Consider the following 50,384-nt stretch of genomic DNA (forward strand, 5'->3'; position numbering starts at 1 on the left):
GGCCGACGAGGTCGCCGCGCGCGCCGTCGACCCCGCCGGGCCGGAGGCGGCTGCGATCGCCGCAGACATCGCCGCCACCGAAGACGTCGCGCTGACCGTCGTCGATGCGCAGATCGCGCCGCCGGCACCCGCGCCCGAAGCGACGCCCACCCCCCGACAGGTCCAGGCGCTGGCTGCGCCCCGCCCGCACACCCTGGACGTGATGTGGGTCGCCCGCGCCGGAACCGCCGCGCCGACTGCCGCCCACATGCAGGCGGCGATCTCGCGCTTGAGCGAGTTCTGGGCGTCCCAGTCGGCCGGACAGGTCAGCAGCGTCACCCTTCGGACAGCCGTCCAGTTCCGCACCGTCGCGTTCGACCCCTGCGACGCGGACCGGGCGTGGGCGTACGCGGCCGGCCAGTTCGGACGCACCGAGCAGTCCTATTGGAGCGGTTCGACCGCGAGCCATCTCGTCGTGCTGGCTCCGGCGGCCGCTTGCGGGCCCGCGGTGGGGCTCGGCACGCTCGGCGACGGTGTCGGGTCGGGCGGTCTGATCTGGGGATCGATCGAGCTCGACCGCCCGGCGGAGTGGGATCAGGTGACTTTCCACGAGTTCGGGCACAACCTCGGACTGCCCCACTCGAACGCCCGCGTGTGCCGCGCGCCGACGACCGACAGCTCGTTCGACGCGGCGCGTCAGGCTCCGGCCGACCCCGACTGCGTCGACGCCGAGTATCAGGACCGCTACGACGTGATGGGCGGCGGGCACTGGGTGACCGACCCCGTGACGGGTGCTCGCGTCGTGTCCAGCCTGCGCGACATCGCCGCACTCTCCGTCGTGCACAAGGCCCAGCTCGATGCGCTGCCGCGAGGATCCGACCTGCTCACGCTGACGATCGCCGGCGGTGAGGCGCAGGTCGTCGAGCTCGCACCGATCTCGGCGGACTCGGGCGTCCGCGGGCTGGAGCTCGTCGACGCGCTCACCGGCGAACAGGTGTACGTCGAGTACCGGTCCGGGACCGGGCGCGATGCGCAGAGCCTCTACGCGCAGTGGCCGGGCGCCGTCGGGACGACGACGTTCGCGCCCGGAGTGCGCGTGATGCGGGGCATCCCGAACTCCTGCACGGTCGTGGCGTGCACCATCGGCTACTCGACGGTGCTTCAGCGCCACACGGAGCTGGCGTCGCACGCTGCCTGGATGGGGCCCGGACACAGCCATACCACCTACACCGGTGCACTCACGGTGACCGTGCTCGAGACGACGCCCGAGCGGGCCACGGTCGCGATCGACTTCCGGGACACCCCGCTCGAGTTCACCACGCTGCCCACTCCGGCGATCGTCGGGCCCGTGCACTACGGAAGCACGCTGTCGGTGGCGGGAGTGACGGCAGACGATTGGATGCCGCGAGCCAACGCCGTGCGGTACCAGTGGCTGCGAGACGGCAGCCCTGTCCGCGGTGCGACGCGGTCGACGTACCTGCTGGAGGAGACGGACATCGGCCGGAGCATCAGCGTCCGCGTCACCGGAGTCCGACCGGGGTACGCGGTGGCGCCGATTGCGACGCGGCCGCAGACGGTCACGGGTCCGGCCACCGCGCGCATCGCCGGCGCGGACCGGTACCTGACGGCCGCGGAGGTCTCGAAGGCGGCGTTCCCCGGCAAGGCCGCCGTGGTCTACCTCGCGACGGGAACGGCGTTCCCCGATGCGCTCGCCGCCGCGCCGGCGGCTGCCCTCGAGGGCGGTCCGCTGCTGCTGGTGCCGTCCCAGGGTACGGTGCCCGCGTCGGTGCTCGCCCGTATCTCGCAGCTCGACCCCGCTCGGATCGTCGTGGTCGGCGGCACCGGTGCGGTTCCCCAGTCGATCGTGGCGCAGGTGCAGCGCCGGGTCCCGGGGGCGAAGGTGAAGCGCCTCGCGGGCGCGGACCGGTACGAGACCGCCCGCGCGATCATCGCGGACTCGTTCCGATCGCGGTCCTCGTTCGTCTACGTCGCCACCGGACGCACCCACGCCGACGCGCTGGCAGCCGCAGCCGCGGCCGCCAGCCGTGGCGCCCCGGTGGTGCTGGTCGATGGGCGCAGCGGTGGTCTGGACGCGGCATCTCGGCGGGCGATCACGGCCCTCGCACCGACGCGCATCCTGATCGCCGGGGGAACGGGAGCCGTGAGCACCGGCGTCGCCACCGAGCTCGGCCGGCTGGCGCCCGTCACGCGCCTCTCCGGCCCGACGCGCTTCGAGACCAGCGTCGCGGTCAACCGCGAGGCCTTCCCCACGGCGCCGCCGGCGGGCCACTTCTGGGCGACGGGACTCGACTTCCCGGATGCGCTCTCCGGGGCGTCGCTCGCCGCTGCGAAGGGGGCGCCGCTGTTCGTCGTCTGGGCGGGGTGCGTGCCGCCGGAGACCGCCGCCGAGGTGGGGCGCACGAGGGCCTCGAAGGTGACGCTGGTGGGCGGCCCGGGTGCGATGTACCCCGCGGTGGAGCGGCTCGACATCTGCTGACGCTGTCGCAACACCTGCCGAACCTCAGGATCAGCCCGGGTTTTCCCTTCAGACTCCACGGCGATTTGAGTTCGGGCATATAAGTCCCCTAGGTTCATGAGAGTTGTCGCATACGCGGCGCCGGGTACCCGAATTCATCGGCGTGCACGTTCGCGACAACGCAAACAGTGGGCGGAGCCCGCGCGCCGTGGGGGTGCGATGGGTTAGGGGCCGCCTCTGCAGTGATGCCTCTGGGGGGCAGCAATGCGAAATGACGCTTCACCGCGCCTTGAAACTCTGGATCGTGCCGACGCGCGTCGCGGAAGCCGGTTCTCGGTGTCTGCGATCCTCGCCACGGTGCTGGCCGGCGCCATGGTCGTCGGCGGGTTCGCGCCGGCCTCTGCGGCTCTGATCGACACGGGCGTCGTCGCCGACCGGTCGACGGCTCTCGCCACGGGAGCCTCGGTCGTCATCGACGCCCGCGTTCTGCGCAAGGAGTCGACGCCGGCCGATCTGTCGAACCCGGCGCACCTCGCCGGAATGACGTACCGGCTGCACGAGGTCGCCGGAACGGGCTCGACGGCCAATCCCTATCGCCCAGGAGCCGCGACGCCGTTCTCCTGCACGATCGGCGCCGCACCCGCGACGTCGTGCACGATCTCGGTCGAGGGGGCTTCCGCCCTCGGCAAGAGCTACTTCGTGGCTCAGGTGGCGAACGCCGCGACCTACAGCAACGAGACGCTCATGCTGGGCTCGTACTCCGGACCCACGACTCCGTTCTGGTACGCCGGCCGCACTCCCCAGCTCAAGGCGGGCCAGACGGTCTCGTTCCCGAACCAGGCGCTGGGCAGCTCGGGCGTCAACACCCGGAGTTCGGTGGTCGCGGCATCCCTCGCGAATCCCGCCATCTCGCTGTCGTGCCAGGAGGGTCTGCGGATCGCCATCCAGATGGACCTCTCCGACTCGGTGAGCGCCAGTCAGCGCGGTCAGTACCGGGCGGCCCTGCTCGGCCTCGTGGACAGCCTCGTCGGCACGGGCACGCAGGTCGCGCTCTTCACCTTCGGCGCGAGCTCGCCCGCGCGCTCCGGCTGGCAGGCGCCGACACCGCGCAGTGTCGACACCTCTCTTGCGGCGATCAAGTCCGACATCACGACGTTCACCGGCGACCCGGGCGGCACGCAGACGACGAACTGGGATCTTGCGCTGCGGTCGATGGCGACGGCGAACGCCGGACTCGGCGACAAGTACGACCTCGCCCTGTTCCTCACCGACGGCGCGCCGAACTACATCAGCAACTCCGCAGGCAACGGCGGCGTCGGAGTCGACAGCTACAACGTCACCACCAAGTCGCTCGAGCAGGCGATCTTCTCGGCGAACCAGCTGAAGTCGCAGGGCACCCGAGTGGTCGCGGTCGGCATCGGCGACGGCGCGTCGGGCGGAGTCGCGCGCAACCTCGCGGCCGTGTCGGGCCTGACTGCGCGGAGCGACTACTTCCAGGGTGCGTGGGACGCGCTGGGAACGGCGATCGAGAACATCGTCAACTCCGCGATCTGCCGCGTGCCGGTGACCGTGAAGAAGGAGACGCTGAACACGCAGAACCAGTGGATCGCGACCAACGGCTGGGCGATGACGCTCAACGCCGCGGCGAACGTCGGAACCGCGACGCGCAACGGCGCCGCCACCCAGCAGACCGCGGGCACCGCCGGCACGACTCCGCTCGGCGAAGCCCACTGGACGGTCGACTTCAGTCGCGCAGATGCGGTCGGCACGCTCACCGTCAGCGAGAGCTTCACGGGCAAGCCGGGCTTCGGCTGGCAGTCGGGGGCTTACGTGGTGCACCACCAGAACGGCACCGAGACGACCGGCAGCCTCACCGGCCCGTCGGAACAGCAGATCTCGGGCCTCTCGGTCACGGACCGCGTTGAGGTGACTTTCCGCAACGCGGCAACCGCCCGGGTGAAGGCAACCAAGGTCTGGGTCGTCGAGGATTCCGCCGGCAACGCCATCGGCACGTACACGCAGCCCACCACCGGAACCGCGGTGCCGCAGGGGCTGACCGCCGCACCCGTGCTCGGGTCGATCGCCGACCCCGCGTGGGGTCAGGAGTACAGCGGGTACGCACAGGGCAGTGAACTCACCGTCGGCGAGACGGCGTCGGTGGATGCCGCGCTCCTGCCCGGCTGCGAGCTCACGAGCTCGAAGCTGACCGGCTTCAACGGCGAGTCGGCTTCGCACGACCTGCCCTTCGTCGCGACCCTGAGCGCCGACCTCAACACCTTCGTGATCACCAACACGGTGACGTGCACCCAGACCCTGAACCTCGTGAAGTCCGTCGCGGCACCCGGGCTCGAGTCGCCCTCGACGTGGCTGCTCGAGGCGACCGGGCCGGCAGGGGCGCTCCCCGGGCCGAAGGGCAACTACAGCTCGACGACGCCGGTGGCGGCATCCGTCTCACCCGACTCGACCTACACGCTGAAGGAGTCGGGCGGCCCGTCGACCTACGTTCCCGTCTCGGGATGGCAGTGCGTGCTGACCGGCACGACGACCGCGGTGACGATCGCGCAGTCGGGCGTGCGGGTTCCGCTGGGCCAAGACGTGACCTGCACCGTGACCAACGGCACGGCCAAGCTCACGATCCTGAAGCAGACCACGGACGGATCGGGTCTCGCCCCCGCGGACTTCACGCTGACCGGAGTGCCCGCCGACGGCGTGGACCTGCCCGTGCTGCAGACTGCAGGCGCGGCGACGGCGAACGCCCAGAACACCTTCGAGGTGCGACCGGCGCACACGTACACGCTCGCCGAGTCCACGGGAGCATCGACGATCGCCTACCGCAACCTCGCGGTGCAGAAGCTCGTCGCGGGCGGCGACCCGAGCGACGACGCCGACTGGCAGGACGTCGACTCGACGGCGATCCAGGTCGATGCCGGCGAGCACGCGTTCTACCGCTTCGTCAACGACGATGTGCCGGCCGTCGTGCTGCCACTCACCGGCGGCACCGCATCCGATCTGTATCTCCTGCTCGGGGGTGCGCTGATGGCCGCGTTCATCGCGTTCGCCGCCTGGCACGCCTCCCGCCGAGTGAAGCGGGTGCACGCCTGACCGCGCGTGGCATCCGAATCACCGACCCGTATCCATCCATCCATCCATCCATCGATCCATCCATCCATCCATCGACTTTCTGGGGAGAAGCTCGACATGAACACATCCATTTCCAAGCGGGTGACCGCTGCCATCGGTGCAATCGCACTGGGGATTATCGGAGCCGTCGCTCTGACGGTTCCCGCATCCGCCGCATCGGGGCCGAACCTGACGCCCGGCGACACCGGCACCATCACCATCCACAAGCACGAGCAGCCGCTCATCTCCGGTGCGCCGGCGACGGGCGCGAACCAGGGGATCCTGCCCGACCCGATCGCGGGCGTCGTCTTCTCGGTGACGCCGGTCGAAGACGTCGACCTGCTGACGAACGGCGGCTGGGATGACGCGGCCGACCTGGCTGCGGGCCTCGCGGCAGCATCCGACGCCGATCAGTTCATCGCCGACAACCTGAGCCTGGGCACCGCGGTGAACCTGGGAGCGACGAACGGCGATGGGGTCGCCGCGTCGGGCGCCCTGCCTATCGGCCTCTACCTCGTGCGCGAGGTGTCGGGCCCGGCGAACATCGTGGCTCCCGCCGATCCGTTCCTTGTCACCGTGCCGCTGCCCCCGCTCACCGCGGGCGGCGACTGGAACTACGGCATCCACGTCTACCCGAAGAACTCGGTGGCCGATGCTCCGGTCAAGTCGCTCGACACGACGGGCGCCTACGCGTTCGGTTCGACGATCACGTGGACCATCACCGCGGAGATCCCGGCGTTCGCGGACGGCAGCGACCTGACGAGCTATGTCATCACGGATGACCTCGACAGCCGCCTGACCTACACCGCCCCCGCGCGTGTGTTCGTCGACGGCGTCCAGGTGCCGGCGAACGCGGTCACCGTCTCGGCGACCGACCCGGTCACCGTCACGTTCACCGACCCGGCCGGGCTCGACCTCCTGCGCGCGAACGGCGGCAAGAACGTCGACGTCGAGATCGACACGGTCGTCAACGGCACCGGCACGATCGTCAACACCGCCGTCGCCAATGTCAACGGCAGCGACTTCACCACCCAGCCCGTCGACACCACCTGGGTGCCGGTGAAGGTCATCAAGGTCGACACCGAGAGCCCCACCACCATGCTCGCGGGCGCCGTGTTCGCGGTGTACACGCAGGAGACCGGCGGAACCGCGCTCGCCTTCCCCGGCAACCCTGCCGGCGAGTTCACGACGAACGCGTCGGGTGAGGTCGTCATCCCGGGTCTGAAGGCGGATGGCACGCAGTACTGGCTCGAAGAGGTGCGGGCTCCCAACGGGTACCAGGCACTGACAGCCCGCGTGCCGCTCGTGGTCGACGAGAACGATGCGGCGATCACGCTGCCCATCGTGCCCGGCGCCACGACCGGCACGGTCGTCACCGTCGAGCGAGTGGTCGCGAACCCGCGAATCAACGCCTGGGAGCTGCCGCTCACCGGTGGCGACGGCGCCCTGTGGTTCGGCGTCGGCGGCGCGGCGCTTGTCGTCATCGCGCTGGGCGCTGCTCTGGTCGCGACCCGTCGCGCCAAGGCGAACGTCTGAGCCGACCGACCGCCGTCGCCTCCCCGACGGCATCCTGACCGGACGGTGGCGAGGGATTCCCCCGCAACCCTCGCCACCGTCCATTCCCACACCTTCCACTCCCGACCAGAACCGGACCATGTCGATCACGACCGAGCAGCCACGACCTGCGCCGCTGCGCGACCGGTCGCGTCGGCGTTCGCGGCGACGGATGCCGTGGGCGCCGCTGGGCATCGCGCTGGGGTTCGTGCTGGGCGTCGCCGTCCTGCTGTACCCGTCGACGGCCGCGTGGTTCACGCAATACCAGCAGTCCCTGCGCATCGACGAGTACTCGTCGACCGTGCGCGAGCTGGCACCCGAGTCGCGCCATGACGCGATCACGGATGCCGTCGAACACAACTCCGCGCTGGTCGGTGGCACATCTGTGGTGGGCGCCGGTGAACGCAAGCCCGTCGCCGAGGGTGGCGTCGACGCGGCGTACGAGAATCTTCTGCGCGCCGACGACGCCGGCCTGATGGCGAGGATCAAGATCCCCGCCATCGGCGCCGACCTGCCGATCTATCACGGCACGTCCGACGAGGTGCTCGCGCGGGGGATCGGACACCTCGAGGGCACGGCGCTGCCGGTGGGTGGCGACAGCAGCCACTCGGTCCTCACTGGTCACCGTGGCCTGGCCGACGCCGAGCTCTTCACGAACCTCGATCGCGTCGCCGTGGGCGACACCTTCACCGTCGAGGTCTTCGGCGAGGTGCTCACCTATCAGGTGATCGAGACGAAGGTCGTCGAGCCCGACGAGACCGAGACGCTGTATCCGCAGCGCGGGGCGGATCTGGTGACCCTCGTCACGTGCACGCCCCTGGGGATCAACAGCCACCGCATCCTCGTCACCGCTGAGCGCATCCTCCCCACACCGCCGCGGGATCTGGATGCCGCGGGTCAGGCTCCCGACGTGCCCGGATTCCCGTGGTGGGCACTGGGTGTCGGAGCCGCGGTCGTCGTGGCGGGCACCTACGTCGTCTTCAGCGCGCGGCGGCCTTCACCCGCCTGAGACAGGCTCGCGGCGGGTCATCACATGGAACTCCGCCACGGCGGCTGGCGCATCACACGCGAGGGCAGAGGCGACTTCATCCTGCACGCGCCACCGGGCCGGGCGATCCGATCCCGGTCGTGCCCCGCTTGGCGCTCGGCCATGCCTGGGCCGAACACGATCACCCCCGAAGCGCTTTCTGCCGTCTGCCTCGGCAAAGCGAGCGCGCGTTTGACGAATTGATCGGCGGCGGGAGCCTGAGACGGCGCCGCGGGCTCCCTGCGCTCTCGGATGCTCGCCTGCTCACCCGGCCTCGCTAATCTCGCTCGGCCCCACGATCTCAGTGGCCGCGGGCCCGTCATCGGCACTCCGCATCACCGCTCGATGCTCCGCGTACACGGGCCGGGGAGATCCATCCGCCACCGCTTGCGACCTGGCCAGATCGGTCTTCATCGCGTAGACGACGATCGGCCCATCGCTGGTGTCGATGATCATCGCCGTCTCGTGCTCGACACCCTCCGCAGCCAGCGACTGCAGCGCCTCAGCCCGGCGGGGACCACCCACTTCGCGCAACAGCCGACGACACGATCGCGCTTGTCCGAGCGAATCCGACGCACAACAAGGTGGATCACCCGGCGGGACTGGCCACGGAGACCGGAGCGTGCGCGTACGGGGCCGGTTTGGCCGAGGCATCCGTGTGCCGTAGTATTGATCTTTGGTGTGCGGCTCAGCTGACCCGGCACCACGAACGTGAGCCCTCCACTGGCGTGTTCCTCGGCCCTCGGCTCGAAGAACCACCCCGGAGTGGGATTCACGAACACCTCCGTTCGATCAAGAAAGCAGCACTACTGTGACGCGCACCTACACCCCCAAGACTGGCGAGATCCAGCGGGATTGGCTGATCATCGACGCGACTGACGTCGTCCTCGGCCGCCTCGCCTCGCACGCCGCTCGCCTCCTTCGCGGCAAGCACAAGCCCACGTTCGCGAACCACGTCGACACCGGCGACTTCGTCATCATCATCAACGCCGAGAAGGTGGCCCTCACCGGCCAGAAGCTCGAGAAGAAGAAGGCGTACCGCCACTCCGGCTACCCGGGCGGTCTGTCGTCTGTCACGTACGACGAGCTCCTCACCAAGAACCCGGAGCGCGCCGTCGAGAAGGCGATCCGCGGCATGCTGCCGAAGAACAGCCTCGGCGCGCAGCAGCTGCGCAAGCTGAAGGTCTACCGCGGTGCCGAGCACCCGCACTCGGCTCAGCAGCCCAAGACGTACACCCTCGACCAGGTCGCCCAGTAAGCACCGCAGAGACTAAGGACACACTCGTGGCGAACATCGAAGAACCCACCAGCTACTCGACCGAGACCCAGGTCGACGAGACCGCGACCGCAGCAGCCGAGCGCCCCGTGCTCTCGGTTCCCGGCGCAGCCGTCGGACGCCGCAAGCAGGCCATCGCCCGCGTGCGCCTCATCCCGGGCTCGGGCGTCATCACCGTCAACGGACGCGAGTTCGAGGACTACTTCCCGAACAAGCTGCACCAGCAGCTGATCACCGACCCGTTCACGGTGCTCAACCTCACCGGCGCGTACGACGTCATCGTCCGCATCTCGGGCGGCGGCCCCTCGGGCCAGGCCGGCGCGCTGCGCCTCGGCATCGCCCGTGCGCTGAACGAGATCGACTCCGAGAACAACCGCCCGACCCTCAAGAAGGCCGGCTTCCTCTCGCGCGACGCCCGCGTCATCGAGCGCAAGAAGGCCGGTCTCAAGAAGGCCCGCAAGGCGCCTCAGTACTCGAAGCGCTGATCGGCTCCTGCTCCGTATGCCGATCTTTGGCACGGACGGGGTGAGGGGGCTGGCCAACGGCCCCCTCACCGCCGATCTCGCACTGTCCCTGGCCCAGGCGACCGCTGTCGTCCTGGGCCAGGGCCGTTCCGCCGACGCGCGCCGCGCGGCGGGCAAGCGCATCACGGCCGTGGTCGCGCGCGACCCCCGCGTGTCGGGTGAGTTCCTCTCCGCCGCTGTCGAGGCAGGCCTCGCCTCCTCGGGCGTCGACGTCTACGACGCCGGCGTGCTGCCCACCCCGGCGACCGCGTTCCTCATCGCCGACATCGACGCCGACTTCGGCGTCATGGTCTCGGCGTCCCACAATCCGGCGCCCGACAACGGCATCAAGATCTTCGCGCGCGGCGGCGTGAAGCTCCCCGACGTGGTCGAGGAGCGCATCGAGCACGCCATGGCCGGCCAGAAGCTGCAGCCCACCGGCGCCGCGGTCGGCCGCATCCGCCGCTTCGCCGACGCCGAGGACCGCTACGTCGTGCACCTCCTCGGATCGCTCCCGCACCGCCTCGAAGGCATCCACGTCGTCCTCGACTGCGCGCACGGCGCGGCCTCGGGCGTCTCACCCGAGACGTTCCGCGACGCCGGCGCCCAGGTCACCGTCATCGGCGCCGACCCCGACGGACTGAACATCAACGACGGCGTCGGGTCGACGCACCTCGACAAGCTCGCCGAGGCCGTCCTCGCGCACGGCGCCGACGTCGGGATCGCCCACGACGGCGACGCCGACCGATGCCTCGCCGTCGACGCCGACGGACGCATCGTCGACGGCGACCAGATCATGGCGATCCTCGCCGTGGCGATGAAGGACCGCGGCACGCTCGTGGACGACACGCTCGTCGCCACCGTGATGAGCAACCTCGGGCTGCACCGTGCCATGGCCGACCACGGCATCCGCGTGGAGCAGACCGCCGTCGGCGACCGCTACGTCCTCGAGCGCATGAACGAGGGCGGCTTCTCGCTCGGCGGCGAGCAGTCCGGGCACGTGATCATGAGCGAGTTCGCCACGACCGGCGACGGGCTGCTGACGGGTCTTCACCTCCTCGCCGAGATGGCGCGGCAGAAGAAGACGCTCGCCGAGCTCGCCTCGATCATGACCGTCTACCCGCAGGTGCTCGTCAACGTCAAAGGCGTCGACCGCTCGCGTGCCAACAGCGACGAGGGCGTGTCGGCTGCCGTGGCGCAGGCCGCCGCCGAGCTCGGCGACTCCGGTCGCGTGCTGCTGCGCCCGTCGGGCACCGAGCAGCTCGTGCGGGTGATGGTGGAAGCTGCCTCCGCCGAAGACGCCAGCGCGCACGCCGAGCGCCTGGCCGAGGTCGTCCGCGAGCGCCTCTCGCTCTGACCCCTGTCGATGAAGCCCCGCCTCCCACCGAGGTGAGGCTTCGTCGTATCCGCCCGCGGCGCCGGTCAGGGCGCGGGTGTGCTCCAGGACAGCGACTCGATGTAGCGCAGCAGGACGCCCTCGCGCAGGGCCCACGGCGACACCTCGAGCTCGTCGATGCCCAGCGAGCGCATCGCCTCGTGGAGCACGACCGCCCCCGCGACGATCTGGAAGGTGCGGTCGGGGGTGATGCCGGGCAGCTCCTGGCGTGCCGACGCGGGGATCTTCGCCAGGCGCGGGATCCACGAGCCAAGAGCCGCGCGGGGGAGCAGCATCCGCTCGATTCCCGACCACCCGGGGACCGGATAGCCGACGAGCTTGGCGAGGGACCGGATCGCCTTCGACGAGCCGACGACGTGATCGGGGCGCGCGAGCCGGCCGAACGTCTCGGCCACGGGTGCGAGGGTCGCGCGGGCGTGTTCGCGGAGGCGGTCGACCGCGTCGTCGCCCGGCGGGTCCTGCGGCAGGAACTCCACGGTCATGCGTCCGGCGCCGAGGGGGACGGATGCCGCGGCCTCGGGCAGCTCGTCGGGACCGGCCGCGAACTCGAGCGAGCCGCCTCCGATGTCGAAGAGCAGGATCTGCCCGGCCGCCCAGCCGAACCAGCGGCGGACGGCGAGGAACGTGTACCGCGCCTCGGTCTCACCGCCGAGCACCTGCAGCGGCTGTCCGAGCGCCTCCTCGATGAGGGCGATCACCGCCGGCCCGTTGGCAGCCTCGCGGACGGCGGACGTCGCCGTCGCGAGCAGTTCGTCGACGTTCTCGGATGCCGCGACCCGGCGTGCGTCGGCCACCGCCGCCACGAGCGCGTCCACGCCCTCCGACGTGATCTCTCCATCGGGGCCCAGGTAGCGCATGAGGCGCAGGACGGTCCGCCGGCTCGTCGTCGCGAGCGGACGCCCGCCCGGGCGGACATCGGCGACGAGCAGATGGACGGTGTTCGAACCGATGTCGAGGACTCCCAGGCGCACGGGTCGACAGTACCGGTGCGGGTGGGTCGCCGTCGTGCATGCGCGCACGAGCATGAGCGCACGATGAGAACTCCGGACTTTCGCTAGGGAGTTCGGAATCGCCCGTCTAGCCTCGGCCCGAGGATGCCGATCCGGCATTCATCCCCCGCTCGCGGACGCCCCAGGGGCCCGTCCGCAGCACGGCGCTCGACGATGAGCGTCCACGTGAAGGAGAGAACATGAATCGATCCCGCATCACAGGGAGAGGCGGGCTGGCGCTCGCCGCCTCGGCGGCCACGGCGCTCGCGCTGGCCATCGCTCCGGCGTCGGCAGCGACGGCGGCGCCCGCGGCGAAGTGCGACAACCGCAACAACAACACGATCGCGAAGCTGCTCGAGTGCGTCTCGGCCGACGGCGCCATGGAGCACCTCGAGGCGTTCCAGCAGATCGCGGAGGACAACGACGGGAACCGCGCCGTCGACACCTCCGGGTACGAGGCGAGCGTCGACTACGTCGTCGACACGATGGAGGCGGCGGGCTGGGACGTGTCCATCGACGAGTTCGACTTCTTCGTCCCCGTGCCGACCGTGCACCAGCTCACGCCGCAGGACGTCAACCACCCCGCCGGGTACTTCGTGGAGGGTTCGGCAGAGGGAACGGTGACGGGCAACGTCATTCCGGTCGACCTGGCTCTCGCGACCCCGGGCGGAGGCTCGAGCGGATGCGAGGCCGCCGACTTCAACCCGGCCCTGTTCACAGGCAGCAACGACATCGCGCTCATCCAGCGCGGCGCCTGCGAGTTCGGCATCAAGGCGCGCAACGCGCAGAACGCCGGCGCCGAGGCCGTCATCATCTTCAACAACGGCACCGCGGGCAACGAGGGTCCCCTCACCAACGTCACGCTGATCGGTGCGAACCCGACTGCTCTCGACATCCCGGTGGTCAACACGTCCTTCGCCGCCGGCGGCGCGCTGGCTCAGCCCGGCTCCACGGCGACGGTCTCGATGTTCATCGAGAACCACCCGCAGAAGAACGTCATCGCGGAACTGCCCGGCCGCAACGCCGACAACGTCGTGATGGCCGGCGCGCACCTCGACTCGGTGCCCGCAGGCCCCGGGATCAACGACAACGGCTCGGGCTCGGCCGCCCTGCTCGAAGTCGCCGAGAGCATGAGGAAGGTCAAGCCGCAGAACACGGTGCGCTTCGCATGGTGGGCCGCGGAAGAGGTCGGCCTCGTCGGCTCGCAGGCCTACGTCGACGGCCTCAGCGACGCCGAGAAGGACCGCATCGCGCTGTACCTCAACTTCGACATGGTCGCTTCGCCGAACTACATCTTCATGGTGTACGACGGTGACGAGTCCACGTTCGAGGCGCCGGTCGTCGTGCCCGAGGGCTCCGTCGAGATCGAGGACCTCTTCGAGAGCTACTTCACGAGCGTCGGTGCTCCGTACGACGACGCTGAGTTCAGCGGACGCAGCGACTACGAGGCGTTCATCCTCGACGGCATCCCGGCGGGCGGTCTGTTCACGGGCGCCGAGGACGAGAAGACGGCCGAGCAGGCCGCGATCTGGGGCGGCATGGCGGGCGAGTGGCTCGACCCGTGCTACCACCAGGAGTGCGACGACATCGACAACGTCAGCCTCGACGCGCTCGAGACCAACGCCGATGCGATCGCCCTCGCGGTCCTCGTCTACGGCTACTCCACGGAGTCGGTCAACGGCGTTCCGGGCGTGAAGGTGCCGGGCGGTCTCAACCTGCCCGAGCCCGCCGGGCCCGAGGGCACGTGGGCCGGTGGCGGCGGTGGCCTCCACCCCGACCACGGTCACCACTCGGCGAGCTGACGTCGATCCATCACGCGACGGGCCCGTCCTCTTCGGAGGACGGGCCCGTCCCGTGTGCACAGGGCGTCCGGCCGCGTCGGCCGCGGCATCCGTCCCAGCCGTTACGATGAGCGGGATGTCCGCAGACGAAGCCACCCTCTCTCCGGCGCTGTCCCTCTACCGGGAGATCGGCCGTGCCGAGTGGGCGCGGTTGGCGGCGGGCATGGCGCAGCCGCTGTCCGAGACGGAGATCGTGCAGATCCGCGGACTCGGCGACCGCCTCGACATGGCCGAGGTGTCGCAGGTCTACCTGCCCCTGTCGCGCCTGCTGTCCCTCTACGCGAAGGCGACCAAGCGGCTCGGCGCCGAGACCGGCGCGTTCCTGCACGACGACGATTCGACGACCCCCTTCGTGGTGGCGGTCGCCGGCTCGGTAGCCGTCGGCAAGTCGACGATCGCCCGCCTCCTGCGGGAGCTGATGAGCCGCTGGCCCGACACGCCGCGCGTCGAGCTCGTCACGACCGACGGCTTCCTCTACCCGAACGCCGAGCTCGAGCGCCGAGGCATCATGGCGCGCAAGGGCTTCCCCGAGTCGTACGACCGGCGGGCGCTGGTGTCGTTCCTCACCGAGGTGAAGAGCGGCGCGGCCGAGGTGCGGGCGCCGTTCTACTCGCACATGCGATACGACATCGTTCCGGACGCCCACACGACGGTGCGTCGTCCCGACGTGGTGATCGTCGAGGGTCTCAACGTCCTCCAGCCGCCGCCCGCACCGCACGACGTCGCCGTGAGCGATCTCTTCGACTTCTCCGTCTACGTCGACGCCGATCCCGCCAACATCGCGCAGTGGTACGTCGAGCGGTTCATGGCGCTCCGGACCGGTGCGTTCGCGAACCCCAACTCGTTCTTCAACGTCTTCTCCCATCTGAGCGACGACGAGGCGGTGCAGACGGCGCTCGGCTACTGGAACGACATCAACCTGCCCAACCTCATGGAGAACGTGCTCCCCACCCGGGGCCGGGCCAGCCTCGTGCTGCAGAAGGCCGCCGACCACACCGTCGAGCGCGTGCTGCTGCGCAAGCTCTGACTCCCGCGGCGCGCGGGGTCGCAGCATCCGATCCCGCCGCTGATCTGGGGTGATCGCTTTCGTTCAGACTCCTCGCATAAGCCTCCGCCTACCATTGGAGGCATGTGTGGAATCGTCGGATACGTGGGCCCGCGCCCGAGCCAGTCCATCCTGCTCGCCGGCCTCGCCCGCCTGGAGTACCGCGGCTACGACTCGGCCGGCGTCGCCGTGATCGACGCGGATGGCGACCTCGGCATGCGCAAGCGCGCCGGCAAGCTGAGCATCCTGCGCGACGACCTGACCGCGGTCCCGCTCGCCGACGGCACGACCGGCATCGGGCACACCCGCTGGGCCACCCACGGCGGCCCCACTGACGACAACGCGCACCCGCACCTGGCCGATGACGACAAGCTCGCCGTGATCCACAACGGCATCATCGAGAACTTCTCCGAGCTCAAGGGCGAGCTCCTCGCGGAGGGCTACGCGTTCCGCAGCGAGACCGACACCGAGGTCGCCGCCGTGCTGCTCGGCCGCGAGTACCGCCGCACAGGCGACCTCGTCACGGCGTTCCGCGCGGTCGTCTCGCGCCTCGAGGGTGCGTTCACGCTGCTCGCGATGCATAAGGATCAGCCGGGCCTCGTCGTCGGCGCCCGCCGCAACTCCCCGCTCGTCATCGGTCTTGGCGAGGGCGAGAACTTCCTCGGCTCCGACGTCGCCGCCTTCGTCGAGCACACGCGCAACGCCCTTGCGATCGGCCAGGACCAGATCGTGGCCATCACCCCCGGCGGCGTCGAGGTCACCGACTTCGACGGCAACGCGGTCGAGGTCGAGCCGTTCGAGGTCACCTGGGACGCCTCCGCCGCTGACAAGGGCGGCTGGTCGTCGTTCATGGCCAAGGAGGTCTCGGAAGAGCCCGAGGCCGTCGCCAACACCCTGCGCGGGCGCCTGCGCGACGGCGAGGTCGTCATCCCCGAGCTCGACGGTCTCGACGAGCTGTTCTCGGGCATCTCCCGCATCATCGTCATCGCGTGCGGCACCGCCGCGTACGCCGGACAGGTCGGCAAGTACGCCATCGAGCAGTGGACCCGCGTCCCCGTCGACGTCGAGCTCGCCCACGAGTTCCGCTACCGCGACCCGGTGATCGGGCCCGACACCCTCGTCGTCTCGATCAGCCAGTCCGGCGAGACCATGGACACCCTGATGGCCGTCAAGTACGCACGCGAGCACGGTGCCAAGACGCTGTCCATCTGCAACACGCAAGGCGCGACCATCCCCCGCGAGTCCGACGCCATCGTCTACACCCACGCCGGACCCGAGGTCGCCGTGGCGTCGACGAAGGCGTTCGTGGCCCAGATCACCGCGCTCTACCTGATGGGCCTGCACATCGGCCGCATCCGCGGCGTCGTCTCGCCGGCGGACGCCGCCGCCCACGTCGCCGAACTCGAGGCGATCCCCGCCAAGATCTCGCAGATCCTCGAGCGGGAGCAGCCCCGCATCGAGCAGTTCGCCCATTGGATGGCAGACACGCGCTCGGTGCTCTTCCTCGGTCGCCACGTCGGGTACCCGATCGCGCTCGAGGGCGCGCTCAAGCTCAAGGAGCTCGCGTACATCCACGCCGAGGGCTTCGCCGCCGGCGAGCTCAAGCACGGTCCGATCGCCCTCATCGAGCCCGGCCAGCCCGTGTTCGTGATCGTGCCGTCGCCGCGCAAGTCGGCCGAGATGCACAAGAAGGTCGTCTCGAGCATCGAGGAGATCCGCGCGCGCGGCGCTCGCGTCATCGCGATCGCCGAAGAGGGCGACGCCGCCGTCCTGCCCAAGGCCGACGAGGTGCTGCGCATCCCGCTGGCCGGCCCGCTGTTCGAGCCCCTGCTGGCGGTCGTTCCCCTGCACATCTTCGCGATGGGCCTGGCGACCGCCAAGGGCCTCGACGTCGACCAGCCCCGCAACCTCGCGAAGTCGGTCACGGTCGAGTAGGAGGCGCCGCGAGGCGTCCGCGCGCACCGCGATAGGGTGACGGATGCCGCGACCGCGGCGTGACGGGAGAGTTTCGTGATCGTCGGGATCGGCGTCGACCTGGTCGACATCGCCCGCTTCGAGCGCACGCTGGAGCGGACTCCGCGGCTCGTGGAGCGACTGTTCTCGGTGAAGGAGCGCGAGCTCAAGCCCCGCTCGCTCGCCGCCCGGTATGCCGCGAAGGAGGCGCTCATCAAGGCCCTCGGCGGCTCGGACGGCGTGCACTGGACCGAGATCGAGATCACGCCCGAGGCGTCCGGCCGGCCGTGGTTCACGCTGAGCGGCACGACGGCGGAGGCCGTCGCCGACCGGGGCATCACGGCGCTGCACCTGACGATGTCGCACGACGCCGGGTTCGCGATCGCCTACGTGATGGCGGAGTCGTCGGGCACGGGGGAGTCGTCGGGCATGGGGGAGGAGGCGCGATGACCAGGCTTCCCGCGGGCGTACTGCGCGAGGCGACCATCGACGTCGGCGCGATCGAAGACAACGTGCGCCATCTGCGCCGGCTGACCGAGTCCGAGATCATCGCGGTCGTGAAGGCCGACGGGTACGGTCACGGCGCCGTGCGCTCGGCGGTGGCCGCCCTCGCGGGGGGCGCGACCCGGCTCGGCGTCGCCGACATCGCCGAGGCGATCGCTCTGCGCCGCGCCGGCATCGACGCGCCGATCGTCGCCTGGCTGCACGCCCCCGGCACGTCGTTCGCCGAAGCGGCCTCGCTCGGCATCGAGCTCGGCATCTCGAGCTTCGAGCAGCTGCTCGCGGCGGCGGCCGCGGCATCCGCTGATCGTCCCGTGGCTGTGCACCTCAAGCTCGAGACCGGGCTCTCCCGCAACGGCATCGCCCCGAGCGATCAGCGCATCGTGTTCGCCGAGGCGGCACGGCTCGAGCGCATCGGCCGGCTGCGCGTCGTGGCGCTCTTCAGCCATCTCTCCAACGCTTCTGCAGACGACGATCGCGCGGCGCTGCGCGCCTTCGAGGACGGCGTGGCCCTGGCGGCGTCGCTCGGGCTCGCACCCCGGCTGCGCCACCTGGCCGCGACCCACGCCGCGATCGACCTGCCCGAGACGCGGCTCGGGTGCGTCCGCATCGGGATCGGCATGTACGGCCTCTCGCCGTTCGACGGCCGCAGCTCCGCCGACCTCGGACTGCGGCCCGCCATGACGCTGCGCGGCGCCGTCGCGGCCGTGCGTCGCGTGCCGGCGGGCACGGGCGTCTCGTACGGCTACGACTTCCGCGCCCCGCGTGACACGACCCTCGCGCTCGTGCCCCTCGGGTACGCCGACGGCGTCCCGCGCCAGGCGTCCGGGGCAGGACCCGTGACCATCGGCGGACGCCGCTTCGAGGTCGCGGGCCGCATCGCGATGGACCAGTTCGTCGTCGACGTCAGCGACAGCCCGGTGTCGGTGGGCGACGAGGTCGTGCTCTTCGGCGACCCCACGCTGGGTGCTCCCGCCGCCGACGACTGGGCGGCCGCGGCGGGCACGATCAACTACGAGATCGTCACGCGGATCGGTCCGCGGGTCATGCGTCGCCAGGTCTCCGCGTGACCGGGAAGGACCACGACGCGTCCGGCGTTCCCCCTCATGTGGAACAGGCGCTCACCGGACTCGACACCCTCCTCGGCACACGTGAGATCGTCTCGCCCCAGGCGATGGAGCAGCTGGGCGAGCAGATCGGGCGGATGCTGCGCCCCGGCGACCTCGTCGTGCTCACCGGTCCGCTCGGCGCGGGCAAGACCACGCTGACCCGCGGAATCGCGCGCGGGCTCGACGTGCGCGGTCCGGTGCAGAGCCCGACGTTCGTGCTCGCCCGCACGCACCCCTCGCTCGTCGGCGGAACGCCGCTCGTCCACGTCGACGCGTACCGCCTCGGCTCGCCCGCCGAGCTCGACGACCTCGACATCGACTTCGACCGCTCGGCCGTCATCGTCGAGTGGGGACGCGGCATGGTCGACGGCCTGCGCGATGCGTGGTGGGAGATCGAGCTGGACCGCGAGTGGCACGGCCGCGGCATCGACACCGCGTGCGGCACCTCGACGCGCGTGGCCGAGGACCTCGACGCCGACACCCCGCGCAGCGTGACGATCAGCCGCAGGCCGTAGGGTCCGCCCCGCCGACGGCACGTGCGTCGCCGACTACCCTGGGAGGGTGATCCTCGGCATCGACACGTCCCTCGGCTCGGCCGTTGCCGTCGTCGAACCGGACGGCGTCGTGAGGTCTCAGGTCGAGAGCACCGACCCCCGCGGCCACGCCGAAGTCATCGGCGTGCTGATCCAGCAGGCGCTGGCCGAGGCATCCGTCACCGCAGCCGACATCACGCACGTCGCCGCCGGAATGGGCCCCGGTCCCTTCACCGGCCTCCGCGTGGGCATCGCCGCCGCCCGGACGTTCGCTCTCGGGCGCGGGATCCCCGTCGTGCCGGTCGTGAGCCACGACGCGGTCGCCCTCGAGCTGCTTCTGCACGACGCCCTCACCGGTGGCCTCGACGGCGAGGACGAGCCGTTCGCCGTCGTCACCGACGCGCGCCGGCGCGAGTTCGCGTACTCGGTGTACGGCGGGCTCGACGACGACGGGCTGCCGATCCGGATCGCCGAGCCCGCGCTCGCCCCCCGCGACGACCTCGACGCCGTGCTGATCCGCGACGGGATCCTGCGGCGCGACGCCGATCGTGTGCCCGGTGCGATCCTCGCCCTGTGCGCGGCACGCGCGCTCGCCGCGGACCGCGTGATCGGCCCGGCGGACGCGCTGTACCTGCGCTCGCCTGACGTCACGCTCCCCGGTGCACCGAAGCGGGTCGGCATATGACGCTGCGCGCAGCCGTGCTCGCGGACCTCGACGCGATCATGTCGCTGGAACGCGCGTCGTTTCCCACCGACGCCTGGTCCGACGCCATGATGCGGGAGGAGATCGGCTCACCGCACGGCTGGTACGTCGTCGACGAAGAGGCCGGGCGGCTGGTCGGCTACGCCGGTCTGCGAGCCGTGCGCGGGGCGCAGGACGCCGACGTGCAGACGATCACGATCGCCGAGGGATCCCGCGGGCGCGGGCGAGGACGCACGCTTCTGCGCGCCCTCGTGGCCGAGGCCGCGGACCGCGGCGTGCGGGACGTGTTCCTCGAGGTGCGCGCCGACAACCCGGTGGCTCAGGCGCTCTACGCCTCCGAGGGCTTCCTGGAGGTCGGCCGCCGGCCGCGCTACTACCAGCCCGACGACGTGGACGCCGTCGTCATGAAGCTCGACGTGCGCGGCTGGGCTGCGCGGGATGCCGCGTCCGTCGACGATGCGGGAGTGTGCACGTGAACCGGTCCGAGCCGCTGATCCTCGGCATCGAGACGAGCTGCGACGAGACGGGCATCGGCATCGTCCGGGGCCGCACGCTGCTGTCGAACACGATCGCCAGCTCGATGGACGAGCACGCCCGTTATGGCGGCGTCGTTCCGGAGGTGGCCGCTCGCGCCCACCTCGAGGCCCTCGAGCCGGCGATCCAGGCCGCGCTCGCCGAGTCGGGCGTCGCGCTGTCCGACATCGACGCGGTCGCCGTCACGTCCGGTCCCGGCCTGGCGGGCGCCCTCATGGTCGGCGTCGGTGCGGCCAAGGCCCTGGCGGTGTCGCTCGACCGGCCGCTCTACGCCGTGAACCATCTGGTTGGCCACATCGCCGCCGACATCCTGGATCTCGATACACCGGCTTCGCGGGCACTCGATCCGGCGGAGGACAAGGGCGGCGCGCCGCTCGAGTACCCCACGGTGGCGCTGCTGGTGAGCGGCGGCCACACGTCGCTGCTGCTCGTGCGCGACCTCACCAGCGACGTCGTGCTCCTCGGCGAGACGATGGACGACGCGGCGGGGGAGGCGTTCGACAAGGTCGCGCGGCTGCTCGGGCTGCCGTACCCCGGCGGTCCGGAGATCGATCGGGCCGCGGCATCCGGCGATCCCGACGCCATCCGCTTCCCCCGCGGGCTCTCTCGCCAGAGCGACATGGCCGGTCACCGCTACGACTTCTCGTTCTCGGGCCTCAAGACCGCAGTCGCGCGCTGGGTGGAGCAGCGCGAAGCCGCAGGCGGGCCGATCCCCGTGGCGGACGTCGCCGCGAGCTTCCGCGAGGCCGTCGTGGACGTGCTCGTGACCAAGGCGCTCGCCGCGTGCCGCGACCACGGCGTGCCGCGACTGCTGCTCGGCGGCGGCGTCATCGCCAACCGCCGCCTGCGCGACGTGGCGCTCGAGCGCGCGGCGGCCGAGGGTGTCACGGTGCGCATCCCGCCGCTGTCGCTGTGCACCGACAACGGGGCGATGATCGCCGCGCTCGCCGCCGAGCTGGTCATGTCCGGACGCCCGCCGTCGACCCTCGAATTCGGGGCCGACTCGACCCTGCCGGTGACGGAGATCCAGGTGGCGGAGGCGGTCGCGTGAGCGACGACGAGCGGATGCCGCGCCCCGCCGATCCCGCTCCCACCCCGCAGATCCCGCCGACGCCGCAGACGCCGCAGACGCCGCCGATTCCGGCGCCCGCGCCGCCGATCCCGCCGACGCCTGCGGTCGAGCCGCCGTCGCCGGACGTCGCGCTCGCGGACGAGGCATCCCCTCTCCCCGGCGCACATCGCGGGGGCTTCCTGCGACTGCCGACGGCGCCGGTCGACGTGACGTCGCAGTCGGCGCCCACGGAGCCGGGCACGGACGAGCCGGCGGTGACCGCGCAGTGGCTCATGCCGCCCACCGCTCCGCCGCATCGCGGACTGGCGGCGTGGGCGCTCGCCTCGTCGATCGCCGGGCTGGTCGTGTCGCTCTTCGTCGGCTGGGGATTCCCCATCGGCATCGTCGGCGTGGTCACCGCCATCCTGGCGCTGCGCCGGCCGCTGGAGAGCCGTGCGGTCGCGATATGGGCGCTGGTGCTCGGCGCCGTGTCGATCCTCTACAGCGCCGGCTGGCTTTTCTACGCGGCAGCGCAGGCGTCGATCATCGGCTGACGCGGTCGGCGAGCACGGCGAGCCGCCGGCTGCCGATGCGCGTGAGGAAGAGCGTCGCCTCGCGATCGCCGCGCAGCGTGAGCTTCTTGCGGAACTGCGCCGGATCGACGTCGACGCCGCGCTTCTTGATCTCGAGCCGTCCGATGCCGCGCTCGCGCAGGGCGGCGTTGATGGTCGGGATCTTGGCGGGCATCGCCTCGTCGACGCGGAAGGTCGTCACGAAGGGGCTCGTCAGCGCGGCGTCCGACGTCAGATAGGCGATGTGCGGGTCGAGCATGCCGGCCTCGAGCGAGCGAGCGATGTCGCCGATGAGCCGCGCACGGATGACCGCACCGTCGGGCTCGTGCAGGAACGCCCCCAGCTCGCGTGCGGGCTCATCCGGCGCATCCGCGGCGCCGGTCAGCTCGTGAGCCTCGTCGCCGCGCAGCACCAGCGCGGCCCGCCGCACGCCCTCGCGGGCGAGGCGCTTCGACCACAGGACGAGCTCCACGGTGGATCCGTCGGCGCTCACCCACTGCGCCTCGACCTCATCGGGAATGAGCTCGCGGTCGAGCCCGGGCCCGAGCTTGATGCCGGCGGGGAGGCGTGACGCGAGGTCGAACGCCCACTCCAGCGACGGCGACCAGTCCTCGGGGCGGGTGCGCTGGGTCTCGGAGTGGCCGGCGGTGCGTCGCGCGGGGTCGAGCCACACCGCGTCGACGCCGCTGAGGTCGGCCTCCTCGGCTGTGCCGTGCGTCACGGTGACGGTGTCGCCGAAGGGGGCGAGGTTGTAGGCGGCGATCGCGGCCGTGACCTCGTCGGCGTCCACGGCGCTCACGCCCAGTCCGAGTCCGGCGAGCCCGAGCGCATCCCCGCCGATGCCGCAGCCGAGATCGGCGACGCGGGTGATGCCGGCAGCGCGGAACCGCCCGGCGTGGCGGGCGGCGATGGACAGCCGCGTGGCCTGCTCCAGCCCGGCGCGGGTGAACAGCATGCGGTCGGCGAAGGCGCCGAACTTCGCCGACGCGCGGGCGCGCAGTCGGGACTGCGTCACGACGGCGGAGACGAGGTCGGGGGAGTGTCCTTCCCTGCGCAGCCGGGTGACGGTCCGCGCGACGTCATCGGCCGACTCGACCGCCGGAAGCGCGTCGAGCAGGCGCAGTCCTTCCGGCGTCAGCAGCGCGGTCAGTTCGGCCATCTCCACCGGGCCAGCCTATGTGGCCGCCACACGACGTCACGCGGCTGGCACTCACGTTGCGAGAGTGCCAGCGCATCCCTAGACTTGTCGTTAGCACTCTCAGCATGCGGGTGCTAACGAGTCTTCAGTCTCAAGGAAAGAAGAGGTAGACCGTGTCGGTTTCCATCAAGCCGCTCGAGGACCGCATCGTCATCAAGCAGGTCGAGGCCGAGCAGACCACCGCGAGTGGCCTCGTCATCCCCGACACCGCCAAGGAGAAGCCCCAGGAGGGTGAAGTCGTCGCCGTCGGCCCCGGCCGCATCGACGACAACGGCAACCGCGTCCCGCTCGACGTCGCCGTCGGCGACCGCGTGCTCTACAGCAAGTACGGCGGAACCGAGGTCAAGTTCGGTGCGGACGAGTTCCTCGTCCTGTCGGCTCGCGACGTCCTGGCGGTCGTCGTCCGCTGAGATCGCGTACACCGCGTACTGAGAGGGTCGGATGCTTCGGCATCCGGCCCTCTCGTCGCGTCTAGGGTGGACAGGTGAACCGCGACGAGTCGACCCCCACTCCCGCACCCGACAGCGCCACCGACCTCGGCACCGCCGCCACCACGACCGCGGGCATCTCTGTCGTGAAGCAGTCCGCGCAGGGCGCCGAACTGGCGCGCCAGCACACACTCGGCGGCATCTACGCGTTCGCGGCCTATCTGCTGTGGGGGTTCCTGCCGCTCTACTTCCTGCTGCTCGCACCGACCGGTCCGTGGGAGCTCGTGGCGTGGCGCATCCTGCTCTCGCTCGTCTTCTGCGTGCTGCTGCTCGCCGTCACCCGCACGTGGTCGCGCCTGGGTGCGATCTTCCGGCAGCCGCGCATCCTCGGACTGACCGCCCTCGCCGGCGGACTCATCTACATCAACTGGCAGGTCTTCATCATCGGTGCGCTCACCGGCCACGTGATCGAGACCAGCCTCGGCTACTTCATCAACCCGATCGCGACCGTGCTGCTGGCCGTGCTGGTGCTGCGCGAGCGCCTGCGTCTGACGCAGTGGATCGCGATCGGCATCGCCGCCCTGGCGGTGCTCGTCATCATCGTCGGGTACGGGTCCTTCCCGTGGATCGCCCTCACGCTCGCGGCGAGCTTCAGCGTGTACGGCCTGGTGAAGAAGCGCGTGGGGCCTGTCGTCGACGCGGTGAGCGGGCTCACCCTCGAGTCGATGTGGCTCATTCCGGTCGCGGGAGTGATCCTGATCGTCGTGAACGCCACCACCGGCATCACCATGGGCACGTCGGGAGGGCTGCACGCCCTGTGGCTGAGCCTCGTCGGCGTGGTCACCGCCGTGCCCCTGCTGTTCTTCGCCGCCGGCGCCAGGCGCGCGTCGCTCACCGTGATCGGCCTGCTGCAGTTCATCGCGCCGATCCTGCAGTTCATCACCGGCGCGTGGATCCTTCAGGAGCCGATGCCGTTCGAGCGCTGGATCGGCTTCGGCCTGGTCTGGGTGGCGCTGACCATCCTGACCGTGGATTCGATCGTTCACGCCCGCCGGACGCGCGCGTCCTGAACGGCGTCAGCGAACGAGGCGGGCGATCGCCTGAGTCGCCTCGGTGATCTTGGCGTCGGCCTCGGCGCCGCCCAGACGCGCGGCATCCACGACGCAGTGACGCAGGTGGTCGTCGAGCAGTCCGACCGCGACGGCCTCCAGCGCGCTCGTGAGCGCGCTGATCTGGGTGAGGATGTCGATGCAGTACTTCTCGTCTTCGACCATCTTGTGGATGCCGCGGGCCTGGCCCTCGATGCGCCGAAGGCGGTTGAGGTACTTGTCCTTGTCGGTGATGTAGCCGTGGTGGGAGTGGTCGGACTCCGCGACGACGGCGGCGGTCAGGTCAGGCGTGGTGGTCACTGGGCACCTCCGGGTGCGTGGCGGGGGAATCGAGGGAAGCGGATGCCGCGGCGGCACCCGCGCGGCTGCGGAACGTCCGCAGCCGCAGGCTGTTGCCGACCACGAAGACGCTCGACAGCGCCATCGCCCCGCCGGCGATCATCGGGTTGAGGAGTCCGAGAGCGGCGAGCGGGATGGCCGCCACGTTGTAGGCGAAGGCCCAGAACAGGTTGACCTTGATCGTGCCGAGGGTCGCCCGGGAGAGGCGGATCGCGTCTGCCGCGCTGCGCAGGTCGCCGCGCACCAGGGTGATGTCGGAGGCCTCGATCGCGGCATCCGTCCCCGTGCCCATGGCGAGACCGAGGTCTGCCTGCGCGAGTGCCGCGGCGTCGTTGACGCCGTCGCCGACCATCGCGACCACGCGCCCCTCGTTCTGCAGCTGCGTGACGACGGCCACCTTGTCCTGTGGCAGCACCTCGGCGATGACCTGGTCGATGCCGACCTCGTCGGCGACGGCGCGCGCAACGGCGGCGTTGTCGCCGGTGAGCAGCACCGTCCGCAGGCCGAGCGCCCGCAGCTGGGCCACGGCCTCGCGGCTCGTCGGCTTCACCTGATCGGCGACGACGAGCACGCCGCGGGCCTCGCCGTCCCACGCCACGAGCACCGCGGAGCGCCCGGACGCCTCGGCCGCGCGCTTCGCCGCGGCGAGCTCTGGGGGCAGGCTCAGCGCCCAGTCGATGAGCAGGGACTCGCGTCCGACGATGACCGCGCGGCCGTCGACGACGCCGGTCACGCCCTTGCCGGCGACGTTCTGGAACGAATCGACCGACGGCAGCTCGCCCGCCTCGTCGCGTGCGCCCCGGGCGATCGCGTGGGCGATCGGATGCTCGGACGCGTCTTCGAGCGCACCGGCCACCCGCAGGAGCTCGGTGCGGTCGGTGCCCGCCGCCGCCGTCACGTCGACCAGGGCCATGCGGCCCCGGGTGACCGTGCCGGTCTTGTCGAGCACGACGGTGTCGACCCTCCGGGTCGACTCCAGCACCTCGGGACCCTTGATGAGGATGCCGAGCTGGGCGCCGCGCCCGGTGCCGACGAGCAGGGCCGTCGGTGTGGCCAGACCGAGCGCACACGGGCACGCGATGATCAGCACCGCGACGGCGGCGCTGAAGGCCATGGCGGCGTCGTTGCCGAGCGCCAGCCAGGTGACGAGCGTCGCGATCGCGATCAGCAGCACGATCGGCACGAAGATGCCCGAGAGGCGATCGGCGAGGCGCTGCACCTCGGCCTTGCCGGACTGCGCCTGCTCGACCAGTCGCGCCATCTGGGCGAGCTGGGTGTCGTCGCCCACGCGCGTCGCGCGGACGACCAGGCGACCTCCGGCGTTCACGGTGGCTCCGGTGACGGCGTCTGCCGGCCCGACCTCGACCGGTACGGACTCGCCGGTCACCATCGACGCATCGACCGCGGAGGTTCCCGAGACGACCACGCCGTCGGTGGCGATCTTCTCGCCCGGGCGCACGACGAACTCCTCGCCCACCCGGAGGTCGGCGATCGGGATGCGCACTTCGGCGACCGCGCCACCGGGGCCTGGGCGGAGGGCGGCGACATCCTTCGCGCCCATCTCGAGCAGGGCGCGGAGTGCTGCCCCTGCCCGCCGCTTGGAGCGCACCTCGAAGTAGCGCCCGGCGAGTACGAACATCGTGACGCCCGCCGCGACCTCGAGGTAGATGTTCGCCGTGCCGTCACCCGGGCGGACCGTCCACTCGAACGCATGCGTCATGCCGGGCATGCCGGCTCCGCCGAGGAACAGCGCGTAGAGCGACCACGCGAACGCGGCGGACACGCCGAGCGAGATGAGGGTGTCCATCGTCGCGGCGCCGTGGCGCAGGTTGACCCACGCCGCGCGGTGGAACGGCCAGGCGCCCCACACGACGACCGGGGCGGCGAGGGCGAGCGACGCCCACTGCCAGTACGTGAACTGCAGGACCGGGATCATCGCGAGCAGGATGACCGGCACCGCGAGCACGATCGACCCGACGAGGCGCTGCCGGAGGCCGGTCAGCTCGGCGTCGGGCCGGTCGTGCTCGTCGTCGTCGCCGGCGGACGCCGGCGAGGCCGGGAGCACGGCCGTGTACCCGGTCTTCTCGACCTCGTCGATGAGCGTCTGCGGGTCGAGCGTGAGCGGGCCGTGCACGGTCGCCTTCTCGGTCGCATAGTTGACGGATGCCTCGACCCCGTCGATGCGGTTCAGCCGCTTCTCGATGCGGTTGGCGCAGGACGCGCACGTCATGCCGCCGATCTCGAGCTCGATGCGCGCGCCCGCGGCGGGCGTGGAGGTCATCAGGCGCGCGCCGCCTCGTAGCCGGCCTCGTCGACGGCGGCGAACACGTCGTCGTCGGACAGCGGGGCGATGGACCCGACGACCAGCGTGCCGGAGGCCGCGTCGACCGCGATTGTCTCGACGCCGGCGATCTTCGAGACCTCGCCGCGCACTGCGGCCTCGCAGTGGCCGCACGTCATGCCGGTCACCGTGTATGCGGTCGTCTGAGTCATGGGTGGTCGCCTTTCGCGGAGGTGGGGAAGGATACCCGGGAGGGGTACATAGGACTCCATCATATACCGGCCAGGGGTATCACGGACGCGTTGGAGGGTTCTCGCTCACATCCCGGATCGGCGGCCAGGCACCGGGGTCGCCGCTGATGCGTTACACATCGTTAACGAATGGCAACATTGCGGAGCGCTTCGGATGGTTAGGTTAGGGACACTGGGTCGGCCCCCGAGCCGTTCCCGATGTTCATCCACAGCAAGGAGCAACATGAGCGTCTTCACCCGCTCGCGCAAGTCCGCCCTCCTGGGCGTCGCTGCGCTCGCCGGCGCCAGCGCCCTCGTCCTCGCCGGCTGCGCCGGTGGCGGAACCGGAGGAGGAGAGACCAGCGCCCCTCCCACCGAGGAGCGCGACCTCACCCTCAAGATCGGCACGATCCTGCCCCAGACGGGCAACCTGTCGTTCCTCGGCCCGCCCGAGGAGGCCGGTGTCGGTCTCGCCGCCGCCGACGTCAACGAGGCGTCCGGCGACACGGGCCTCACCATCGACGACATCGTCTGGGGTGACTCCGGCGACACCGACAACAAGGCGTACGCGACCACCATCCAGACCCTCATCTCCGAGGGAGTCTCCGCCGCGATCGGCGCCGCCTCGTCGGGCGTGACGAAGCTGTTCCTCGACGACGCCGTCGCCTCGGGCATGATCGTCTTCTCCCCGGCGAACACGTCGCTCGACTTCACGTCGTGGGACGACGACGGCCTCTACTGGCGTACGGCTCCGTCCGACACGCTCCAGGGCGAGGTGCTCGGCAACGTCGTGGCCGAAGACGGCCACGAGAACGTCGCAGTCCTCTACCTCAACGACTCGTACGGCACGGGCCTGAACGCGGTCTTCCAGGAGACGTTCACGGGCGCCGGCGGCACCATCGTCGAGGAGCAGTCCTACAACACCGGTGACACGTCGTTCGACGCGCAGATCAGCGCGCTGATGGCCTCGAACCCCGACGCCATCGTGCTGATCACGTTCGACGAGATCTTCACCATCGGCCCGGCGCTGCTGTCCGCGGGCTACCCCGCCGAGCAGCTGTACCTGGTCGACGGAAACCTGAAGAACTTCGGCGCCGACTCGAACTGGCCCGCCGACGTGAGCATGGAAGGCGCGAAGGGCACCACGCCCGCCGGCCCGCTCGAGGCCGACACCTCCTTCCAGGACCGCCTCAACGAGTGGTGGACGGGCGAGGGCAACAGCGACCTGACCGACTTCTCGTACGCCAACGAGTCGTACGACGCGGTCGTCCTGCTCGCGCTCGCGTCGCTTGCGGCCAACTCCACGGAGCCGGCTGAGATCGCCGGAGCGCTCCAGGAGGTCTCGGGTGGTTCGGGCGAGGGCGAGAAGTGCGACAACTACGCCGACTGCGCCGCGATCATCCTCGGTGGCGGCACGGCGGACTACGACGGCTTCTCCGGTCCGATCACCTTCGACGAGAACGGCGACCCGACCGAAGCCACGGTCGGCGTCTTCCAGTACGGCGCTGACAACAACTTCGAGCGCATCGGCTGAGTCGAACCCATCACGTGAGAGGGCCCCGGAGCGATCCGGGGCCCTTTCCCGTGCCGCCGGTGAGGCCCGTGCGGCAGCGCCGGGACGCGAACAGCACAAAAGAGGAGAGCGGATGCCGCAGCATCCGCTCTCCTCTTTATGTATACGGTCAGGCCGCGTCGGTCCCGAGGGTGCCGAGGTACAGGCCGATGACCTTGGGGTCGTTCAGCAGGTCACGGCCGCTGCCGTGGTACGCGTCGCGGCCCTGGTCGAGCACGTAGCCGCGGTCGCAGATCTGCAGGCAGCGTCGGGCGTTCTGCTCGACCATGATCGTGGTCACGCCGGCCTTGTTGATGTCGGAGACGCGGATGAAGGCATCGTCCTGCCGGACCGGCGAGAGACCGGCCGACGGCTCGTCGAGGAGCAGCACCGCCGGGTCCATCATGAGCGCACGCGACATCGCCACCATCTGGCGCTCACCGCCGGAGAGGGAGCCCGCGCGCTGCTTCAGCCGCTTGCCGAGCTCGGCGAAGATGCCCGTCACGAACTCCAGGCGCTCGGCGTACTGCTTCGGGGCCTGGTACAGGCCCATCTGCAGGTTCTCCTCGATGCTGAGCGACGGGAAGACGTTGTTCGTCTGCGGCACGAATCCGACGCCGCGCGTGACGAGCTTGTCCGAGTTGAGGCCGACGACGTCGTCGCCGTTGACCGTGATCGAACCGGAGCGGACCTTCACCATGCCGAAGATCGCCTTCAGCAGGGTCGACTTTCCGGCGCCGTTCGGCCCGATGATGCCGATCAGCTCGCCCTTGCGGGCCATGAGATTCGCGCCCTGGATGATGTTGATGCCCGGGAGGTAGCCGGCGTACAGGTCGGTGACCTCGACCACGACGCGCTCTGTGCGTGCGGCCTCGACCGAACCCGCTCCGGTCGTCGAGGGTGCACCCGCTGCGGAACTCTTGCTCACTTCTTCTCCTCCTCGGCCTCGGCGATCGAGGCCTCCTCGGCCTCCTTGATCTCCTCGAGCAGCTCGTCCTCGGCCGCACTGTGTTCGCCCGCGACGCGGCCGGTGACGACGCCGAGGTCGACGTCCTGGTGGCTGCCCAGGTAGGCGTCGATCACGGCGGAGTCCTGCATCACCGTCTCGGGCGGACCCTCAGCGACGACGCGGCCCTCGGCCATGACGACGACCCAGTCGGCGATGTGCCGGACCATGTGCATGTCGTGCTCGACGAAGAGCACGGTCATGCCGAGGTCCTTCAGATCGAGGATGTGGTCGAGCAGCGACTCGGTCAGCGCCGGGTTGACGCCGGCCATGGGCTCGTCGAGCATGACGAGCGTCGGGTCGCTCATGAGGGCGCGGGCCATCTCGAGCAGCTTGCGCTGTCCGCCCGAAAGCGAGGCCGCGTAGTCGTCGGCCTTCGCGTCGAGCTTGAAGCGTGCGAGCAGCTCCATCGCCTTCTCTTCGTTGGCGTCGTCCTGCTTGCGCCAGATCGCGGGGATGATGCTGGACAGCAGGCGCTCACCCTTCTGCGAGGTCGCGCCGAGCTTCATGTTCTCGAGGACGGTCAGCAGCGAGAGCGCCTTGGTCAGCTGGAAGGTGCGCACCTGCCCCATGCGGGCGACCTTGAACGACGGGATGCCCGACAGGTTCGTGCCGTCGAACGACCACGAGCCCGAGTTGGGCTTGTCGAAGCCGCACAGCAGGTTGAACAGCGTCGTCTTGCCGGCGCCGTTGGGGCCGATGAGCGCCGTGATCGCCCCACGAGGGATCTCGAGGTGCTCGACGTCGACGGCGGTGAGACCGCCGAAGCGGCGCGTCACGTTGTCGATGATCATGATCGGGTCGGTCTTGGCGACGCCGGGGACGTTGTCGCCCTTCGCGAGCCCGCTCGTCTTCGGACGGCGGATGCTGCCCGTTGCGGTGGTGGCCGCGCCCGTGGTGGGCGCGGGGCCCGTCGCCGGCGGCGTCGCGCCGCCCGGCGTCACGGGCTCCGGAGGCGTGCTGTTACTTGACAAAGGTCAGCTCCCTCTTGTTGCCGAAGATGCCCTGTGGGCGGAAGATCACGATGAGCATGAGCGCGACACCGACGAGGATGAAGCGCAGCGTGCCGGCCTGCACCGACGACATGGGCAGGATGCCCGAGTTCGCCAGCGCGGGCAGGACGTTCCCGAGGAAGCCCATGATCACCCAGAAGATGATCGAGCCGACGACCGGGCCGAAGACCGTGGCCGCGCCGCCGAGCAGCAGGATCGTCCAGAGGAAGAACGTGAGCGAGGTGGTGTACGTCGCGGGGACCACGGCAGACGGGAGTGCGAAGACCACGCCGCCCAGCGCGCCGAAGATGCCGCCGATGATCAGGGCCTGCATCTTGTAGGCGAAGACGTTCTTGCCGAGCGAGCGCACGGCGTCCTCGTCCTCGCGGATGCCCTTGAGCACGCGGCCCCACGGGCTGCGCATGAGCGCCCACACCAGGTAGACGGCGATCGCCAGCAGGATGATGCCGAAGACGCGCACCCAGAGCTGATCCGCCGTCCACGTCCATGGGCCGAAGCCGTACGTGCCCTCCGGGAAGGGGTTCGCCGCGCGGAAGCCCGCGTGGTAGCCGCCCAGGCCGTCGGCCGAGTTGGTCCACTCGTCGAACAGCTGCGTCGTGAGGGCGAGGCGCACGATCTCCGCCGCCGCGATCGTCACGATGGCGAGATAGTCGGCGCGCAGACGCAGGGTCGGGATACCGAGGATGATGGCGAAGACCACCGCGGCGAGGCATCCGACGATGATGCCGACCCACCAGGGCCACCCGAAGGTGAGGATCGAGATCGCGTAGCCGTAGGCGCCGAGCGCCATGAAGCCCGCCATGCCGAAGTTGAGCAGGCCCGCGTAGCCGAAGTGCACCGCGAGACCGGTCGCCGCGAGGGCGTACGCGATCGTCTCGGGGCTGAACAGCCAGTAAGCCGTGTTGTTGAGAATCTGTCCCCAATCCATGGCCTAGCCAAGCCTCTCTTTACGACCCAGGAGGCCTTGTGGCCTCACCAGGAGAATGATGATCAGGACCGCCAGCGCGCCGACGTACTTCATGTCCGGCGGGATGCCGAGCAGGGTCGACAGCTCGACCAGGATTCCGACGATCAGCGAGCCGATGAGGGCTCCGAACGCGGTGCCCAGGCCACCCAGGGTGACGGCGGCGAAGATGAGCAGAAGCACCTGGACGCCCATGTCCCACTTGACGCCGGGGCGGAAGTAGGCCCACAGGATGCCGGCGACCGCGGCGAGCGATGCCGACAGCACCCACACGATGCGGATGACGCGGTCGACGTTGATGCCGGAGGCCGCGGCGAGGCCGGGGTTGTCGGAGATCGCGCGCGTCGCCTTGCCGATGCGGGTGCGCAGCAGCCAGAACGCGACGGTGAGGAGCAGGACGATCGAGATGCCCATCGAGAGCAGGTCGATCCAGGAGACGGCGATCGGACCGACACGGATGTCGCGCGGTGCGCCTGCGCCGGGCAGCTGGTACGTGCCTCCGCCGATGAAGAACTGGTACGTGTAGCGGACCGCGAGCGAGAGACCGATGCTGACGATCATGAGCTGGACGAGTCCGAGCCCCTTTCGCCGCAGGGGTCTCCATAGGCCGGCGTCGAGCGCCCAGCCGAAGGCGGCGCCGAAGACGATCACGATCGGGATGACGAGCCACATCGGCAGGCCCATGTTCGCGAAGACGAGCGCGATGATCGCGCCGAACGTCAGCATCTCGGCGTGCGCGAAGTTCGTCAGGCCGGTCGTTCCGAAGATGAGCGAGACGCCGACGGCCGCGAGGGCCAGCAGCAGGCCGAAGTTGACACCGCTGATGAGGCGCTCGGAGAACTGATCCCAGAACGACGTGGTCAAGCGCTCACCCTCGCCGAGGAAGAGGTTCACGATCTTGGTGCCGGTCGCGCCGAACTCCACGTCGAAGGAGGCCGTCGTGCCCGAGTTGGGCTGCATGCCCTCGGGCAGCTGGGCGGGATCGACGATGACCCCGTCGGGGAGGGTGTCCTCGTCGACGACGAGCGTGTACTCGTCCTTCTCCGGTACGTAAAGGCGCCATTTGCCCTCGGCGTCGGTGATCGTCTCGGCTTCGAACCCGCCACCGTCGACCGAGATGACCACGTCGGCGACGGGCTCGCCGTCGAACGTGATGACTCCGCCGAAGTAGAACTCGGTCTGCTCCTGGTCACCCCCAGGGGTGTCCGGTGCAGATGCAGAAGCGAACGCGCCGGACGGCGAGGAGAGGAACAGCATCGCTGCTGCCATCAGCACGCCGGCGAGGACGACGACCCAACGGGGGATACCCCTTGTGGCCACAGTCGTAGGACCCACAGAACCTCCAGTTCAGCACGATGCACACCGAGGCCCGGGTCGCATCGGCCGTGATGAACGACGGTACGACCCTAATGTGTCCGCCGTGTTTCCCCTAGTTACCCCCACCGACACGTGACCGGATCGGAATGCACTACTGTCACGCGAGCTCCCGGATGCGCTCCGCCGGCACGCTGTCCGAGCGCCGCCCATGGACGGGTCGCGCGGGAACAAAAGGCCCCGGCCCGCGCTTAGAATCGAGTACGGAGCGTTCCCGCGCACCGGCCGTCGTCGACCACCTGAGAAACGCGCCGCGAGCGCAGGAGAATTAATGGAGCACAACGACCCCTTCGGTTTCGTCGGACTGACCTATGACGACGTCCTGCTTCTGCCAGGGCACACCGACGTGATCCCGAGCGAGGCCGACACGTCGTCCCGCGTGACTCGCCGCATCACGGTCGCCACGCCCCTGCTGTCCGCGGCGATGGACACGGTCACCGAGGCGCGACTCGCGATCGCCATCGCACGCGAGGGCGGGATCGGCATCATCCATCGCAACCTCTCCATCCAGGAGCAGGCATCGATGGTCGACCGCGTGAAGCGCAGCGAGTCGGGCATGATCACCGACCCGATCACCACCACTCCCGACGCGACCATCGAAGAGGTCGACTCGCTCTGCTCCCAGTACCGCATCTCCGGGCTTCCGGTCGTCGACGAGGACAATCGCCTGGTCGGCATCGTCACCAACCGCGACATGCGCTTCGTCTCGGGCTTCGAGCGCCAGACCACCCGGGTGCGCGACGTCATGACCACCGAGAACCTGGTGACCGGCCGCGTCGGCATCAGCGCCGGTGAGGTCATCGCACTGTTCGCGCAGCACCGCGTCGAGAAGCTGCCCCTGCTCGAGGACGACGGCACCCTCGCGGGCCTCATCACCATCAAGGACTTCGACAAGAGCGAGAAGTACCCGCTGGCCACCAAGGACGAGCAGGGTCGCCTCCGCGTCGGCGCCGCGATCGGCTTCTTCGGCGACGCATGGGAGCGCGCCGAGGCTCTGCGCGAGGCCGGTGTCGACGTGATCGTCGTCGACACCGCGAACGGCCAGTCCGCCGGCGTCATCGACATGGTCCGGCGCATCAAGGCCGACGCCTCGTTCGACCACATCGACGTCATCGGCGGCAACGTCGCCACTCGAGAGGGCGCACAGGCGCTCATCGACGCGGGCGTCGACGCAGTGAAGGTCGGCGTCGGGCCCGGCTCGATCTGCACCACGCGCGTCGTCGCCGGCGTGGGTGTGCCGCAGGTCACCGCGATCTACGAGGCATCCCTCGCCGCGCGAGAGGCGGGTGTGCCCATCATCGCCGACGGCGGTCTGCAGTACTCGGGTGACATCGCCAAGGCTCTGGTCGCCGGCGCCGACACCGTCATGCTCGGGTCGCTCCTCGCCGGCACCGACGAGTCGCCGGGAGAGATCGTGTTCCAGGGCGGCAAGCAGTTCAAGCTGTACCGCGGCATGGGCTCGCTCGGCGCGCTGCAGACCCGCGGCAAGAAGACCTCCTACTCGAAGGACCGCTACTTCCAGGCCGACGTTCCCAGCGACGACAAGCTGATCCCCGAGGGCATCGAAGGCCAGGTCGCCTATCGCGGTCCGGTCTCGGCCGTGGCGTATCAGCTCGTGGGCGGACTCCGTCAGTCGATGTTCTACGTCGGTGCCCGCACCGTCGAGGAGCTGAAGGCCAAGGGCAAGTTCGTGCGGATCACCCCGGCAGGGCTCAAGGAGTCCCACCCGCACGACGTGCAGATCGTCGTCGAGGCGCCGAACTACAAGCGCTGACCGGCCTGTCGCGTTTCGTCTCGTCGCTTCGCTCCTCGCTCAACGACCGGTGTCTCCCGGGTCGTTGAGCGAGCGAAGCGAGACGAAACGCGTCGCGCTTCAACCGCCGGGTCGTTGAGCGAGCGAAGCGAGACGAAACGCGTCGCGCTCCAACCCGCGGGTCGTTGAGCGAGCGAAGCGAGACGAAACGCGTCGCGCTCCAACCCCCGGGTCGTTGACCGAGCGAAGCGAGACGAAACGCGTCTCCGTCTTCAGCGATCGAGTCGGAACGGCGCCGCTGCCCGCTCGGTGTCGTCGAGCGCGAGCCGGGCGAGCACGCCGCCGACCGCGGGTGTGAACTTGAAGCCGTGGCCCGAGAAGCCGGCGCCCACGACGATGCGGCCGCGCCGGTCGAGCACGAAGTCCTCCGAGTCGGTCGACGTGTAGGTGCAGCTGATCGGCGTCGCCGGGCCGGGGTCGAGCCCCGGAAACCACTCGCGCACGTACCCCTCTAGCGCCCGCGCGAGAGCCGGCTCCGGCCGGAACGGGCGATCGTCGGGATCGACGACCGGCCCGACATGGTGGAATCCGACCTTGATCCCCTCGCCGGGCGTCGGCATGCCGTAGGTCTGCCCCGGATGTGGTGCGTGCCCGGCTGAGCCGCCCGAGCCGCCGAGAAAGTGGTTGAACGACGGCCACGCGTCGAAACCGGGGAAGGGTGCGAAGTGCGCCGGGCTCTCCTCCGTCACGGTCAGACGCGGCAGCGGGAATCCGGCGGGCAGCAGGCGCGTGGTCCACGCCCCGGCGGTGACGATCAGGGTGTCGGCGCGCAGGCGGTAGCGCTCGCCGCGGGCGTCGACCGTCACGGTGACGCCGTCGCCGTCCTCCGCCACGTCGACCACCGCGTGGCCGAAGCGCACGTCGGCGCCTTCCCTCCGCGCGGCGGTCTCGAGCGCATGGAGAGCGGCCTCGGCCCACACCACGCCCGCGTCTTCGGTCAGGAGCACGTCGCCCGCGAACCGCATGCCCGCCCAGCGCCGGGTCGCCTCTGCCGCGGAGAGCACCTGGGCGCGCTCGCCGCGTGCCGCGAGTGCGTCGTGAACCTGCGCGACGAGAGTGTCGTCACCGTGGGTGACGAGCCCATGCAGGCGCAGCAGCGGTTCGCCGGTCGCGCGGGCGAGGTCATCCCAGCCGGCCCGCGCATCCGCGAGCAGGTCGAGGTAGTGGTCCTCGCCGTAGGCGTTGTTGAAGTTGCGCGTCGCGCCGTGCGAGGCGCCCCTGGTGTGGCCGCGGTCGAACTGCTCGAGGGCGATGACCGCGTGGCCCCACCTCGCCAGCTGCCATGTCGTCGCGAGGCCCATCGCACCGGCGCCGATGACGACGTACGGGATGCTGGGGACGGACTCGTGCGCCATCTCCCCATCCTCCCAGCGGTATCCGCCGGAAGCGGTCGTCGTTACGATGTGGCCATGATCCGGCAGCGACGGCACCCGGCGTCGACGCAGGCGACGACCCGCCTCGAGGCGTTCACCGACGGTGTGTTCGCCATCGCTGCGACACTGCTCGTGCTCGACCTCACCACGCATTCCCTCGGTGAGGTGGGCTCCGACAGGGAGATGTGGGATGCGCTGGCCGAGATGTGGCCGCTCTTCTTCAACTTCGTCCTCAGCTTCCTGCTGCTGTGCCTGCTGTGGCGCACGCACGTGCAGCAGTTCGAGTTCATCGCGCGGATCGACAGCCCGATCGTCTGGCTGAACAACTTCCGGCTGCTCTTCATCGTGCTGGTGCCGTTCGCGACGGGCCTGACCACCGAGTACTCCGAGTACCTTCCCGGTCGGATCGCGATGCCGATCGCCTTCTTCTTCGCGATCCTCTTCGGCTGGCTGCAGTGGATGTGGGCGGTGCGCCGCCGTGAGGTGATGCTGCCCGATCTGATCGAGGCGCAGGCGCGCGCCTACGGACGTGGTGCGCTGAGTGCGGTCATCGTGGCGGCGATCGTCGTGGTGCTCTCGCCGTTCATCGGTTCGTTCGCCTTCCTGCTGTTCCTCTTCGACGGACTGCTGACGAGGGCGCTGCACGGCGAGGACGACTGAGACGAGCGGATGCCGCGGCCGAGGCATCCGTCAACCACGGGCATTCCGCCCGTCCGCCGCCCGGCGTATCGTCGGCTCCATGTGCCGGAACATCCACACGCTTCACAACTTCGAGCCTGCCGCCTCGTCGGAAGAGGTGCACGCCGCCGCGCTCCAGTACGTCCGCAAGATCGCCGGCACGACGAAGCCGTCGAAGGCGAACCAGGAGGCCTTCGACCGCGCGGTGCACGAGATCGCCCACATCACGCAGCACCTGCTCGACGACCTCGTCGCCGTGGTTCCTCCGAAGAACCGCGAGGAAGAGGCGGCGAAGGCGCGCGAGCGGGCCATCAAGTCGGGGCGGTACGCGGCTCCCGCGGCCTGAACGTTTCGGGTCGCTGAGCGAGGAGCGCAGCGACGAGACGCGGTCCTATAAGCTGATCGGCTCCCCGAACGGCGAAGGATGCCGCGCGGAGCAGACAGGGAACCACCGTGGGGTACATCGACATCGCCGCCGTCTCATACGCGCTGCCCGACGGCAGGCCTCTGCTCGACGAGGTCTCGTTCCGGGTCGGCGAGGGGTCGACCACGGCGCTCATCGGACAGAACGGCGCAGGCAAGACGACCCTGCTGCGGATCGTGCGCGGCGAGACACCGCCGCTGTCGGGCGTGGTCTCGATCGACGGCGGACTCGGCGTCATGGACCAGTTCGTGGGTCACGGCGAGCCCGGGCAGACCGTGCACGACCTGCTCATCGCCGTCGCCCCCGACCGCGTGCGCCGCGCGGCACGCGAGCTCGAGGACTCCGAGGCGGCGATCATCGAGCGCGACGACCTCGACACCCAGATGCGCTACGCGAGCGCGCTCGCCGACTACGCCGAGGCCGGCGGCTACGAGTACGAGACGGTGTGGGACACCTGCACGATCGCGGCCCTCGGCGTTCCCTTCTCGCGCGCACGGTTCCGTGAGCTCACGACGCTCTCGGGCGGCGAGCAGAAGCGGCTCGCGCTCGAGGCGCTGCTGCGCGGACCCGATCAGGTGCTCCTGCTCGACGAACCCGACAACTACCTCGACGTGCCGGGGAAGCGATGGCTCGAGGCGAAGCTCCGCGAGACGGCGAAGACCGTGCTGCTCGTCTCCCACGACCGGGAGCTGCTCGCGCGCGCGGCCGACCGCATCGTGACCCTGGAAGCGGGTGGTGCCGGCAGCACCGCGTGGGTGCACGGCGGCGGCTTCGGCACGTACCACCGCGCACGCGACGACCGCATGGCCCGGCTCGACGAACTGCGGCGGCGGTGGGACGAGCAGCACGTGAAGCTCAAGGCGCTGGTGGCGACGCTCAAGGTGAAGGCGACGGCGAACGACTCCTTCACGTCGCGCTACCGTGCCGCGCAGACGCGCCTGCGGAAGTTCGAGGAAGCCGGTCCGCCGCAGGAGCGGCCGCCCGAGCAGGACCTCGTGCTGCGCCTTCGCGGCGCACGCACCGGCCGGCGGGCCGTGGTCGCCGAGCAGCTCGAGCTCACCGGGCTGATGAAGCCCTTCGACGTCGAGGTGTGGTTCGGGGACCGGGTCGCGGTGCTCGGGTCCAACGGCTCGGGCAAGTCGCACTTCCTGCGACTGCTGGCCCGCGGCGGCACCGACCCCGACGGGCGCCTCGGCCATGTGACGACGACCGGAGCGGGCCTGCCGTCCGTCGATCACACCGGGCGCGCGGTGCTGGGCGCGCGCGTCGTGCCGGGATGGTTCGCCCAGACCCACCGGCACCCCGAGTTCAGCGGTCGGACTCTGCTCGACATCCTCCACCGCGGCGAGGATGCCCGCGCCGGACTGCCCCGGGTCGCCGCGAGCAGCGCCCTCGACCGCTACGGGCTGGTCGGTCAAGCCGAGCAGACCTTCGACAGCCTCTCGGGAGGTCAGCAGGCGCGGTTCCAGATCCTGCTGCTCGAGCTGTCGGGCGCGACGCTGCTGCTGCTCGACGAGCCCACCGACAACCTCGACCTGGTGTCGGCGGAGGCGCTTCAGGACGCCCTCGCGCGCTTCGAGGGCACCGTGCTCGCGGTGACGCACGACCGCTGGCTGGCGAAGTCCTTCGACCGGTTCCTGGTCTTCGGGGCCGACGGGAACGTGTTCGAGTCGGACCGGCCGGTCTGGGACGAGGCCCGCGTCGCCCGCGACCGCTGAGGCGGCCGCTCGGGTCGGGGCGTTTCGTCTCGCTTCGCTCGCTCAACGACCGGGTGCGTCCGCGTTTCGTCTCGCTTCGCTCGCTCAACGACCGGGTGCGTCCGCGTTTCGTCTCGCTTGGGTCGCTCAACGACCAGGGCGGGGGCCGCGCGACCCCGGCGGGTAGGCTGGGAGCGTGAGCATGGACATCGAACTCGGTCGCGCCAAGCGCGCACGCCGCGCGTACACGTTCGACGACATCGCGGTCGTGCCGTCGCGGCGCACGCGCAACCCCGAGGACGTCTCGACCACGTGGACCATCGACGCCTTCAGCTTCGACATCCCGGTGCTCGGAGCCCCGATGGACTCCGTCGTCAGCCCGCAGACCGCGATCATGCTCGGTCAGCTCGGCGGGCTCGGCGTCCTCGACCTCGAGGGCCTCTGGACGCGCTACGACGACCCCACACCCCTCCTCGCAGAGATCGCCGGGCTCGAGAAGGCCGAGGCGACGCGGCGCATGCAGGAGGTCTACTCCGAGCCGATCAAGCCCGAGCTCGTTCGTGATCGCCTCGCCGAGATCCGTGCCGCCGGCGTCACCGTCGCCGGTGCGCTCACGCCCCAGCGCACGCAGGAGCTCTACGAGACCGTCGTCGCCGCCGGCGTCGACCTCTTCGTGATCCGCGGCACCACGGTATCGGCGGAGCACGTGTCGTCCGTCGACCAGCCCCTGAACCTCAAGAAGTTCATCTACGACCTCGACGTCCCGGTGATCGTCGGCGGAGCCGCCACCTACACGGCGGCCCTCCACCTCATGCGTACGGGCGCAGCGGGCGTTCTCGTCGGATTCGGCGGGGGCGCGGCATCCACCACTCGCGCCACTCTCGGTCTGCACGCGCCGATGGCGACCGCCGTCGCCGACGTGGCCGGTGCGCGCCGCGACTACCTCGACGAGTCGGGCGGCCGCTACGTGCACGTGATCGCCGACGGCGGCGTGGGCACCTCGGGCGACATCGTCAAGGCGCTCGCGATGGGGGCCGACGCCGTCATGCTCGGCGTGGCGCTGGCGCGGGCGACGGATGCCCCGGGCAAGGGCTTCCACTGGGGTCCCGAGGCGCATCACTCCAAGCTCCCGCGCGGACGCCGCGTGAAGGTCGACCAGGTCGCTTCGCTCGAAGAGGTCCTGTACGGCCCTGCGCCCGTCGCCGACGGAACCGCGAACCTCATCGGCGCGCTGCGCAAGTCCATGGCCACCACCGGATACTCCGACCTCAAGGAGTTCCAGCGGGTCGAGGTCGTCGTCGTCGCGCCGTACAGCCTGGGATGACCGAACCCGACGCCGGGTCGTCGAGCGGGCGCAGCGAGACGAAACGCTCCGAGCCCACGAGCGCCGTGACGTCCGGCGCAGACGACTCCGCGAGCGCGCCGGCCGAGGCATCCGTCCCCGAGGTCTTCCCGCCGACCCTGCGCGAGGTCATGCTGCGCCCGCAGTGGATCGCGATGCTGCTGTTCTGCCTCGTCGTCGCGGGAGTGTTCGCGTGGCTCGGGCAGTGGCAGCTCAGCCGAGCCATCGACACCGACCCGCCCGAGGCCGGTGCGACCGAGGTGGTCCGCCCGATCGCCGAGGTCGCCGCGCCGGGGGAGTACCTGCCCGAGCCGCTCGTCGGCCAGCGGGTGACGGTCGACGGGTTCTGGATGCCGGGCAACTTCCTCGTCGTCTCCTCGCGCTTCAACGACGGTGACGAGGGCTACTGGGTGACCGGGCAGCTTCGGCTGGCGGGCACCGACGAGCCGACATCGCTGGCCGTGGCGCTCGGCTGGGCGCCCACCCTCGACGAAGCACAGGCCGCTGCGGAACAGCTCGACCGGGGTACCTCGGGCGCCGTGAAGACTCCGGAGACGGTGACCGGGCGCCTCATCTCGGACGAAGGCCCAGTGCCGCCGCCGAACGGCGCCGACCCGCAGACCCTGACCCGCATGTCGCCGGCGGCGCTGCTCGGGCAATGGACCGACGTCGACGACATGGACGTTTACCGCCCGTACCTGGCGTCCGAGACGGCGCCACGCCCGCTCGTCGACATCTCGTCGCCGGCGCCGGAGGAAGGGTCCGGGGTCAACTGGCTCAACATCTTCTACGCCGCGGAGTGGGCGATCTTCGCCGGTTTCGCGTTCTACCTCTGGTACCGCCTCGCCAAGGACGCGTGGGAGAAGGAACTCGAGGACTTCGAAGACGATGACGACGAAGCGGATGCCGCTTCCCACGCCGCCTACGGAGCCGGTTCCGACGCCGCAGCACCGGACGGCGCCGCGGAAACACGCGGGTAGACTGGCTCCATGCCCCGCCCCCCGAAGCTCGCTACGTTTCCGGCGATCCGCGGAGCCCTGAAGTTCTACCAGATCTGCTCGATCATCACCGGCACGATGCTGCTGCTGCTGGTCGCCGAGATGGTCATGAAGTACGCCTTCAGCCTCGAGCTCTTCCTCGGCGGATCCGGCGGCTTCCTCTGGTGGGCTCCCGTGGTCGAAGGGCCCGACGGGCCCGAGTCGACCGGCGACGGGTTCAACCTGTCGCTCGGCATCCTCGTCGCACACGGCTGGTTCTACGTCGTCTACCTCGTGGCGTGCTTCCGCGTGTGGAGCCTCATGCGCTGGAACCTGCTGCGCCTGGCCATGCTCGCCGCGGGTGGCATCGTGCCGCTGCTGTCGTTCTTCATGGAGGCGCGCGTCGGTCGTGAGGTTCGGCAGTACCTGAAGGCCCGCGAAGACGCCGAGCTGCACTCCGGCGCCGAGCACTCCACCCTCACCCACGCGATCCCCACGGAGAACCAGCGTTGACCGAGCAGACCGAAACCTCCCAGCGACCGGTCCTGGTCGTCGACTTCGGGGCGCAGTACGCCCAGCTCATCGCGCGCCGCGTGCGGGAAGCCGGGGTGTACAGCGAGATCGTGCCGCACACCGCGTCGGCCGCCGACATCGCGGCGAAGAACCCCGTCGGCATCATCCTGTCGGGCGGCCCGTCCTCGGTGTACGAGACCGGCGCCCCGGCGCTCGACACGGGCGTCTTCGATCTCGGCGTGCCGACGCTCGGCATCTGCTACGGCTTCCAGGTCATGGCCCAGGCTCTCGGCGGCGAGGTCGCCAACACCGGTCTTCGTGAGTATGGCGCGACCGACGCCGCGGTCACCGGCGACGGGGGCGTGCTCCTCGGCGGTCAGCCCGTCGACCAGAACGTCTGGATGAGCCACGGCGACCAGGTCTCGCGGGCACCCGAGGGCTTCGATGTGCTGGCTTCGACCTCGGCCACTCCGGTCGCCGCGTTCGGCAGCGACGAGAAGCGCCTCTACGGCGTGCAGTGGCACCCCGAGGTGAAGCACTCCGACCACGGTCAGCAGGTCATCGAGAACTTCCTCCACAAGGCGGCAGGTCTGCCGGCCGACTGGAACAGCGGCAACGTCATCGCCGAGCAGGTCGAGCGCATCCAGGCGCAGATCGGATCGGGCCGCGTGATCTCCGCGCTGTCCGGCGGCGTCGACTCCGCTGTGTCCACCGCCCTCGTGCACAAGGCCGTCGGCGACCAGCTCACGGCGATCTTCGTCGACCACGGGCTGTTGCGGAAGGGCGAGCGCGAGCAGGTCGAGAACGACTACGTCGCCTCGACGGGCGTCCGCCTGATCACCATCGACGCGCGCGAGCAGTTCCTGAACGCGCTCGAGGGCGTGAGCGACCCCGAGCAGAAGCGCAAGATCATCGGGCGGGAGTTCATCCGCTCGTTCGAAGCCGCCGAGCGCGAGCTCGTCGCCGAGGCTGAGGCCGACGGCGAGCCGATCCGCTTCCTCGTGCAGGGCACGCTGTATCCCGATGTCGTCGAGTCCGGCGGTGGCGCCGGTACGGCGAACATCAAGTCGCACCACAACGTCGGCGGGCTTCCCGAAGACCTGCAGTTCGAGCTCGTCGAGCCGCTGCGCACCCTCTTCAAGGACGAGGTGCGCGCGATCGGCCGCGAACTGGGCCTGCCGGAGGCGATCGTCGCCCGCCAGCCTTTTCCGGGCCCCGGCCTCGGCATCCGGATCGTGGGTGCGGTCACCGCTGACCGGCTCGAGATTCTGCGTGACGCCGACGCCATCGCCCGCGAGGAGCTGACGAAGGCCGGCCTCGACGGCGAGATCTGGCAGTGCCCGGTGGTGCTGCTCGCCGACGTGCGCTCGGTGGGCGTGCAGGGCGACGGCCGCACGTACGGTCACCCGATCGTGCTGCGCCCCGTCTCGAGCGAGGACGCGATGACCGCCGACTGGACGCGGCTGCCCTACGACGTGCTCGCCCGCATCTCCAACCGCATCACCAACGAAGTCCGCGAGGTGAACCGCGTCGTGCTCGACGTGACGTCGAAGCCGCCGGGGACCATCGAGTGGGAGTGACCGGCACAGGCGCCGGGCTGCCCGACGCGGACTACGTGCTGCTCGGCAGCCGTGTCGCGCTCGGGCTCGACGGCGGATTCGCCGTCGCGGTGCCGCGGCGCCTGCGGCTGCTCGCGTCCGCCGGCGCGCGCGACCCGCTGCAGCTGAGCGTCGACGGTGCGCCGCCCGAGGTGCACGCCGCGCAGCGGCAGGACTTCGTCGACGCCGGGCTGCTCGACTCGGTGGGCTCCGCGCGCAATCTCTTCGACGACCTCGTCGCCGATCCGTCGTGGCTGTGGCCCTACGCTGCGGCCGCAGATGGCGAGGTTCCCGCGGGCGAGCGTCGAGAGGTGACGGATGCCGCAGGCCGAACCGTCCTCTCGCTCCCGGTGCTCGACGACCCGCTGTGGCATCTGTCCGATGCTGTGATCGTGGTGCCCACTCCTGACGGCGACCGCTGGCTGCGGGGGTTCCGCGCGCTGTACATCGCATGGCTCACCCACCTCACCGACCAGCGCCGGGCGGCCGCCGGCGACCCCGACCGCCTGCTCGTGGTGATCTGCGAGTCGCGGCAGATCGGGGAGACGCTGGTCGACTGGGACGACCCCCGCGTGCGGCTGGTGCACACCGTGCACAACTCGCACCTGCCGGCGCCGTACGACGATGCGGACGCCCCCGTCGCGGGCATGTGGCAGCGCTGGCTCGAGATCCTCGACCGCTACGACGCCGTGCTGTGGCCGACACGGGCGCAACGCGACGAGGTGGCCGCCCGATTCGGCGACCCCGGCACCTTCCACGTCGTGCCGAACACGATCGATCTCGGCGACGAGCCGCCGGATGCGGCATCCCGCGATCATCGCAGCGTCGTGATGATGAACCGGCTCGCCGACCAGAAGCGCGTCGACCTGGCGATCCGCGCGTGGGTGAGGGTGGTTGCCGCTGTGCCCGACGCGCGGCTCGACGTGTACGGCGACGGCCCGCTGCGGGAAGAGCTGCGCTTGCTCGTCGACGAGCTCGGGCTCGGCGGGTCGGTGCACATACGGGGCACGACCGACGACCCCGACGCGATCTTCGACCGCGCGGCGCTGTTCCTCGTGTCGACGGCGTTCGAGGGCCAGGGGCTCGCGATCGCCGAAGCTCTGGCGCGAGGCCTTCCGGTCGTGACGTTCGACGCCCGGTACGGCCCGCGCGAGGCGGTGGGCGATGCCGGCGTGCTCGTCGCGCCGGGCGACGTCGAGGGTCTCGCCGACGCCGTGATCGACCTTCTGCGCGACGAAGACCGCCGCGCCGAGCTGGCCGCCCATGCGCGGTCGGTGGCCGCGGCGTTCACCCCCGATGCCGTGCGTCCCGCACTGGTGGCCGCAGTGCGCGCTGCGGTCGAGGCGCCGTCGCGTCGCGCCCGCTGACGCCGGGCCGCGTTCGTCTTGCTGCGTTTCGTCTCGCTTCGCTCGCTCAACGACCCGGGCAGGCGGATACCGGTCGTCTCGCTTCGCTCGCTCAACGACCCGTGTGTTGAGTGTCCAGGACGTGCCGTCGGTCATGCCCAGCACGCGGCGTTTCCTGGACGCTCAACCGAGGGGATCCGCCGTGGGCGGAGCGGCTGAGGGCGGAATCGGATGCCGGTGCCCGCCGCGCCGCGCAGGCTGAGGTCATGGCAGAAGAAGGCAAGATCCCCATGTTCGGGGCCGAAGCCCGGCGCGAGCTGTTCCACCAGCGCGTGCTCGTGCTCGACGGTCCGCTCGACGATGACAACGGCACGCTCCTCGCGACGCAGCTTCTGGCGCTCGCGGCCGAGGACGAGGCATCCGATATCTCTCTCTGGATCCATTCGCCGGGCGGCTCTGTTCCGTCGATGCTCGCGATCCGCGACGTGATGCGGCTCATTCCGAACGACGTGGCCACGCTCGCGCTCGGGTTGGCGTGCAGCGCCGGCCAGTTCCTCCTGTCGGCTGGGACGCCCGGCAAGCGCCGAGCGCTGCCGCATGCCCGGATCTTGATGCACCAGGGCTCGTCGGGCATCGGCGGGTCGACGGTCGACGTCGAGGTGCAGGCCGGCGACCTGCGGCACACGCGCGACACGGTGCTCGGCCTCATCGCCGCCGACACCGGGCAGCCGATCGACCGCGTCTTCGACGACTCGCTCCACGACCGGTGGTACACGGCGGCCGAGGCGCTCGAGTACGGCTTCATCGACGAAGTCGTCGACGACTTCGCCCAGGTCGTGCCGCGGCGCCGACGTGCTGCGGGCCTCGGACTCGGCCCGGCGGAGGTGGCGGCATGACCTCGTACACGATCCCGAACGTGGTGGCGCAGCATCCGCGCGGCGACCGCGTCATGGACGTCTACTCGCACCTGCTCGCGGAGCGCGTCGTCTACCTCGGCACCGGCATCGATGCGGGAGTGGCGAACGCGCTCATCGCGCAGCTGCTGCATCTCGACGCCGACAGTCCGGACCGCGACATCCAGCTCTACATCAACTGCGAAGGCGGGGATCCGGCGGCCATGCTCGCGGTCTACGACACCATGCAGCACGTGCGGCCGGACGTCGCGACCACGGTCGTCGGGCAGGCGATCGGCGTCGGGGCGGTGATGCTCGCCGCGGGTGCGGCCGGGAAGCGCGCGGTGCTGCCGCACGCGCGGGTCGTGCTGCACCAGCCTGCCGGTCAGGGGAGGGGAGCGATCCCCGACCTGATCCTGCAGGCCGACGAGCTCGTGCGAGTGCGTGGAGACGTCGAGGCGATCCTGGCGCGCCACACCGGCAAGGATCCGGCGCAGCTGCGCGCCGACACCGACCGCGACCGGGTGTTCACGTCGACGGATGCCGTGGCTTACGGCCTGGCGGACCGAGTGCTCGCCGAGCGCTGACCCCCGCCCCTTCGCGCCGCCTCGGGTCGTGTGCCCCGCGCCCGGGTTGAGTGTCCCCGCGCTAGGGGCTCAGTGCCCCCGCGCCCCGGGTTGAGTGTCCAGGACCCGCCGTGCACCGGGCGGCCGGCGCGGCGTGTCCTGGACACTCAACCGCTGGGGACGGGTGGAAGGGCCGGGCGGGTCCCGTGGCTTGAGTGTCCAGGACCCGCCGTGCATCGGGCCGCCGGCGCGGCGTGTCCTGGACAGTCAACGGCGGAGGGGAGGGCGCGGAGCTCTAGCGGGGGTCAGGCGGCGGCTCGGACGACGGCGGCCACGTCGGCGGGCGAGCCCTTCCACGGCGTTCCATGGCCGGGCAGCACCCACGCCGCGTCGACGCCGGCCAGGCGATCGAGGGACTTGAGGGCGAGGGCGGGCTCGTCAGTGAAGGGCGCGGGCTGCATGCCGGGGCGGCCCGTGAGCACGTGCCGCGTGGTGAGCGCATCGCCGACGAACACGGCCCCGGCGATCGACGAGTGGATCGCGATGCTGCCGGGGGAGTGGCCGGGCAGTCCGATGATCCGGGGCGAGCCCGGAAGGTCGAGCACGTCGCCGTCGGCGACCTCGACCACCTCCGTGAGGTGCTCGGTGCGGAAGCCCTTCTTCCGCAGGGCGTAGGTGAAGAAGCCGAGCGTCGGGCCGATGCGCAGCGGCCCCATCGGCGTCTTCGGCTTGTCGCCGCCCTTCGCGCGGTCAGCGTCGGCTGCGTGCACGTACACGGGCACGCCGTGCTCGCGGCGCAGCCGCTCGGCGAACCCGATGTGGTCGCTGTCGCCGTGGGTGAGCACGAGGCCTCGGATGTCGTCGAGCGATCGGCCGAGCGACGCGAGCTCGTCCGTGAGGTCGTTCCAGTGGCCGGGCAGGCCCGCGTCGACGACGGTGATCCCGTCGGGCGTGACGATCAGGTACGCGGCGACGATGTCGTTGCCGATGCGGTGCAGGTTGGGTCCGAGTCGCATGAGATCCTCCGAGGCTTGTGTCGGCTATGGTACGTAGCTATGATAGCTTATGTCAATAGCCATCAAGGAGGACCGATGCCGACTCCCGACCGGACGTCCCTCGCCGCGATCGTCGACGCGGGCCGTGACCTGCTCGAGCTCGGCGGGCCGTCGAAGGTGACGATGCAGGCCGTTGCCGAGCGCGTGGGGGTGCGCGCGCCCTCGCTCTACAAGCGGGTCCGCGACCGCGACGCGCTGCTCGGACTCGTCGCCGAGGCGACCATCGACGACCTGGGTGGCCGGCTCGCGGCATCCGATGGATCACTCTCCGCCCTGGCCCGCGCCTACCGGGCCTTCGCGCATGCGCGTCCCCAGGGATTCCGGCTGATGTACGCCGTCTCGGGGAGCGGCGACGCGTTCGCACGCGCGAGCGAGCCCGTGCTGCGCGCGGCGCGCGAGGCGGTGGGCGACGAGCGAGCGCTGGAGGAGGCCCGGCTGCTGACGGCGTGGGCGACGGGATTCGTCAACATGGAGCTGTCGGGGGCATTCCGCCTCGGCGGCGACGTCGACGAAGCCTTCGAATACGGGCTCACCCGCCTCGCGACTGCGAGCGACCGCTAGCGACCGCTAGCGACCGTTAGTCGGAGCCCGGGCGCCCCGGCCACTCCTTGCCGGCCCACGGGTCGTAGTCGGCGATCAGCTCTCCCTGCGTGGGGCGCTCGCCCTCGGGGACATGCTGCAGATTCACGCGCACGCGGTACCAGAGCGAGCTCGACCCGCGCATGCCGTCCACGAGCACATCCGCCGGATGCAGGAGCGGCACGACGGCCGGATGCCGCGCCTTCCATTCCTCGAGCGCATCGAGCGCCTCGGGCTTGGTCTTGGTGCGGGCCACCTCGACCAGCGGCATCGTCGATTGCCGCCGCCCCTCGCCGTCGCCGGCGCGCGGCGGCTTTTCGGCCGGACCGAGCTCCTCCGCCAGCGCCAGCAGCCCGTCGAGGGTGCCGACGGTGTCGTCGATCCCGCGGTGCGGGTCGCCGATCTCGGCGAAGCGCTCGAGCACGCTCGCGACCGTGAACTCCTCGGGGCGCCGCACGGCGACCTCGTCCCAGCCCATCGGGGTCGACACACGTGCGTCGGGCAGCGGGCGGATGGAATAAGCGGATGCCACGGTCCGGTCTTTCGCGTTCTGATTGAAGTCGACGAACACGCTCTCGCCGCGCTCCTCTTTCCACCAGCGCGCGGTGGCGAGTCCGGGCGCGCGGTTCTCGACCTCGCGGGCGAGGGTCTCGGCGGCGAGCCGGAGCTGCTTGTAGTCCCAGTGCGGCGCGATGCGCACCAGGATGTGGAGTCCGCGCGATCCGCTGGTCTTCGGCCAGCCGACGAGCCCGACGTCGTCGAGCACCTCGCGCGCGACCATCGCGACGTCGACGATCTGCGACCAGTCCACCCCGGGCATCGGGTCGAGGTCGATGCGCAGCTCGTCGGGGTGGTCGAGGTCTTCGGCGCGGATCGGATGCGGGTTCAGGTCGAGGCAGCCGAGATTGACGACCCAGGCGAGGCCCGCGGCATCCCGGATCACCGCCTCTTCGGCGGAGGTGCCGCGCGCGTACTGGAGGGTGGCGGTGTCGATGAAGTCGGGGTGGTTCTCGGGCACGCGCTTCTGGAAGAACGCCTCTTGATCGATGCCCTTCACGAACCGCTTGAGCACCATCGGGCGTCCGCCCGCGCCACGCAGAGCCCCGTCGGCAACGGCGAGGTAATACTTCACGACGTCGAGCTTCGTCAGCCCGGGCTCGGGGAAGACGACCTTGTCGGGGCTCGAGATGCGCACCTCGTGCCCGTCGATCTCAAGGAACTCCTCTTTGCGCGCTGGGCTCATTCGCCCCACGCTAGCCCGCAGCTCGGACAGCGGCCAGGGCTTGCGCGCCGCACCGCGCGCCTCTCGCGCGACGACCTACGCGGCGAGGCTGTAGGCGGCGTGCACCCCGACGGCGGCGCGCTCGGTCGTGTGGGCGCGCAGGTCGTCGACGACGGCGGCGGTGAGATCGACTAGGGTGACCTCGAGCGCGCCGGCGACAGCGGCGATCATCTCGCTCGACGGCTCCTTGAGGCCGCGCTCGATCTCGGAGAGGTACTGCGGCGACACGCCGGCCCGCTCGGCCGTGTCGGCCAGACGCTCGCCGCGGTCGTGCCGCAGACGGCGCAGCTGCTCGCCGAGCGCGTCGCGCCAGAGCGGCTCGGGCTCGCGCGGAGCACGGGGTGCGGGGGGCGAGGGCTTCGTCGGCAGCTGGATGATCTCGGCCATGCCGTCACGATAGAACTCGGATGCCTCGCCCGACGACCTCTTCCGCTCAGAGCAGAACGGGCCGGTGTCGTGCACAGAATCGGATGCCGTAGCCGACACGCCGGGCGGTGGGGCACGACCCCCGGCGAGTCGCCACGATCTCCGAGGTTGCGACTGAGGCTCGGGCCCCAGAACGCCGAACGGCCGCCCGGAGAACCGGGCGGCC

Annotated in this window: 46 protein-coding genes; 32 read left to right on the forward strand and 14 right to left on the reverse strand. The window is 70.5% G+C overall.

Translation table 11 applies throughout. The features are described from left to right. From JX005_RS15145 to JX005_RS15160, 4 genes are all read left to right on the forward strand, one after another. A partial coding sequence (locus JX005_RS15145) for a cell wall-binding repeat-containing protein (RefSeq protein ID WP_214468428.1) occupies positions 1-2,476 on the forward strand: 2,476 nt, incomplete at its 5' end. A gap of 315 nt (positions 2,477-2,791) precedes the next feature. Further along, positions 2,792-5,557 carry a VWA domain-containing protein gene (locus JX005_RS16435; RefSeq protein ID WP_214468429.1) on the forward strand — a complete coding sequence of 922 codons (2,766 nt, stop codon included), beginning with the start codon at positions 2,792-2,794 and terminating at the stop codon, positions 5,555-5,557. Between the two features lie 96 nt (positions 5,558-5,653). Beyond that, entirely contained in the window at positions 5,654-7,111 is a 1,458-nt protein-coding gene (locus JX005_RS15155; protein WP_214468430.1) for a SpaH/EbpB family LPXTG-anchored major pilin, read from the forward strand. Between the two features lie 118 nt (positions 7,112-7,229). Continuing rightward, positions 7,230-8,138, forward strand: coding sequence for a class C sortase (locus JX005_RS15160; protein ID WP_246534056.1), 909 nt, complete (start codon positions 7,230-7,232; stop codon positions 8,136-8,138). 282 nt (positions 8,139-8,420) lie between these two features. Here JX005_RS15160 and JX005_RS15165 read toward each other — a convergent pair whose 3' ends face one another. Continuing rightward, the gene (locus JX005_RS15165) at positions 8,421-8,612 is read right to left on the reverse strand and encodes a hypothetical protein (protein WP_214468431.1); all 192 of its coding nucleotides are present in this window, start codon (positions 8,610-8,612) and stop codon (positions 8,421-8,423) included. Positions 8,613-8,967: 355 nt separating this feature from the next. On the opposite strand from JX005_RS15165, the gene rplM reads away from it, so the two are divergent. From rplM to glmM, 3 genes are read left to right on the forward strand one after another with little or no spacing between them, the layout of a single operon-like run. After that, entirely contained in the window at positions 8,968-9,414 is a 447-nt protein-coding gene (gene rplM / locus JX005_RS15170) for a 50S ribosomal protein L13 (RefSeq protein WP_214468432.1), read from the forward strand. Between the two features lie 26 nt (positions 9,415-9,440). After that, on the forward strand, positions 9,441-9,917 hold the full coding sequence (gene rpsI / locus JX005_RS15175; protein WP_214468433.1) for a 30S ribosomal protein S9: 477 nt from the start codon (positions 9,441-9,443) through the stop codon (positions 9,915-9,917). A gap of 16 nt (positions 9,918-9,933) precedes the next feature. Beyond that, on the forward strand, positions 9,934-11,292 hold the full coding sequence (gene glmM / locus JX005_RS15180) for a phosphoglucosamine mutase (RefSeq protein ID WP_214468434.1): 1,359 nt from the start codon (positions 9,934-9,936) through the stop codon (positions 11,290-11,292). Positions 11,293-11,357: 65 nt separating this feature from the next. Here the strand turns inward: glmM and JX005_RS15185 are convergent, their stop codons facing one another. Then, a complete protein-coding gene (locus JX005_RS15185) occupies positions 11,358-12,302 on the reverse strand; it encodes a Ppx/GppA phosphatase family protein (protein WP_214468435.1) in 945 nt (314 codons plus the stop codon). A 218-nt stretch (positions 12,303-12,520) separates the two neighbouring features. Between JX005_RS15185 and JX005_RS16320 the strand changes: the two genes are divergently transcribed. From JX005_RS16320 to JX005_RS15235, 10 genes are all read left to right on the forward strand, one after another. Next, positions 12,521-14,122: a M20/M25/M40 family metallo-hydrolase gene (locus JX005_RS16320; RefSeq protein ID WP_214468436.1), complete on the forward strand. Its 1,602-nt coding sequence runs from the start codon at positions 12,521-12,523 to the stop codon at positions 14,120-14,122. A gap of 115 nt (positions 14,123-14,237) precedes the next feature. Continuing rightward, a complete protein-coding gene (coaA, locus tag JX005_RS15195) occupies positions 14,238-15,188 on the forward strand; it encodes a type I pantothenate kinase (RefSeq protein ID WP_214468437.1) in 951 nt (316 codons plus the stop codon). Between the two features lie 102 nt (positions 15,189-15,290). Next, positions 15,291-17,141, forward strand: a complete 1,851-nt coding sequence (gene glmS, locus JX005_RS15200; RefSeq protein ID WP_214468438.1) for a glutamine--fructose-6-phosphate transaminase (isomerizing) — start codon at positions 15,291-15,293, stop codon at positions 17,139-17,141. 75 nt (positions 17,142-17,216) lie between these two features. Continuing rightward, complete coding sequence (locus tag JX005_RS15205) at positions 17,217-17,609, forward strand: holo-ACP synthase (protein ID WP_214468439.1); 393 nt, start codon at positions 17,217-17,219, stop codon at positions 17,607-17,609. Beyond that, positions 17,606-18,730: an alanine racemase gene (alr, locus tag JX005_RS15210; RefSeq protein ID WP_214468440.1), complete on the forward strand. Its 1,125-nt coding sequence runs from the start codon at positions 17,606-17,608 to the stop codon at positions 18,728-18,730. Before JX005_RS15205 ends, alr begins: the two co-directional genes overlap by 4 nt. 104 nt (positions 18,731-18,834) lie before the next feature. Continuing rightward, complete coding sequence (tsaE, locus tag JX005_RS15215) at positions 18,835-19,284, forward strand: tRNA (adenosine(37)-N6)-threonylcarbamoyltransferase complex ATPase subunit type 1 TsaE (RefSeq protein ID WP_214468466.1); 450 nt, start codon at positions 18,835-18,837, stop codon at positions 19,282-19,284. Positions 19,285-19,330: 46 nt separating this feature from the next. Continuing rightward, positions 19,331-19,987: a tRNA (adenosine(37)-N6)-threonylcarbamoyltransferase complex dimerization subunit type 1 TsaB gene (tsaB, locus tag JX005_RS15220; protein ID WP_214468441.1), complete on the forward strand. Its 657-nt coding sequence runs from the start codon at positions 19,331-19,333 to the stop codon at positions 19,985-19,987. Further along, positions 19,984-20,481, forward strand: coding sequence for a ribosomal protein S18-alanine N-acetyltransferase (gene rimI / locus JX005_RS15225; RefSeq protein WP_214468442.1), 498 nt, complete (start codon positions 19,984-19,986; stop codon positions 20,479-20,481). Before tsaB ends, rimI begins: the two co-directional genes overlap by 4 nt. Further along, entirely contained in the window at positions 20,478-21,590 is a 1,113-nt protein-coding gene (gene tsaD, locus JX005_RS15230; RefSeq protein WP_214468443.1) for a tRNA (adenosine(37)-N6)-threonylcarbamoyltransferase complex transferase subunit TsaD, read from the forward strand. Before rimI ends, tsaD begins: the two co-directional genes overlap by 4 nt. Beyond that, positions 21,587-22,144, forward strand: coding sequence for a DUF4190 domain-containing protein (locus JX005_RS15235; protein WP_307858613.1), 558 nt, complete (start codon positions 21,587-21,589; stop codon positions 22,142-22,144). The genes tsaD and JX005_RS15235 overlap by 4 nt, the downstream gene beginning before the upstream one ends. Here the strand turns inward: JX005_RS15235 and JX005_RS15240 are convergent. After that, complete coding sequence (locus JX005_RS15240) at positions 22,134-23,327, reverse strand: THUMP-like domain-containing protein (RefSeq protein WP_214468444.1); 1,194 nt, start codon at positions 23,325-23,327, stop codon at positions 22,134-22,136. The two genes, JX005_RS15235 and JX005_RS15240, sit on opposite strands and share 11 nt — an antisense overlap. Positions 23,328-23,473: 146 nt before the next feature. Between JX005_RS15240 and groES the strand changes: the two genes are divergently transcribed. Together groES and rarD are read left to right on the forward strand one after the other, a co-directional pair. After that, complete coding sequence (groES, locus tag JX005_RS15245) at positions 23,474-23,770, forward strand: co-chaperone GroES (protein WP_017203655.1); 297 nt, start codon at positions 23,474-23,476, stop codon at positions 23,768-23,770. Positions 23,771-23,934: 164 nt separating this feature from the next. Next, entirely contained in the window at positions 23,935-24,858 is a 924-nt protein-coding gene (gene rarD, locus JX005_RS15250; RefSeq protein WP_214468468.1) for an EamA family transporter RarD, read from the forward strand. Positions 24,859-24,864: 6 nt separating this feature from the next. Here the strand turns inward: rarD and JX005_RS15255 are convergent, their stop codons facing one another. Genes JX005_RS15255 through JX005_RS15265 form a run of 3 tightly spaced genes read right to left on the reverse strand, consistent with a single transcriptional unit; the run spans position 24,865 to position 27,729 of the window. Next, entirely contained in the window at positions 24,865-25,197 is a 333-nt protein-coding gene (locus JX005_RS15255) for a metal-sensitive transcriptional regulator (RefSeq protein ID WP_307858614.1), read from the reverse strand. Next, positions 25,181-27,517: a heavy metal translocating P-type ATPase gene (locus JX005_RS15260; RefSeq protein ID WP_214468445.1), complete on the reverse strand. Its 2,337-nt coding sequence runs from the start codon at positions 27,515-27,517 to the stop codon at positions 25,181-25,183. The genes JX005_RS15255 and JX005_RS15260 overlap by 17 nt, the downstream gene beginning before the upstream one ends. Next, positions 27,517-27,729: a heavy-metal-associated domain-containing protein gene (locus JX005_RS15265; protein ID WP_214468446.1), complete on the reverse strand. Its 213-nt coding sequence runs from the start codon at positions 27,727-27,729 to the stop codon at positions 27,517-27,519. The genes JX005_RS15260 and JX005_RS15265 overlap by 1 nt, the downstream gene beginning before the upstream one ends. A 262-nt stretch (positions 27,730-27,991) precedes the next feature. Here JX005_RS15265 and JX005_RS15270 point away from each other — a divergent pair, with 262 nt between their 5' ends. Next, positions 27,992-29,281: an ABC transporter substrate-binding protein gene (locus JX005_RS15270; protein WP_214468447.1), complete on the forward strand. Its 1,290-nt coding sequence runs from the start codon at positions 27,992-27,994 to the stop codon at positions 29,279-29,281. Between the two features lie 148 nt (positions 29,282-29,429). Here the strand turns inward: JX005_RS15270 and JX005_RS15275 are convergent, their stop codons facing one another. The 4 genes from JX005_RS15275 to JX005_RS15290 all read right to left on the reverse strand — a co-directional run bounded on the left by JX005_RS15275 (position 29,430) and on the right by JX005_RS15290 (position 33,551). Beyond that, positions 29,430-30,149, reverse strand: a complete 720-nt coding sequence (locus JX005_RS15275) for an ABC transporter ATP-binding protein (protein WP_307858615.1) — start codon at positions 30,147-30,149, stop codon at positions 29,430-29,432. 74 nt (positions 30,150-30,223) lie between these two features. Further along, positions 30,224-31,279 carry an ABC transporter ATP-binding protein gene (locus JX005_RS15280; protein WP_214468449.1) on the reverse strand — a complete coding sequence of 352 codons (1,056 nt, stop codon included), beginning with the start codon at positions 31,277-31,279 and terminating at the stop codon, positions 30,224-30,226. After that, positions 31,269-32,246 carry a branched-chain amino acid ABC transporter permease gene (locus tag JX005_RS15285; RefSeq protein WP_214468450.1) on the reverse strand — a complete coding sequence of 326 codons (978 nt, stop codon included), beginning with the start codon at positions 32,244-32,246 and terminating at the stop codon, positions 31,269-31,271. Before JX005_RS15285 ends, JX005_RS15280 begins: the two co-directional genes overlap by 11 nt. A gap of 3 nt (positions 32,247-32,249) precedes the next feature. Then, on the reverse strand, positions 32,250-33,551 hold the full coding sequence (locus JX005_RS15290) for a branched-chain amino acid ABC transporter permease (protein ID WP_246534068.1): 1,302 nt from the start codon (positions 33,549-33,551) through the stop codon (positions 32,250-32,252). A gap of 376 nt (positions 33,552-33,927) precedes the next feature. Between JX005_RS15290 and guaB the strand changes: the two genes are divergently transcribed. Further along, positions 33,928-35,430 carry an IMP dehydrogenase gene (guaB, locus tag JX005_RS15295; RefSeq protein WP_214468451.1) on the forward strand — a complete coding sequence of 501 codons (1,503 nt, stop codon included), beginning with the start codon at positions 33,928-33,930 and terminating at the stop codon, positions 35,428-35,430. Positions 35,431-35,681: 251 nt separating this feature from the next. Here the strand turns inward: guaB and JX005_RS15300 are convergent, their stop codons facing one another. Next, a complete protein-coding gene (locus JX005_RS15300) occupies positions 35,682-36,824 on the reverse strand; it encodes an FAD-dependent oxidoreductase (protein ID WP_214468452.1) in 1,143 nt (380 codons plus the stop codon). A 54-nt stretch (positions 36,825-36,878) separates the two neighbouring features. Between JX005_RS15300 and JX005_RS15305 the strand changes: the two genes are divergently transcribed. The 10 genes from JX005_RS15305 (at position 36,879) to JX005_RS15350 (ending at position 46,897) form a co-directional block, all read left to right on the forward strand. After that, on the forward strand, positions 36,879-37,502 hold the full coding sequence (locus tag JX005_RS15305) for a TMEM175 family protein (RefSeq protein WP_214468453.1): 624 nt from the start codon (positions 36,879-36,881) through the stop codon (positions 37,500-37,502). Positions 37,503-37,581: 79 nt separating this feature from the next. Beyond that, positions 37,582-37,866, forward strand: a complete 285-nt coding sequence (locus tag JX005_RS15310; RefSeq protein WP_214468454.1) for a DUF2277 domain-containing protein — start codon at positions 37,582-37,584, stop codon at positions 37,864-37,866. 107 nt (positions 37,867-37,973) lie between these two features. Continuing rightward, positions 37,974-39,662, forward strand: coding sequence for an ABC-F family ATP-binding cassette domain-containing protein (locus JX005_RS15315; RefSeq protein ID WP_214468455.1), 1,689 nt, complete (start codon positions 37,974-37,976; stop codon positions 39,660-39,662). Positions 39,663-39,843: 181 nt separating this feature from the next. Beyond that, entirely contained in the window at positions 39,844-40,965 is a 1,122-nt protein-coding gene (locus JX005_RS15320) for a GuaB3 family IMP dehydrogenase-related protein (protein ID WP_214468471.1), read from the forward strand. A gap of 149 nt (positions 40,966-41,114) precedes the next feature. Next, positions 41,115-41,963, forward strand: a complete 849-nt coding sequence (locus tag JX005_RS15325; protein WP_214468472.1) for an SURF1 family protein — start codon at positions 41,115-41,117, stop codon at positions 41,961-41,963. Positions 41,964-41,972: 9 nt separating this feature from the next. Beyond that, positions 41,973-42,473: a DUF3817 domain-containing protein gene (locus JX005_RS15330; RefSeq protein ID WP_214468456.1), complete on the forward strand. Its 501-nt coding sequence runs from the start codon at positions 41,973-41,975 to the stop codon at positions 42,471-42,473. Continuing rightward, positions 42,470-44,053 (forward strand): glutamine-hydrolyzing GMP synthase, encoded by a 1,584-nt coding sequence (gene guaA / locus JX005_RS15335; protein WP_214468457.1) that lies wholly within the window; start codon positions 42,470-42,472, stop codon positions 44,051-44,053. Before JX005_RS15330 ends, guaA begins: the two co-directional genes overlap by 4 nt. After that, on the forward strand, positions 44,050-45,438 hold the full coding sequence (locus tag JX005_RS16440; protein WP_214468458.1) for a glycosyltransferase: 1,389 nt from the start codon (positions 44,050-44,052) through the stop codon (positions 45,436-45,438). The genes guaA and JX005_RS16440 overlap by 4 nt, the downstream gene beginning before the upstream one ends. A 245-nt stretch (positions 45,439-45,683) precedes the next feature. Further along, the gene (locus JX005_RS15345; RefSeq protein ID WP_214468459.1) at positions 45,684-46,313 is read left to right on the forward strand and encodes a ClpP family protease; all 630 of its coding nucleotides are present in this window, start codon (positions 45,684-45,686) and stop codon (positions 46,311-46,313) included. Beyond that, positions 46,310-46,897 carry a ClpP family protease gene (locus JX005_RS15350; RefSeq protein WP_214468460.1) on the forward strand — a complete coding sequence of 196 codons (588 nt, stop codon included), beginning with the start codon at positions 46,310-46,312 and terminating at the stop codon, positions 46,895-46,897. Before JX005_RS15345 ends, JX005_RS15350 begins: the two co-directional genes overlap by 4 nt. Before the next feature lie 284 nt (positions 46,898-47,181). Here the strand turns inward: JX005_RS15350 and JX005_RS15355 are convergent, their stop codons facing one another. Beyond that, the gene (locus JX005_RS15355; protein WP_214468461.1) at positions 47,182-47,892 is read right to left on the reverse strand and encodes an MBL fold metallo-hydrolase; all 711 of its coding nucleotides are present in this window, start codon (positions 47,890-47,892) and stop codon (positions 47,182-47,184) included. 75 nt (positions 47,893-47,967) lie between these two features. Here JX005_RS15355 and JX005_RS15360 point away from each other — a divergent pair, with 75 nt between their 5' ends. After that, entirely contained in the window at positions 47,968-48,492 is a 525-nt protein-coding gene (locus JX005_RS15360; RefSeq protein WP_214468462.1) for a TetR/AcrR family transcriptional regulator, read from the forward strand. 16 nt (positions 48,493-48,508) lie between these two features. Here the strand turns inward: JX005_RS15360 and ligD are convergent, their stop codons facing one another. Further along, the gene (ligD, locus tag JX005_RS15365; RefSeq protein ID WP_214468463.1) at positions 48,509-49,753 is read right to left on the reverse strand and encodes a non-homologous end-joining DNA ligase; all 1,245 of its coding nucleotides are present in this window, start codon (positions 49,751-49,753) and stop codon (positions 48,509-48,511) included. Positions 49,754-49,828: 75 nt separating this feature from the next. After that, positions 49,829-50,179 carry a helix-turn-helix domain-containing protein gene (locus JX005_RS15370; RefSeq protein ID WP_214468464.1) on the reverse strand — a complete coding sequence of 117 codons (351 nt, stop codon included), beginning with the start codon at positions 50,177-50,179 and terminating at the stop codon, positions 49,829-49,831. Positions 50,180-50,384: the final 205 nt, after the last annotated feature.

The organism is Microbacterium flavescens, assembly GCF_018588945.1.
Taxonomy (GTDB): Bacteria; Actinomycetota; Actinomycetes; order Actinomycetales; family Microbacteriaceae; genus Microbacterium; species Microbacterium flavescens.

Bases quoted from the DNA above. Each gene is read 5' to 3' on its own strand.
- tsaE (WP_214468466.1), top strand. From the start codon at position 18,835: ATGGAGCAGCTGGGCGAGCAGATCGGGCGGATGCTGCGCCCCGGCGAC.
- JX005_RS15360 (WP_214468462.1), top strand. From the start codon at position 47,968: ATGCCGACTCCCGACCGGACGTCCCTCGCCGCGATCGTCGACGCGGGC.
- coaA (WP_214468437.1), top strand. From the start codon at position 14,238: ATGTCCGCAGACGAAGCCACCCTCTCTCCGGCGCTGTCCCTCTACCGG.
- JX005_RS15165 (WP_214468431.1), bottom strand. From the start codon at position 8,612: ATGATCATCGACACCAGCGATGGGCCGATCGTCGTCTACGCGATGAAG.
- JX005_RS15265 (WP_214468446.1), bottom strand. From the start codon at position 27,729: ATGACTCAGACGACCGCATACACGGTGACCGGCATGACGTGCGGCCAC.
- JX005_RS15350 (WP_214468460.1), top strand. From the start codon at position 46,310: ATGACCTCGTACACGATCCCGAACGTGGTGGCGCAGCATCCGCGCGGC.
- rimI (WP_214468442.1), top strand. From the start codon at position 19,984: ATGACGCTGCGCGCAGCCGTGCTCGCGGACCTCGACGCGATCATGTCG.
- JX005_RS15330 (WP_214468456.1), top strand. From the start codon at position 41,973: ATGCCCCGCCCCCCGAAGCTCGCTACGTTTCCGGCGATCCGCGGAGCC.
- JX005_RS15305 (WP_214468453.1), top strand. From the start codon at position 36,879: ATGATCCGGCAGCGACGGCACCCGGCGTCGACGCAGGCGACGACCCGC.
- glmM (WP_214468434.1), top strand. From the start codon at position 9,934: ATGCCGATCTTTGGCACGGACGGGGTGAGGGGGCTGGCCAACGGCCCC.
- alr (WP_214468440.1), top strand. From the start codon at position 17,606: ATGACCAGGCTTCCCGCGGGCGTACTGCGCGAGGCGACCATCGACGTC.
- JX005_RS15270 (WP_214468447.1), top strand. From the start codon at position 27,992: ATGAGCGTCTTCACCCGCTCGCGCAAGTCCGCCCTCCTGGGCGTCGCT.
- JX005_RS15320 (WP_214468471.1), top strand. From the start codon at position 39,844: ATGGACATCGAACTCGGTCGCGCCAAGCGCGCACGCCGCGCGTACACG.
- JX005_RS15285 (WP_214468450.1), bottom strand. From the start codon at position 32,246: ATGGATTGGGGACAGATTCTCAACAACACGGCTTACTGGCTGTTCAGC.
- ligD (WP_214468463.1), bottom strand. From the start codon at position 49,753: ATGAGCCCAGCGCGCAAAGAGGAGTTCCTTGAGATCGACGGGCACGAG.
- JX005_RS15260 (WP_214468445.1), bottom strand. From the start codon at position 27,517: ATGACCTCCACGCCCGCCGCGGGCGCGCGCATCGAGCTCGAGATCGGC.
- JX005_RS15345 (WP_214468459.1), top strand. From the start codon at position 45,684: ATGGCAGAAGAAGGCAAGATCCCCATGTTCGGGGCCGAAGCCCGGCGC.
- JX005_RS15310 (WP_214468454.1), top strand. From the start codon at position 37,582: ATGTGCCGGAACATCCACACGCTTCACAACTTCGAGCCTGCCGCCTCG.
- glmS (WP_214468438.1), top strand. From the start codon at position 15,291: ATGTGTGGAATCGTCGGATACGTGGGCCCGCGCCCGAGCCAGTCCATC.
- JX005_RS15160 (WP_246534056.1), top strand. From the start codon at position 7,230: ATGTCGATCACGACCGAGCAGCCACGACCTGCGCCGCTGCGCGACCGG.
- guaB (WP_214468451.1), top strand. From the start codon at position 33,928: ATGGAGCACAACGACCCCTTCGGTTTCGTCGGACTGACCTATGACGAC.
- JX005_RS16320 (WP_214468436.1), top strand. From the start codon at position 12,521: ATGAATCGATCCCGCATCACAGGGAGAGGCGGGCTGGCGCTCGCCGCC.
- JX005_RS15290 (WP_246534068.1), bottom strand. From the start codon at position 33,551: ATGGCAGCAGCGATGCTGTTCCTCTCCTCGCCGTCCGGCGCGTTCGCT.
- JX005_RS15325 (WP_214468472.1), top strand. From the start codon at position 41,115: ATGCTGCGCCCGCAGTGGATCGCGATGCTGCTGTTCTGCCTCGTCGTC.
- JX005_RS15370 (WP_214468464.1), bottom strand. From the start codon at position 50,179: ATGGCCGAGATCATCCAGCTGCCGACGAAGCCCTCGCCCCCCGCACCC.
- JX005_RS15355 (WP_214468461.1), bottom strand. From the start codon at position 47,892: ATGCGACTCGGACCCAACCTGCACCGCATCGGCAACGACATCGTCGCC.
- JX005_RS15155 (WP_214468430.1), top strand. From the start codon at position 5,654: ATGAACACATCCATTTCCAAGCGGGTGACCGCTGCCATCGGTGCAATC.
- JX005_RS15300 (WP_214468452.1), bottom strand. From the start codon at position 36,824: ATGGCGCACGAGTCCGTCCCCAGCATCCCGTACGTCGTCATCGGCGCC.